Here is a 57671-nt window from a genome sequence, read left to right on the forward strand (position 1 = left end):
GTCTTCAGCCACCTGCAAACACTGCTGCGGTACCACGAGCACGAAATCTTTGCATTACTGCTGCTCGATACCAAACACCGGGTGATTGGTTTCAGGGAGCTATTCCGGGGCACGCTGGATGGTGCCAACGTGTATCCAAGGGAAGTGGTCAAGATAGCCCTAGAGCACAATGCCGCGGCCGTAATTCTGGTTCATAACCATCCCTCCGGTGACCCGGAGCCCAGCCAAGCCGATCGAACCCTTACGACCACCCTCAAGAACGCTCTCAACTTGGTTGGTACCCGGATATTGGATCATGTGGTGGTGGGTCATGAAGGTTGTGTTTCGTTAGCAGAACGAGGTTATCTGTAACTCCGAGGTCACTGCGGCCGATAGACTCCCTTGGCCGATGCCGAGGGGCTATCGGCACTGTTAGCTCTCACTTAATTTTTTGTCTGCCCCCCTGTACTTTGCTCCGGCTGCAGCCAAAGCCATGGTTGGAGACAATCCAGGTTAGGCTACTGTAGGAATCCGTCGATTGTGCTGGCGCGATCATGATGCTGCGGAAGAGACGATTAAGCAGGGGTGTTCTAGCCTCGATGTGTATTGAATAACCTAAAGAAAGCGGCTGCTCTCAAAGTTGAAAATTACTTTCAGAAATAACTCCATAAAACCTAAAAGACTGCCTCACTTGCAAGCAGAGTGAGTTCTCAGGGAAGAATGATCTAAATGTCTAATGAAAGAGTGATCCATCCGCCCTTGCTTGAGCACGCAAAATTAAGGCAGCCACTGACCGCTGGCGAGCAACAGGTTTTTCAGATGTTCAACCAGAGTCTTACGCCCGATTGGGAGATTTACATTCAGCCCCATTTGAATGGCTTACGCCCGGATTTCGTTCTGTTGAATCCGAAGGTTGGCATCGCGGTGTTCGAGGTGAAAGACTGGAACCTGAACGCCATGAGGTACTTCACAAAGTTGGATGAATGGGGACATCCGACGCTCTGGGCTGAGAAGGACGGAAAAGAGTTCTGCCTCCAGAGCGAGAATCCTGTCACCAAGGTAAATCTTTATAAGAAGGAAATTTTCGACCTTTATTGCCCACGTATTCAGTCAGAGAGAGGATGGGCAACTATAACCGCGGGTGTCATTTTCCCTTTCGCACCGGCGGAGCAGGTCAAAGTCCTCCTGTCTCCTTTCTTAAAGACAACGCAAGGTGACGATCACGCAAAATATCAACCAGTCAGCGGTTTCAGCGAAATTTCAACAGGAAATATGGAGCTCGTATTCCCGGAAGCCAGCCGCAGCCACTCCTTCCTCATGTCAGAAGATTTGGCTAAAGATCTACGCAGCTGGCTTGTAGAGCCGGACTTCTCATCGACGCAGAGGGCGCCTCTGACCTTGGATCGTAACCAGCGGTCTTTAGCCGAAACTCGCACTGAATCCGGCTATCGTCGGATCAAAGGGCCGGCAGGCTCGGGGAAGTCCTTAGTGCTTGCGGCACGTGCCGCGAGGCTTGCTAACGAAGGCAAGTCTGTACTGGTCGCTACTTTCAACATCACACTTTGGCATTATTTACGTGACCTCATCGTTCGCGACCTCGATGCACCAAAACAGATAAGGAATGTTCGATTCACTCACTTCCATTTGTGGTGCAAGCACGTCTGTTATGAAGCGGGATGGGAGCTGAGGTATGACGCTCTGTGGGCCAACGGCCGAGAGGATGTTCTGAATACCGAATTACCACTTTTGGCAGCAGAAGGTGTCATGCAGCCAGGGGCTTCACGATACGATGCCATTCTAGTTGACGAAGGGCAGGATTATCGCCCGCTGTGGTGGGATGTATTGCGCAAGGCCTGCAAACCGAGCGGAGAGATGCTCTTAGTCGCAGATGCGACGCAAGACATTTACGGCACTGCTAAAGCGTGGACAGATGACGTGATGAAGGGAGCCGGATTCCCAGGGGGACGCTGGGCGCAGCTTAGTGTCAGCTACAGATTGCCTCCAGATGCGCTAAACCTTGCACGAAGTTTTGCGGAGATGTTCCTTCCTGAAGATGTCGTCGATTTACCGCAGCCAGAGCAAGGATCACTTGATCTGTACCCGTGCCACCTTCGCTGGGTGCAATGTAGCCCGGATAATGCCAAGGTGGTTTGTTCGGAAGAAATCCTCGCCCTGATGCATCAGACCGGAAAGAACGGTTTGGCCAATGCTGACATCACCATGCTGACCGGAAATATGGCATCTGGGGCCGAGGTGGTAAGTCGTCTCAATGAATACAATATTCGCGCTGTTGATACGTTTGGTTCTGACCATCGCCGCAGGAAGATGGGCTTTTATATGGGCGATGCCAAGATCAAGGCAACCACCTTGCATAGCTTCAAGGGATGGGAGTCTCGCCTACTGGTCGTCTATGTGACAGAGGCTGCAAATGCGCAAAGCTTGGCGCTAGTCTATGCAGGCCTGACGCGGCTGAAGCGGAGCCAAGAAGGAAGCTGGCTGACGGTCGTTTGTTCCGCGCCTGAACTGAACAGATTCGGAACGTATTTCCCAGACCATGCTATTGGCGGGTAATGGCTAATCAGGAGATAAACATTGAGCCGAGGGGGGATAGTCATCCAATCGATACATCTCCCCGGTTTAGATCCGACTGGTCACGGTAGGGTGGCAGTTACCTGCCACCCCGCTGAAACGTGCGTGCTGCGCTGATAAAAACCATTGAATAGCTTCTATCCTTGCGTCCTGCAGTCATTCCTTCATCTAAAATTCCTCTTCGGGAATTGCCCAACGAATCCCATTTTCCATGATTCGCTCGCTTCGGCCAGGAAGCGCCAAAGACTAAGTTTCGACCGCCTAGGTCGCGCACCGTACGGAAATACGCTAAGTCCGCTACAACCATGCCTCGCAGAGCGTTTCTGCCTGATTGAGCACCAACTGCGCCGCTTCCTCTGCTTGATCCGGCGGATACTTGTACTTGCGCAGAATCCGCCGTACCAGGATACGCAATTTGGCCTTCACGCTTTCACGACTGCTCCAATCAACACTGACGTTGGCCCGCAAGCTGGCGGTCAGCTCGTGGGCAATTTTTGCCAGGATCTCGTCGCCCAACTCGCGCACCGAGGACTCGTTATTGGCCAATGCATCGTAAAACGCCAGCTCGTCATCATTGAGTCCCAGCTCATCACCGCGCTTGCTAGCGGCAGCGAATTTCTTGGCCATTTCGATCAGTTCTTCAATGACCTGAGCGGTTTCGATAGAGCGGTTTTGGTAGCGTTTGATCACATTGGCCAGTAACTCGGAAAACTTCTTCTCCTGGGCGAGGTTAGTGCTGTAACGGCTCTTGATTTCGCCTTCGAGCAAACGCTCCAACAGTTCTACCGCCAGGTTTTTCTCTGGAAGATTGCGCACTTCGGCGAGAAACGCGTCGTCGAGCAAGCCAATATTGGGTTTGTCCAGGCCCACCGCCTCGAAGATGTCCACCACGTCGCCAGAAACCACGGCATTGCCAATGATCTGACGAATGGCCAATTCTCGCTCTTCATCAGTCTTTTTCTGCTGACTGACTTCACGCTTGATCAAGATCACTTTGATCGCCTGGAAGAACGCAACTTCCTCGCGCACTGCCTTGGCTTCATCCAAGGTGCAACAAAGGGTAAAGGCCTTGCCCATGGCCAGCGCGCTGTCAGCAAAGCGCTTCTTGCCGTCTTCCAGGCCCAGCACATGGTTGGCTGCCCCGGCGAGCAGCTTGTGGCCGCCGGCTAGGAAGTCACTGTAATCAAAGCCATGCAACAGGCTTCGCAGGATATCGAGCTTCTCCTCCAGCACTGAATAGGCTTCATGAGCATCCACTGTCGGCCGCCCTTTGCCCTTACTTCCGGTGTACTCCTTAAGCGCTGCTTTCAGCTCATTGGCGATACCGATGTAATCCACCACCAGGCCGCCTTGCTTGTCCTTGAAGACACGGTTAACCCGGGCAATGGCCTGCATCAGGTTATGGCCCTTCATTGGCTTATCCACGTATAGGGTGTGGACGCAGGGTGCATCAAAGCCAGTCAGCCACATATCACGGACGATGACCAACTTGAGAGGATCAAGCGGATCCTTAAAGCGTTTTTCCAGACGCTTTTTTTGCTGTCCAGAGTAAATGTGCGGCCGCAACAAGGCCTTGTCCGAGGCACTACCCGTCATGACGATCTTGATCGCGCCTTTTTCGGGATCTTCGTCGTGCCATTCTGGACGCAAGGCGATGATCTCGTTGTACAGGTGCACGCAGATCTCGCGGCTCATGGCCACCAACATGGCTTTGCCGGGCATCTGCCCCACGCTTACCAGGCCCTGATTACGCTCCTCAAAATGCGCGACAAGATCTGCCGCAACGCTGTGGATCCGAGGTTCGGCCCCGACCACCTTTTCCAGTGCGGCCCAACGGCTTTTCAGGCGAGACTGCTGGTCGTCCTCTTCATCTTCAGCAAGCTCATCGACCTGATCATCGATGGCAGGCAGCTCACTGTCTTTCAACGACAATTTGGCCAAACGCGATTCGTAGTAGATGGCGACAGTTGCGCCATCCTCAGTGGCCTGTTGCATGTCGTAGACGTGAATATATTCACCGAAGACCGAACGTGTATCACGGTCTTCGCTGGATACCGGCGTACCGGTAAAGGCCACGAAGGTGGCATTTGGCAGCGCATCGCGCAGGTGCTGGGCATAGCCCACCTGGTAACGGGTCTGGCTCTCGGTGGTCTGCGAACCCTCCGACGTTTTCATTTCGGCGCCAAACCCATACTGGGTACGGTGCGCTTCGTCGGCGATGACCACGATGTTCGAGCGGTCAGACAGCACTGGAAAAGTGTCTTCATCCACTCCAGGCATGAACTTTTGGATAGTGGCGAACACAATGCCGCCACTTGGGCGGTTGGCCAGCTTGGTGCGCAAATCACCGCGTGACGCCACTTGAACTGGCTGTTCGCGCAGAAGATCCTGGGACAGCGAGAACACACCGAACAACTGGCCATCCAAGTCGTTGCGATCGGTGATAACCACGATGGTTGGGTTCTCCATCGCCGTTTCCTGCATCACCCGGGCGGCGAAACAGGTCATGGTGATGCTCTTACCCGAGCCTTGGGTGTGCCAGACTACCCCGCCCTTCTGGGTGCCGCCGGGACGCGAGGCGATGACCACCTGCTGAATGGCGGCTCGCACGGCGTGGAATTGGTGATAGCCGGCAATCTTCTTTACAAGCCGACCGTCATCTTCAAACAACACGAAGTAGCGCAGGTAGTCGAGCAACATCTCCGGGGCCAATGCTCCACGCACCAGGGTTTCAAGCTCGTTGAACTGCCCCAACGGATCGAGAGTCTCTCCGTCGATGGTTCGCCAGTTCATGAAGCGCTCAGCATCTGCCGACAAGGAGCCCATACGGGCTTCGCTTCCGTCGGTAATCACCAGAATTTCGTTGTACTGGAACAGATCCGGGATTTGTTCCTTGTAGGTCTGAATCTGATCGAAGGCTTTGCCTAGGTCGGCCTTCACATCCGCTGGGTTTTTCAACTCCAGCAACACCAATGGCAGGCCATTGACGAACAGGATGATGTCCGGGCGCCGGGTATGTTTCGGCCCTAGGATGCTGAACTGATTGATGGCCAGCCAGTCGTTAGCCTTAACGTCGGCCCAGTCGATCAGGCGGACGAAGTCGCCACGAGTCTCGCCGTCTTTTTGGTACTGCACCGGTACACCGCTGACCAACATACGATGGAACAAACGGTTGGCAGACAGTTGTACAGGCAAACCAAGCTCAAGCACTTGCTTGAGGGCATCTTCACGCGCGGCCAGTGGCACCTTGGGATTGAGCTTGGCCATGGCGCTGCGCAGACGCTCGGTCAGGACCACCTGACGGTAGTTGCCACGCTCTGGGCTCTCGCCATCATGGGCGATAGTCGGCCCGTATAGGTAGGTGTAGCCCACCTCTGCCAGCCAGCCTAGTGTTTCCTGTTCCAATTGGTCTTCGGTCATTTAGAGCTCACTTCCTGTGTCCAGTTCATCTACCAGCTCGGCCTCGATTTCGGCAATGCTTGGCAGGTTGCGCCCTAGTATTAGGGCAGGTCGCGCAGGGGTTTATATTCAGCGACACCAATAGGCTTATCGTCGTCAGCCTTGATCAGCGCGTCCACGGCTGTCAGGTATCCGCAAAGAGCTGAAGCATGATCTCTTCCCGCCATTTCTCTAAGAAAACCAATGCCTTTTGCCGGGTGAAATCCATCGGCGCCCGGCGTGATGGACCGTCGCCGAGACAGTCCCACAACCGGACAGCGGAATTGAACAACTGATCAGCCCTCAGTCCATCGTTTTCCGTTACTCCCAGTAGTACAGGAGCGACATAGCTCCAAGCCGTCCGCACAAGCTCTCTTCTGTGAGGCTCCTCCCCAAGAAACTCCCCAAAAAGCCACCAGGGTGCTTGCAAAAACAGCTGGTCCTCCAACTCTTGGATCAAATAGGTGCTGTCGACTGCACCACGCAGAGGATCGTACTCATCAGCAAACCACGGTAAATAACGTTGACGACTTAGGCTGAATAGGCATGTCTGACGCTCATCTTGTAACATGCTCCGATAAAGGTTGAGCAAGCGGTCTTCATCCGGTGATAGCCATCCAGACAGATCGGCCTTACAAAAATTTTTCTCCATCAAATTCTCACCTCAACGGCCATTCTCGACCACTTCGGTGGTAGTGGGGCATGAATTCGGTGATCAGCAGACGTCATAGATTGGCAGCCTTGGCCAATGCTTTGGCTTCTGGCAAGCGCAACTTGCCGGAGATCAGACGCGGCAGCAGGGTATCGCGTAATTTGGTTAGGGTTTGGGCTTGGCGTTCGTTTTCGATCAGGCGCTCGAAGAGAGGATCTGCAACGTTCGCGAAAGCGACCAATACCTTAGCTGATGGCACCAATGCCGGAATTGGACGGAACGCCTTTTTGCTAATCTCCATAAAAGTCGAGCCATTGGCGCGTGCTTTGATGCCTTCCATGTTCTGCCGGCACCAGAACAACATGTACAGTGGTGACAACTCGCCACCGGACGGAATGGCAATGTACCCCTGGTTCACCGCGATAGGCATTTGTGCTATTGCCAAATAGCCAATTGGTGCACGAGAAGACAGCAATAAAGTACCCGCAGGCAGTAACCCCGAACTCACTTTCGCCAGCCCTAATGTCGAGAGCTTACGTTCCGTACTTAGCAATACTGGAGATTGCAGTCCTGACAAATCTTTTGGTGTTGTCCAGGCGTACTCAGCCGGCTCCCAAAATCTTGAATCTTTGGTATTAGGTGTACCACCGCCAATGCAATCGACAGCATCACCAATCGGCTTAACAACCCACCCTCTTGGAATCAACCCCAGCTCGGACTGTTCAAAGCTATCAGGAAACATCGCGGCGATGTCGGCGTCCATGCCCTCAGGGTCAAGCCCTTCTGCCTTAGCGTGCACTGGGTCGAAATCGACAAACCAGGATTTGAACAGCGCTAGTGCGATAGCTTCCAGAGTAGTGTTCGTTTCGCGTAGCAGAGTGATACGGTCGTCAAGGGCTTTGAGTGTTTGAGCCGTTGTTCTCTGCTGATTTATTGGCGGCAGAGAAAGCGGCACCTTTCGCAACTCACTTTGCTTGATGCCAAGCACAGTTGTGCCTGTAGAACGGGACTTTAATTGTTCTAACATTTCCTCTGTTTGTAGCAGATACAGAAGATATGAATTATCAAGAATCCCCTCTTTACCCCGTAAAGTAACTACTCGCTGAGCTAAAGCAATTTTTTCTGGGCCAAGCTGAGCGACTTCTCCTAGCGGAGCTTCAACCGTAAGTACAACATCGCCCTCTTTAGGTATCCCACGCCGCATCCAGGAATCGTAGTTATCCACGGCGATGAATTCGGTAGGTTTTTCGATACGCCCACCCTTGATGATCTTGGCGGTAATCAGCGGGATTCCTTCACTTGTCTTCTCAGGAGTTTTTCCTCGGTAGTCGATGAGAGCCTCAAGAAAGTTTTCCAAAGGTGCAAAAGTCCACTCAGAACTCATAGCCCAGCCCTCCGAGCTTCTGACGGATCAGTTGGTCCAATTCTGAGCCTTTGGCCAACTGCTCGCCTAATAGTCCTGTGAGGCACTGCATCTTGTTAGCAAAGGCTTCGTCGTCGTCCTCCACCTCTTCGGTGCCGACATATCGGCCTGGGGTCAGCACATGGCCATGCTCGGCAATTTCAGCTAGGGGCACGCTGCGGCAGAAGCCGGCCAAGTCGGCATATTCGCCAACTTCACCGCCGACATCCATCGGCACTCCACGCCAATTGGCGACGGTCTGGGCGATGCGCTCAATGTCGGCATCGGTCAACTCGATCTGCACCCGGCTGACGTTAGTACCGAGTTTGCGTGCGTCGATAAACAGCACTTCGCCGGGACGGGCAATTTTCTGCTTGGCAAGGAACCACAGACAGGCTGGAATCTGGGTGTTGAAGAATAGTTGGCCGGGCAACGCGACCATCACTTCCACCACATCGGCCTCAACCATGGCCTTACGAATCTCACCTTCAGTGTTCTGATTGGAGCTCATAGAACCATTGGCCAACACGATACCAGCACGGCCGCTGGACTTAAGGTGGAACAGCATATGTTGCAGCCAGGCGTAGTTGGCATTGCCTTGCGGCGGCGTGCCATAAACCCACCGCGGGTCGCCTTCCAGGCTACCGTGCCACCAGTCGCTGATGTTGAACGGCGGGTTGGCCAGGACGAAGTCGGCGCGCAGATCGCTGTGTTGGTTGCGGATGAAGGTATCGGCCGGCTCACGACCTAGGTTGAAGTCGATGCCGCGAATGGCCAGGTTCATCGCCGCCAAACGCCAGGTAGTCGGATTGGACTCCTGGCCATAGATAGAAACGTCACCGAGCTTGCCGCCGTGGGCTTCGATGAACTTTTCCGACTGTACGAACATGCCGCCCGAGCCGCAGCAAGGGTCGTACACCTTGCCATGGTGCGGGTTCAGTACCGCCACCAGGGTTTTGACGATGCTGGCTGGGGTATAGAACTGCCCGCCGCGTTTACCTTCCGCGCTGGCGAATTGGCCAAGGAAATATTCATAGACCTGGCCCAGGAGGTCGCGGGCTTTGTTGGCGTCGCTGCTAAAACCAATGATGGAAATCATATCGACCAGTTCGCCGAGCTTGCCATCCGGCAACTGGGCGCGGGCATAGCGCTTGTCGAGAATGTTTTTTAACTGTGGGTTTTCTGCTTCGATATCGGCCAGGGCTTCATCAATGCGCTTGCCGATATCGACTTGCTTGGCGTTAGCACGGATAGATTCCCAACGCGCCCCTTCCGGTACCCAGAACACATTCACTTCTTTGTAGTAGTCGCGCTCTTCGAGCTCTGCGGCTAGATAAGTCGGATCTTCACTGCCCAGGTAGTAGTCATCGCTGGCATCGGCAAAACGACGCTCAAGTTCGGCGCGACGGCCGGCAAAGCTATCGGAGATGTACTTGAGGAAGATAAGACCGAGGACGATGTGCTTGTACTCGGCTGGATCCATGTTGGCCCGCATCTTATCGGCAGTGGCCCACAAGGTCTTTTCCAAGTCTTGCAAGGTGCTACTGGTGGCACTCACCGCTGCTTTGCGGCCTGACTTCTTTTTCAGCGGCTCTGATTCTAGTTCGGTACCGTTTTCGCTTGGCGAAAAACGCGCCCTGGCCTGATTAAGTGCCTGCTCGGCGAGGCTGTTGGTGGCCTGCTCGGCCCCCTTTTGATCCGTCATGGAGAATTCCCTAAATTCGGCACAGATAAATGCGCGGTAAAAAATGAAAACCCGGCCATAGAGGCCCGGGAGAGGATTGGCAGCATCATAACTGGTGGATGGTTTTTCGTCTGACTCCCTCAGCACTCATCGACGCAATGACTGCTTCGGCTTATGCAACTCATGATGCCTATTTCCGCGCACAGTAAGCCGTTCAACTGTCAACACCAACACTGGACGTACGCACAGGTAAATAATCCACTCAGATCTTGCTGACGCTACTGCGCTAGGCAAGCGTTAGCACACTGAAACAACTGTTTCCTTAGCGGATTCCAGTGAACCACCTGCCCCCATAATTGACACATTGTCGAGCTCTCACCCTGCTAATCACAACTCTGTTTTTGTTGTATCAACATTAACCTTCAGTATCTTAAATCGACTGATTCGACCTTCATCGCGCGCCCAGTAATCCCTCAAAATCCGAAGCCTGAATTTCCGACGCCCCACTCAACATATCTCGCGCCAACGCCCGTCGTTTACTTAGCAACTCATCCAACGTTGCCTCAAACGTCGGCATCGCCGCATCCCGAACCGTTGGGTAGTACACGTACACATCCTTTACCTGCCCAATCCGATAGGCCCGGTCCGTCGCTTGATCTTCCTTGGCTGGGTTCCAGCAACGAGTGAAGTGAATAACGTGGTTGGCTGCCTGCACATTCACCCCAAACCCGACTGCGATAGTGGACAGGATGATTACTGCGAAGCCAGGCTGCTCTTGGAATTGGTCGATCAACTTCTGTCGACTATTGGCGCTCTGACTGCTGGTACTGGTATCGCCGTTAATGACGGTAGCCCGAAACCCGAAATGCTCTTGGATCGAGTGCTGCAATTCCCGTTGGATATCACGCAGCTCGGTAAAGACGATGACCTTGTCGCCGTTCCCAGCTTTATTGATCGACTCAAGCGTATGCATCAACCACTGCAGTTTTGGCGAATTGTCGCGCAGTCGCTTGTCGGGCTGGACGCTATACGGGTGGGCGCAAATGAGCTTGAGCTTGTGCAGCAACCCAAGCATGCCGGAGGTCTTTTGATCGAGCTGTTCTTCGATCTGCTGCTTCTGGCTGTACGCGGCTATTTCGGACAGGTACAGATTGCGCTGCAAGGCATGCATGCTCAGTGAACGGCATTCCGTGTCTTCAATTTTGGCAGGCAGGTCTTTGGCAATGTCCTGCTTGGTTCGGCGCAACGTCTGCGGATCGATAAGCCCACGCAGGCGCTCTAGTGCAGCCGTATCGCGCTCCAACGCGGCTTCGATTGGGCGCTGATACTCACGACCGAACTGGTTCAATCCCCCCAGAAAACCTGGCTGAATGAAGTCGAAGAGGCACCAGAGATCTATCAGGGTGTTCTCGACGGGCGTACCGGTGCACGCCACTCGAAATCTTGCAGGAATGGCCTTAATCGCCTGAGTTACCAGTGCCGCGGGATTCTTCAGCTTCTGTGCTTCATCGCACACGACGATCGACCACTGCTGGCGCGCCAGGGAAAACTCCTGATCGCGAAGTGTCTCGTAAGTCGTCAGGACGATTCGGGCGCCGCCCATCCAACCTGGGCGCAGCAAATTCTTGATGCCTTTGGCTTTCAAGTCCGCAGGGATTTCTTCCTTCTTGAACTTAACTGCGCTCAAGGCTGAGCCATACAACTTCAGCACTGGCAGCGCATCAGCGAAGAAGAACCGATGAAGCTCTCGCTCCCAGTTATCGAGCAACGAAACTGGTGCAACGATCAGTGTCGGTTTGTCCTCTGGGTACTTTTCCAGGTACCAGACCAGGAAGGTGAGCAACTGGATCGTTTTCCCCAGCCCCATGTCATCAGCGAGCAAGCAGCCAGATACGTCTGAGGGGGACAAACGGAACAAGTGCTGCAACCACGCGACGCCTTGAAGTTGGTGCTCACGCAAGACGACTTCAGGCTTGAGCAAGCTGGGCAACTCTGGCGTTGCGTCCAAAGCGCCGCGAAATGCTGCCTGGCGTATCTGAACGTAGGTCGGCTCGTCGATATTGTGGCCGATTTGCAGTACGGCGCGGCCAACCTTTTCCAGCGGCTGGACCAGGCAGCTCTCGACAGGGGCGATCTTCTTTGACCAGGCATCAAAAAGTTGCTCGGCAGCGGCAATCGAGAGCGGTGTTTCGGACTCTGGCAAACAGACCGTTTCATCACCAGCAGCGCGAGCTTCGTCCAGTCGCTGCTCAAACGCTTCAAATTGAGCTCGGTCGGAAGGATCCCAACGCCCAAGGATTTCTGCGTCAATGCCCAGTGCCGCCACATCCTTCGGCAACCAGTTCTCGGTCGCCTCTTTGACGAGGAAAGGCGAAGTAATTCTTTCCGCTTCCCCGATGCCAGTCACACGGTCGCCGTAAAGAGACAGGTCCAGGACTGAGTCGAACTCAATACCGGCCGCTTCGTTTTGCCAACGCTTAAGCAGGTCGCTGATACCTGCCAACTGGCGCAAATCAAAATCGCTGAGCTCCAGCTCATAGCCCTGCCAGAAACCAGCTGGCATTCCAGCGGCCAACTTCAGTTGCAGTTCATGCACGAACGGCGCGAGCTCATAGGCCGCTTTGAATTCAACTTCGATGGGCGCTTGCGGCGTTGGCGAGATCGGTTCGAGCGTCAGATTTACCTGCTCGATGCGCTGTCCCGCTTCATCCAGTTTGGGCTCCAGATGAAAGCGATGAAAGAAAATCCCAGCCTCGGCCAGGTCGTCTTCATAAGTCTCGGCATCCAACACTTGCGCGGCACTTTCGCCGAGTGCGCTGTAAGGGTTGCGGACGAAAGAAAGAGCATCGTCGCCTGCGACCCGACGCCCGGGCAACGAGCGCACGTAGTCCAATACAGATTTGACTTCGGGATCAATCAGGACGTGTGTCAGCGATCCATCATCACCAGTCACCCGATATCGATCCTGAACCTGATTGGCACCGTCGAAACTTTCAAGCCAGTTTGCCGGCTGGCCTTCGAAGCTTGGTTTCAGCTCGATAACAGGCGTATTACCTACTGTCGATTTTCGCGGGTTGAGTCGCAAGCTTTCAGGTTTGATAACGACGGTCTTATCCAAGAAGCTATCCATACCGGCACCAGCCTTGCGCGCCAACTTCCTAATGCTAGCCCAGCCAATCTGGTTAGTTACTTCACCCGGCTCATTTTGCTGAGCCAGATAAAGTTGCCGTACCGCACCGGTCAGTTTCCACGATGACTCAGGCAGAATTTCCATTGTTTCGTGGTACTGGACGATGGCCCCCGTACGCTGCACCTGCACATTTGCATTGGACTGCGGGTCACGCCATCCACTGACGGAGACTTTGAAGTCGTCGGAGGCAAGACTGCCCTGGCTGCTCAGTTGAGGGATGAGAGTTGTCTGTGGCGGTAACCCCAATAGCGGCAGACTTGTTAAGTGCTCTGGCTCATCTAGAAGCCGATAGAGCTCATCCCACGTCAGCAGCCAGCGATCGCTGAGTTGGGAGACGAACTCCTCTTCTTCCAACTGGTCCAGATAGCTTGCCAGCGGCCAGGACTCCGTATTTTCCGCCAAGCTCAAGGGATAACAAATGCCCTGCTCCTCAATGGAAAAAACAGGCTCAGTATTTTCTAACGCCGAATTCAGCTGCAGGCCAATGCCTTTTAGGAAACGCTTGAGCATTACTGTCTCCAGAACCGGAGTGGCTGGTGATTGACGGGCTTGAAGCCCAGGCATTGGAGCGCAGCAACAGCGGCCAGGTCGTTGTCATCGAGCTGGACCTGAAACGCACCGCCGCGCGCGCGCTGGTCATAGACTTTGTGTTTGACCGACTTCAGGGCGTCACGGACTTGGTCTTCGAAAGGCAATGGTTTGGCTGAACCTGGCGCTCCGGCCTGACTTTGCACACGAATATCCAATTTCTCGAGGGCATCATCGAATTTGCTGAGCCAGCCCTCTACGCGATTTGGGCGGCTAGGTGCAGGTGAATGCCGCATAGGATTGAAAGCACTTGCCTGCTTCAGATCTGCTTTAAGTGCAAGCTGAGATTTGTCCGGATTGAACGGTGAATTATCTGCTTTGTACACATAGCAGGCATTACCTGTTCCAGAAAACTCCACGAAAAAGTAGTTTCCAATCTGCATGACTACAGCATTATTGTGCCCGGGACCGCCTACCAACTTGCTCAAGCGCCCTTTGTTCTTCTCACGGAAATGAACGAAGTCCCGCCCACTGTCTTGCCAGGCGTCCGAGCCCATGACGATTCGGGTGTAGCTCATTTGGTTGGCAAATCTTAGCCAGTAATACAGGCGCGACTGATCAACCTCGGAGTCTCCCTTCAACAGGTTGAAGAAGTGCTCCAGATCTTCCTTCGCGAACCACGCAACGACCATTGCACAGACATCTTTTTCAACGTACTGCAGCCAGCTGTTTTGTCTGGAACGGATCTGAGGGCTACCCCAGTTGTCGAGGGCGACCTGTTTGAGCAGCGACGACGGTTTCTCTCGATACGCTGCCAAGTGATAACGCGACAGGCATGCACTCAGAATGTCGTTCATGTACCGCGGATGCTGCCGGCCGATGTCGACAAGTTCGGCTAAGCGCTGAGAAAACTCGGCGTCATCCAACATAAAAATACGAGAGATAAGTACGTTAAAGATCCTTCGCCACAGCCAACTGCTGTCAGGGATCTGCGCAATCGTCTGCAATGCCGAAAGGTCGCTGATCTCTCCCTTGAACATCTGGTCACCCAGCCTGGCACCTGCCTGCTCGGAAAAAAGCTCCTGATGCTGCTGGACGATATGCACCCATTCCTTCTCGCGTTTTTGCTGACCTCTGACGCATTCGAAGCCAAGCTGAACGTCTGCCCGCAACACACACCAATTGGCGTTCTGATCAGGCGTGGCGGCCTCGTACCCAAAGTAGCTAAAGCACAGCGCCAACCAATCTCGGCGGCTCAGTCTCCGTTTTTCAATGCGGTGATGGATTTCTTTATGCACTCGGTCAAAAAGCTGGTCATCATCCAGTATCGGTCCGACTCGCTCACTCTTGTCCGAGAGACCGGCAAAAACCAAACGCCATTCTGAGGCGTTGAGTGGGAGTACATTGCGGAATTTGTTTATCGCAGCGCGGCGCTTTTCCTGAGGTGGCGGCAAAGCTTTTTCAGCGCGTTCGAATCTTTCGTAAAGATCAATTCCCGCAGCACCCAGACGGGGGAATCGCGCCAACGGTTCAGGCGCCGGCCCCGTGCGATGTGCCAACAGACTCAGGTTAATAGCGGCGGAAAGCCTCGCGATTGGGCTAGTCATCGGCTCATCGCCAACTGACACTTTTCCATATCAGTGTTATTGAACACCGGTACCTCTGGCTTGAGGTTGTCCTCCTTTTCCTTCAAGCCAAAGAACTGCATGCGCAACTCCACTCGCCGGCTTTCTTCTTTGGTGTCCTTTGCATTGTTGAACGACACACCGCCCGCCAGGAAAATCGATCTGATTTGCTGTTGGTGCTCCGGCGACAATCCGACTTGGAGCGGACTGCGGCTATCGAGCAGGCTGCACATCACCCACTCTGAACGCTGCAGTGAAAGGTGCAGGTTATAAAGATAAGAGCCGTCGGTGTCTGTCGATCCCTCGATCACAACCTGTTTGAACCATTTTCGGCCTTCTTCACTGTTAGCCGCGTCCAGAATCATCGGCACAACCTCCTGAAGTGCCGACTGGCCATCGTTGCTCAGCGCGTACTGGTTATGCCCAAATCGGCCAGCATCGCCGAAGCTAATCCGATTGTCCTTACAGTCCACAACGATGGTTTTACTGGCAGTCTTCGCCTTAAGGCTCAGGTGCTCGCAGATCTGACTGATGTCCCTATTACGTTGCTTCTCTCCTTGCTCCGCTTGGTTAATACGCTGCGTCACAGAACTCAAAGCCGCCACCATGACCACCAGAAATAGAATCATCATCGCAGTCATCAAATCAGCGAAGGAGATCCAGAACGGCTTCTCTCCCTCGTCTTTTGAACGGACAACCGAAGGCATTTGCTTACCAAACATCGACTAGCCTCCGTTACTGCCTGATTCGTTCCATGATGTCGCCGAAGTCTTCGAGACTTTCCTTGACCCCTTCTACACCGCCAGCGAGGCTCTTGACTGCTTTATCGAGCTCGGCATCCAGACTACCCAGCGTTTGTCTCAAGGTCCGATCCATGCCATCACCGAACTCTTTAAAGCCGTTACCCAACACACCACTGATGTTTTCCAGGTATTCATAAACTTCACGGTTAAGCGCCTGCATTCGCTCGCTTTGAACCTTCAGGTCCTGGAGATACTGGCTGCGGCCGCTGGCCTCCCCTTGTGCGCTTGCGACAACCCCTTCGATGACCGCGAGAGTTTTCGCCAGCGCTTCACGATTGTTTCGATAGTCCGCAACCACAGTGTTCAACTCACGTGATGCCTGTGCAAGCTCAGTACCTGCGCCCTGGACTGTGCCCATCAGCCCCGCAGTCGACTCACTGGCACGCGCAACGCTTTGTCCGGCCGTTTCAAACCGCTCAGCCGCCGCCCGCATCTTGTCTGCGCCTAGCTGCATGCTCTGCAAATGCTGCTCTGTTTGGGCACTCAATGCCTTAACGGTGTCCTGTGCAGATTTCTGTTGCTCTGACACTGTTTGCAGCAACGCCTTGACCTGTTCGTCAAGACCGCCCACCAAGTCACGGGTGCCTTGATGCAGGTCAGCCTGTGCAGCGCGGGTGGTTTGATCCATCTGCTGCTGGCCGTGCTCCAATTGCTTGAAGACTGCCGAGAGTTGCTCACCCAGCACCTCAACGGAGCCCGCAATTTTCGCCATGGTTTCCTGTTGACCTTGGCCGATGTTCTGCTTGATCGACTCAACAAAAGCCTGGAGATTCTCAGCCATTGCCTGTTGGCGAGCCTCGCTTTGAGCAAACAACTTCTCCAACTGCTCGGCCATTCGAGCACCTGCCCCCTCCCCTTCGTTGCCGATACGGGCAACCGAAGCCTGGAGATTGGCGAGCATCTCGTTCATCCCCGCTTGCATGGCGTTCTGTCCGGCCTGCATATCGGAGAGTAACTGAGCGATCATAGTCGAGCTGTTTTGGGTCGAGGACTCGCTAGCCGAACGCATATCTTGGATCAGCGTCGAAAAGCCTTGCTGCATCGACTGCATTGCGGCAACGGACTGACCCATCAGTTCGTGTAGACCGTTGAACTGTTGGCCGAACGTACCTTCCAGCTTATTCATGAAGGCAACTAGAACATCCTGAAGAAGGTTCTGTACTTGCCCTGACTGGTCGCCACTTGCGGCCTGAACCGCACCCGCAATAGCTTCAAGGGGGGATTTGAGACTGTTCTCAATCGCACTGCTTACCTGATCGGCCAACAACTGCCCAGAGTCACGGTAAGTCGTTGACAAGGTATCCGCTAATTTGAGGCTTTCGCGGACTTGGGTATCAACGAGGTTCTGCAGCATTTCCCGCAGATCGGTTACCAGGCTGTCCTTGAGCTGACGGGTTTGCACGGAGCTTTCAGCACTCGAGCGCACAAGCTCCGCTAGATATTCCTCACCGACACCGCTGTCGAAAAGCCCGTCGATGGTTTCGTTGAACGCTTCAAGAAGCCTGTAGCATTGGCCCAGACGCCACTTTTCAGTAATCGTGACGGCTATAGAGGCCATGATTGAAATAAAGGAGCCGATGAACGCAAACAACACGTCCTTGAGCAGCTTATCGACGCTGGCATTTACCTGCTCAGGGGTGCTTGGATCAAAATGCTGTAGGCCTAGCATCAAGCCGAAGAAGGTTCCGACAATACCGATGCCGGTCAAAATACCAGGCAGGTGTTTATAAAACTCGGTTCCCAGCGGGGTATCAACCACGCTTTGAGGTGAGAAAAAATGCGCGGCTCCGGCGGTGGCGCGCGACCGGACAAGAACCTGTTCTCCTTCTTGAAACTCAAACTGGTCGTGCAGCGTTTCAGCGTATTCGTGCCAAGAGTGCTCCAGCTTACTTCCATTGAACAGTTGCTCCAATTCAGAGCGCCGTTGAGACGGGGCGAGCGCTTTCACACCGTGCACACGTTTAGTCAGTTTTTTCAGCTGACTGCTAAGTTTGAAGGATGGACAAAAATAACGGACAAAGTACCAAGCGCACAAAATGAAAACGAAGCCAACTACCGTTATTGGCGCGATCAGCTGCTCGGAGCTTGCTGCACCCCATAGATGCAACAGCGTCGAAAAATCCATACTTTCCGCCTTCAATTTAGCAATTTTTTGATGTTCGGGACGCTTGCAACAACCACATTGATGCGTCAATCGCCAATCCCGTTGGTGATCGATGACAGCACCTTGCTCGGCACGCGTTTTTCAGGGCACAACAAAGTCGGAAAGGAAGGGCGGTAGTTTCACTACGACTGATCAGGAACCTTCCGTGGACAAATGTTAGAAAATCATGTCCTTATGCCAGCACCTTAGCCTGAGCCTTGACCGTCGTAAAGCCGGACGCGATCAATGGATCCCTGATCTGAGAGATCCGATAGGCTTATCGGGTGTGTGCTCCGCGACCACTGTACAGAGACACCAAATCCCCTCCAGCCCCTCTGCAATTTAATCCGTGTCGAAACTTTGATTCTGCACAGCCAATTCGCGAACCATCAGCTCAATACGAGCGACATCTTCTGCATCGTTTGTTTGTGAGTACTGCTCGCGCAGCCTATTCACATCGGCCTGCACCGCGCGCAATCCGCCCCGCTCCTCGACAAAACTGATGCTATCAATTAAGAAGCCTGTCCAGCTCCGGTGCTGGTAAAGCTTGTTGTTCACAAAATAGCTAAACCATTTCTCTTCCATCGCAGACGGAATGTAACCTTTGCGGATCGCCTCAGCGTCCTTAGGCCCAAGATAGAAGTCCAGGGGCAAGGTCACAAAACGGTCCGGCATTTCCTCGGTCATCCAGTCTCCTTTGATGGCCCATCCGCTTGAGCCTCTTTGTTCAAACGCAATCACCCCTTTGTAATTGACCTCCAACCATCGCTGAGTGGCCTCGAGTATCTGCAGGTCACGCTGCCGGCCTACGTGGTTGGTGGTCATTTTTATCAACACCCATGCTTCTTCGTAGCTTGCCCAGCGAATGCTTTGGGTCTCTTGACTGGCCGAACCATGCCCGTGGTCGGAAATCATCAAGAAATATGCGTTGGTCGTGGTCCCACCCCTATAGACACCTGGTAGTACGCCTATAACCTTCGCATCGTGCCCAACCTCTCCGCGCACTCCACGACGAGCCGTTTGCTCCGGTTTCTCATCACCCTGGGGCCGCGTTTTGGCGAATGTCCAGACATACCCATCGTAATGATCGGCTGGCTCGCGCAGAAGAACCTGACCACCGGGGTTCAAGAGGATGCCGCCGTAAGCGGTGGCCTCAGGGATGACCCATGTCATGATTGCTCCTCGAGTTCTTTGAAGGTTTCATACAATTTGCTGGATCCTTCTATTCACATTGGCATCAATCGCCCAGAGCACTTTTTACATCCAAGTTCCAGCCCTTCATTGAGCTACGGTCAGCCCCGTGTTTGCGAATTTCCGCGCACATTAAGCCCCTGAGCCGCCGTCGCCAAGGCTGGACGTGCGCACAGGTAAACAATTCAAGCAGGCTTCCCTGACGACTCTGCGTCAGAATCGTAGGCTCGCTTACGCCGAGGCGTCTCCCGATGGCGAGGATTGGGTTGAGGAGTTGGAGCACGAGCGCATTTGCCGTACGCGACAGCAATATGGCACGCGCCGACTCGCCAGAGCGAGTGAAGGAATGAATCAAGCGCCAGCAATCGCTATCAGTAGCCGTTGGTTCCGCTCAACGGCGAAATCCGAAGTACAGCTGTGGAATTGAGCTTTGGTCGACGTAAAGGCAGGAATTTAAGAAGATTCACGAATGGTATTCCATAAGGTATTCCAATAGAAAATTTAACCGAAAATAATTAATAAAAATCAATACGATACAGAATCAATTCAGATTACCCCGGCCCACCAAATACAAAGCACCACCAAAACCCGCCTCGTGCGGGTTTTGCTGTTTCTGTGACCCTGTAAACACCCCGCCGAATGGGCCTTCGGATTTTTCCCGCAAGACATCGCGCCCTTGGTGAACTGGTGCTCATCAATCGACACGACTAGCCTTGAAACGTCGCTGCAAAATCAGCGACCGGGTTTAGCAGCTCGGTTAATATCAAGGCATGCAATGCCACCATCCGTTCAAGCGAGCATCTTGCGTCCGCTTGTCCACGTTATGGCGGCTGTGCGTGGGGCACTTTCGAGTGCGCTGGGTTCCTTGATTCCTGGTCTGCTAACCCGCGTACGGTCGCCACCCTTTTCGTTTAGCAGCGATGTCTGGCGACTCCACCAATCAAGGAGTTGCACTCATGAAAAAGAACAGTCCCAATCCTCCGAGCCCGGACCAATCCTGCACGGATATCTTCTGCATCGCTCAAGGCATCGACCCCGAAACCCTGCTCGTACAGGCCTGCGAAACCCTCGCCTCGCTAAACGCGCTCACTACTGACCTGGCTTTCGAACTTGACGGCGCCTTTCGCCATAAACTTCTGGCCACTCAACAATTGAGCGTCCTGGGCGAGTTGCTGGTAACGCGCGCACTCGACATTCTTGTGCCAACGGCAGACTCGAAAACGCAGGGAAGGACAGCGTCCGAGTATTAAAAATAGCGACCCAGCAGGAAATCGCCAAAAAGTAACCAAAGGGTGAGCCGGCTGTTTTCTTCGAAAATAAATCCGTCACCTTTTTCTATTGGGGATGGTTGTGATACTTCTCCATCCCATGCCCAGCGCAGCTCCACCCGAATTCGCCTCTATCAGACAACCGGAAGTCCGATATCTCATGTTCAAGCCCTGCTTATTCCTGGCCCTCGCCACGCTCTCCACGCTCGCCAACGCCGACCTCGGCGGGGTCTGGCAAGGCACGCTCGGCAAGACGCCGATCACCGCCTGTTTCAACTCCGCGCCCAATACCGGCGGGAGCTACTACTACCAGCGCTTCCTGACTCCGATCCAGCTCACCCAGGAAACACCCGATGCTCCCTGGGTCGAAGAAGGCAACAGCGGTGTTTGGCAATTGGAGACGCCACAGGGCGAATCCCTCAAGGGCGTCTGGAGCAAAACCAAGGGCGGCAATCCTCTGCCCCTGGCATTGCAGCGCGTGGCAACGCCGCCCGAAGGTTGTGCCAGCGATGCGTATAACGCTCCCATGGAAGCCGCGCCCCTACCGGTCAATACGCAGAAGCAATCCTTCGCCGGGCACAGCTACCAGCTAAAGACCCAAGGCGCCCAGGTGACGCTCAAGCTTGAGGGCGATAGCCCGGCGATTCAGAAGATCAACCGGCAGTTGGCGAGCCTGGCCGTCAGCGCCGATGGCCAAGCCGACTACTTCAGCGAACGACGGGAATACCTGGGACGCCATGGCGCGGTCTATACCAGCGAAATCATCGTCGAACCCACGTATTGGTCATCCCAGTGGATCACCGTCAGGTTTTACCGATGGGCCGCCGGCACGGGCGCCAGGGGTATCAGTTGGGGGCTGCATTCCTGGAACCTGCAAACCGGCGAGAGCGTTGACCCATGGACTTGGCTCGGCGGGCACCAGGAATGGTATGACGCTTACTCCGGCCATCTGAAACTGCCCGCCACATTCAGCGCATGGCTGGAGAAGCAAACCACCACCGATGAAGGTTGCCCGGCGATCACCAGTTACTCGAGCTTCGACCTGAGCTTCGACACTCAAGGCATGAAGCTGTCGACGCCGGCCAATGGCGACGGTTGCGACAATGACCTGAGCTTCACCTGGGAGCAGTTGGAGCCTGTTTTGTCGGCCAAGGGTAAAGCCGCACTGGCCAGCCTGAAGATGCCTTGAGTGCATAACCATCACGCGATGGTGCAGATGCTGATCGGCGGCGATCCTTTGCGCTGGCGTTTGCTGGACGTCGTCCGCTCCCTCGCCCTCCCCGACTGCTGGATCGGCGCCGGCTTCGTCCGTAACGCCGTGTGGGATCACCTGCACGGGCGCCCGCTATCGGCACCGTCGGGGGACGTCGACGTGCTGTGGTTTGACGCCTCCTGTACAGACCCCAACGAAGACCGCCGCCTCGAAGCCCTGTTACGCGCAGCAGAACCCTCCATCGACTGGTCGGTAAAGAACCAGGCCCGCATGCACCTGCGAAACGGCGATGCGCCCTATCGCGACGCCAGCGATGCCATGCGCCACTGGCCAGAAACAGCCACCGCAGTGGCCGTCAGAAGAACCGCTGAAGATTTTTGCGAAGTATCGGCACCACTAGGCCTGGAAGATTTATTCAATCTTCAACTCAGGCCGACGCACCGCTTCACCCAAGAGAAACACGCCATTTACCAACAACGCATCACCTCCAAACGCTGGCTAACCCGCTGGCCACTGCTGAAACAACCCTAACCCTACAAAAACCTCACATTCATTCACGAATTATTAAGAATCGCCCTCGTATACTCGCCGATCGCCCGGACTGTTCCCCCGAACAGCCCCCTGCCCCGGTAGCCAGAATCCATGACGCGTTCCGCTCCTTTGCTGCTCCTGCTTGCTGCGCTGTTGTTTTTCTTTGCCCTTGGCAATCACGAGTTGCAAGGCTCGACCGAGGCCCGTGTGGCCGGGATCGCCATGGCCATGCACTTGGATAACGATTGGGTGGTTCCGCGACTGTTCCGTGAACCCTTCCTGGAAAAACCGCCGCTGAGCCTGTGGCTCGACGCCGGGGCGATCCGGTTGTTTGGTGGTACCACTTGGGCAGTGCGCCTGGCGTCGGCGTTTGCCGGGCTGTTCAGTGTGATGCTGCTGTACGGGATGCTGCGCAAGTTTGGCCGGCCCAAAACGCTGGCGTTTGTCGCGGGGCTGATGCTGGCGACCATGGCCAGTTACTGGAGCAACGTGCGCGGTGTGGGTGAAGACTCGCTGCTCACCCTCGGGGTCACCATGGCCTTGCTGGCGTTCTATCAGGCCAACCGCCCCGAGTCGGAGCGCGACTGTTCCAACCTGGGCACCTGGTTGTTGTTCACCTTGGGGATGATCATCGCCACGCTGAGTAAAGGCGTTCTAGGCCTGGCCATGCCGGGCGTGGTGATCTTCGTCTATCTGGCCAGCACCAGCCTGATGGATAAACGATTCAAGCTCGGCGATTGGATCAAACCCGGGCTGTTCACGCTGCTGGCGCTGGTGCCGCTGATGATCTGGCTGGGTTTCCTGTACCAGCGCGACGGGCTGCAAGCGGTACGTGAAGTGCTGCTGACCAACAGCGTCGGGCGCTTCAGCGGTTCGTTTGTCGAAGCCGGTCACTACGAGCCGTTCTATTACTACATCGTCAAATTGCCCGAAGCCTTTTTGCCGTGGAATATCCTGGTGTACCTGGGGCTGTGGCACTTCCGTAAAAGCCTGGTGCGCAACCGCTACCGGCTGTTTTTCAGCCTATGGCTGGTGGCGCAGTTCACCCTGCTGACGCTCGCCTCCAGCAAGCGCACGGTTTACTTGATGGCATTGACGCCCGCCGCGGCAGTGCTGGCCGCCGAGTATGGCGGTGTCCTGCTGGGCTGGCTGAAAAGTCGCGGGCAGGTTTCCAACATCGCCGAACACGTTTATGAGCATCGCCGTGGCCTGGTGGGCGGCTTTTTCACCGTCGTGGTTGCCTGCTACCTGATTGCCGCTTTCTGGTTCGCTCCCAAGGCCGATGTGCGTCAGTCGTTTGTGCCGGTGATCAGCCAGATCCAGGCCATGCAGGCGCAAGGCAAAGAGGTGGTGCTGTACCAGGCGAACGAACGAATCGCCGGCGCCGGGGTGTTTTACATGCAGGGTTATTTGACGATCCTGCAGACGCCGGAGGAGCTCAAGCGCTACCTCGCGGCCAAGCCCGGCAACGTGGCATTGGTGGACAATACTGACCGGCTGAACGTACCGGTGACGGTGGTCAAGGAAATGGCGATCAACCGTCAGCCGTACTATTTCGTCGAGCAGTGATGAAAGAGGTGTGGAGTACGAGTAACTAACTACCGCCATCCACACCGCAAGACTGCGCACCCTCAGGGCTCAATCAACCCTGAGGACCGGCCATGCCCGCCCAGCCCCCTGAAACAACATCGCTAACCCCCGAACAACTGAACAACTACCTGCTGCAAATCGGTCATCGTTTGCAGGTTTTCCCCAATGGCCAAGCGCCCTCAGCGCAGTCCTCTGCCGAGTTGCTGGCGGTGCAGGTGCTGCACGCAGCGCTGGCAGAGGAAAGCCGCTGGGTCCTGCAGAACGCACAAGTGCATTACACCCTGCCCCGCGACTGGGTGATCCAGGGCGAGCCGGGCCTGCTGAACCGCACGCGCATCAGCCTGGCATTGCACAAGAAGTTGGCCGCCCTGGAAATCGAACGGCGGCCCAACGGCCATTTGCGCAAGAACTGGATACTCGACAGCCACCAGCAGATGCTGGAAGCCGAAGTCAAATTGAAGGTTGCCGATCGCCTGCTCAACCCCGGTGACCAACAGTTGGTGATGAACATCGTCAGCGGCCCCGAGCTTCGTCCGGGGATCCATCGCCTGACCTTTCGCTACCGTCAACAAACCATCGAGTTCGCCGGGGCGTTTGTCCTCACCCGCAGCCAGGCAGCGGTCACCCACCTGGAGACGGAAGACGGCGATGTGGTGCTGTTCACCCCCTCCAGAGGCCTGGAAGCCTTCACCTCGCTCAAGCATCTGGACCGCACGTTGCGAGAGCGCATGGACCAGGCGGCCTGGCGCCAGGAGCTGTTGCAACACCTGCCGCGCCGCCACCAGCATCTGCATACCGCCAGTATCTGGCCCCTGGTGCTGAGCCCTGTCGACAGCGTACCGCTGAACGAACACACCTACAGCGCCCTGCAGGACAAACAGCGCCAGGACATCGCGTTTGCCCTTGGCCTGGACGGTCACCCAGCGCCGACAGACGTCGCCCAAATGGCTCTCGAACTGGACCGGGCGCTGCGCAATTCACCGTGGCACCTGACGTCTCGCCTGGAGTTGCGCGCGCAGCAGTTGCTCGAAAAACTGCTGCTCCAATCCGCCCCCGACTGGTACCGCAGCGCCAGCGAGGCACAGCGCAGCACCCTCGCCGCGCACTTGCGCACCTATGAACATCTCAGCCTGCAAGTCCTTGCGCGGCTAGGCCCGGCGGCCTCGCCCGAAGCGATGGCGCGTGTGCAATTGCTTGAGCACCTGGATGAAGACCTGGATATCCAGGGCCTGATCCCCGAGCAGCTGCAAATCAGCACTGAGCGCACCCTGAAGTCAGGCAACTCGTACCGTCAGTACAACAACCTGGTGCAACTGGCGGTACGTGGCTTGCACCGTGGAGATGAACACGCCGACTCCGCGTTTCTCAAACACACCCAACTGACCTACGCCCAGCAGTCACTACCGCCCGAGTTCCAGGACATAACACCTGCCTACCTGGCCGACCTGCTGGCCAGGGTACAGCCGAGCCTCAACTTCGCCGAAGAACAAAAGCGGGCCCATAGTTTCCCCGCGGTGCAGGAAGCCATGCAGCAAATGCTCGACAGCCGTCTGCACGCGCTGGCCTACTGTGCATCGTTGCAAAACCACATCAGTGCTGACGACTACGTACTGCTCCAGACTCTGAGTGAAGGCCCCTCACTCACACTCACCGCCTGCTGCCTGTTCCTGCACAAGGCACCGCTCAAAGACCTCTGGGCCCTGCGCCAGACCGATGCAACGGGCGCTGTAAAACGCTTGCTGCTGTGCACGCCTCACGCGCCTCGCGCCGAACAGTTCCAGGCCTTTGGCAGCGAGCGGGAATTGCAGGCGCATATCCTCGGCTGGAGCCAGGAGGTGACGTCCGCTCCAGGCTCGCGCAGCATGAAAGACTACCTGCTTGAACAAGTGGTAAGCCGGATCCGGCCCAAATACAGCGCGATGCTTTCCGCTTTGGGTTTTATCCCGGCCAACCGCGATTACTTGATGATCAGTTTCGGCGCGCCCTCCACCTATGAGGCCTGCCTGGTGGAAATGAGCACCACGACGCTGGCCATGCAGGCCGATGAATACCTGCATCAGATGCCCAATTGGCTGAGCCAGGCTTCAGCGGCTGACCGACAGAAACTCGCCGACCTCAAGGAACAGGCGCTGGGCGCTGCACAGGCCTACGGCGCAAGCCCGGGTAGCCCGCAACAGTTTCCCGACTTCGACCGTTACTTGCACAAGGCGGCAAAAACCGCACTCAACCAACTGCTGGGTAATCCGACCCCCGCGGTAGACCCAAACCTGGTGGGCGTAATCACCCCGCGCGAACGCGTCAGCTACACCACGCTGTACCGCAATGGTTATGACGCGAGCCTGGGTTTTATCAACCCTGACGCCAGCACCACCGCACAGTTCAAGGGACCGCCCGGCGTCGACCTGAGTCGACTCACCGCGCAAACGGTGAGCAACTCGGTAAGGGGCATCTGGGTCGGCGATCGTTACGTCGCCGAGGTCGAGAAAACCCTGCTGGACCCGCAACATGCCAGCTATGGCTGGCACCGTGGGATGGCCCTGGAAGTCACCCAATTGCACATGCGAGTCGCCGCGCTGGAGTGTTGCCTGCAAGGCTACCTGGCATCGGCCGACCTGGTCTGGCTGGAAAAGAGCATCGACAGTCTGGCCGACAACAGCAATGCCGTGCGCAACCTGTATCGCCTTTACCCACTCCACATCAGCGGCCAAGTGATCTATGGCTGCTACCTGTTCCACCACGCCAACAACCTGCCCTTGCTCTACACCCCCAACGCGCCCGACGGTATCGCCTTCAGGCCGCAACGGGAGTTCAACGAGCGCCTGAAAAACCTTGAGGGCATGGATACCTACTACATCAGCCGGGTTGCCAGCGTTGAACGCGCGGCGTTCGAACCCAAGTTGCAAGCATTGGTGACCGGCCTGCCAGCACAGCTCAAGGGGGTTTACTCCAAGCCCGTATTCGACGAAGTGCCCCGCACCGCACTGCCACTCAAAGACCTGCATTATCACAGCTACGACAAGCCACTGCGCCATCGCATCGATGAAGTCAAAAACACCACGTCCGGGCGCCTGCAGATGATCATGGAACTGGTCAGCGTCATCGGTGAAATCACCATTGCCGTGCTCACCGCTCCCTTCCCGGCCCTGAGCCTGGCCTTGGGCGGCTTGCTGGTGTTCAAGGATTCAATGCTCGCGCTGCATGCCTATAGCCGCAACCAGACTGCCGTCGCACTGGGCCACTACCTGGGAGCGCTGCTCAATGCCGGCGGGGCGTTGTTGACCGACCTGCGGCCACTGTTGTTCGCGCCCACCCGGCTCATCCGCCCGCCGCTGCGCCATATCGCTCGTGCCCCCAAGGAGCAGCAGGCAATCACCCTGATCAAGCAACTGCAACCGCAATCCCCGGTACCTCAGGGCATGCAGCCCGTGCTGTTGGGCGGCGCCAACTTATGGGCCTCACATACCCCGGACAGCCTGGGACGATTCCTGCTGTTTCGCTATGACACCACCAGCGGGCAGCTGCGCTCCACTGGCAAGCTGGTGAGCCACACAGCAGACGGCCAGTGGCAGCGCTCTGGTGTCATCGGTGGCATGCCAGGCCCTGAAAGGCTCGGGCAGCCCTACGAGTTGTCGGAAAAATATCGCACGAACGTAGCGGCCGTCATCGCCCCCGAAGACAGGTCGGCGCTGTTCTTGCAGATCGCCTTCCTGGATCGTGACCTTAATACCCACAGCATCTGGATCTCGCGCCGGCAACTCGACCCGGCACTCAGGCAACACCTGGACAACGTCAAGGCGCTGACGGATGACGCCGACGCTTTTTTTGCTCGTTTGCCGGCCGTGGTTCCCCGGGCCGAAACCTTGAACCCCGCGCCAGACATTGCGGTGCGCGACCTGCTCAAGCTGCTGATCGATGACGCGCACAACCTGGTGGTGGGCGAGGCACCGTTTTCCACCGTAGCTAAACAGGTGCTGATCGAAAACATGCAGTACCTGCGCGAACTCGACGTGACGGTCCTCTATATCGAACCGCTGTGGCGCGACATTCATCATCTGAAAACCCACTCACGGTTTTCCAGTGGCTTCTCCAAACGGGCCGAGGGCCAGCTCAAATCCATCGACAAGGAAAATTACCGCGACCCCGAAGGGTTGCACGGCCACTGGATGCTGGTAAAAACCGCGCAACAGCACGGGATTGAGGTCCGGTCGTTGAATGCCTCTAGCTCCTACGACCTGGAAAACACCCTGTGCCTGGTTGATTCACGCCCGGCCCCGATTCGCTCCACCCGCCTGACCAACTTTTACTCCCACACGATCATTAACGACGACCAAACCAAAAAGCCGGGCGAACGCTGGATAGCATTGGTTGATCAAAAACGCATGAGCACCTATCGCGGTACGCCGGGCCTGGCCGACCTGCAAAAGAGCATTGCCCTGCGGGTCGATGATGCCTTCGAGCAACCTACCCAAGTCATTGCGGATGTGGCGGGCGGCATTCCGGGTGATGTATTGGCCAAGGCTGATCTGAAGCTGTCTTTGAGCAGCGCCGGCCGGGTCGCCGCACCCGCGCAGCGCCCAGGGCCCTGGGTGGAACGCTCGCACTCGTTACGGCCAACCCGCCCTCTTCCTGCCGAAGCGCCGCGCCACTTCAGCACCTTTGACCTGCCACAGGAACACCTGAGCCTGATCAGCGATGAAATCACCCTGCCAATGGGCACGCGTGACGCGCTCTTCGCTACTGCCTACCGGGAGACCGCCAGCAGCCGTCGAGCAGCGCAAACCACTTTCGACCAGACCCGCACAAAACTTCGGGCCCAGGCCCAGGCGTTTTTTACCGAACACACACCGCCTGCGCGGGTGGTAGTCCCCCCGGTCGAAGCCGCTCTGGATGAGGCGAGGTTTATCGACCAACTGCTGGACATTGCCGATGGCCTGGTGGTCGGCGAAGCGCACTCCAGTACGTCAAGTAAAGGCTTCCTTAGCCGGCACATGGAATACCTGAAAGGCCAGCGCGAGGTAAAAACCCTGTACATGGAGCAACTCACCACCGAGTTGCATCAGGCCGATCTGGATATCGTCCACAGCCTGGGCTTTATGCCAGATGAGCTGTGGAGCTACCTCAACGCATTGGACAAAGGCCACGGCGTACCGGCCGACAACCCCTATAGCTTTGTCAGCCTGGTACAGGTGGCGATGAAACATAACGTTCGGATCCGTGCACTCGATTGTGTCGCCAGTTTGCGGGTGGACGGCATGACCGCCTCCAGAACATCAATGTTCAACTACTTCGCGACCCAGGTGATACGCGCCGACCAGCTTCAACACGGGCCACACAAGTGGGTTGCACTGGTCGGTGAGACGCATCTCAACACTCATCGTGGCGTACCGGGCATTGCCGACCTCAACAAGGGTATCAGCGTACTACTGGACGACGTGCCTCCAGGCTCGGCCACAGGTTTTTTGCGCGAACCCGCAGCAGTGCTGGCAATGACACGCGAGCAGCAATGGCCATTGGTGCGCTACGACTTCAAGAAAAACGTCGAAGTCGCCGGTGCGCCATTGCCGCAACCTGTCGTGCCCGCGTTAACGCTCAGCCTCGAACAACGCCTGCGGCGCAAAGGCGATTACCTGCTTCAGCGCACGCTGGACGACGGGTTGGAGATGGTTCATAAAAACCGCGACGGCGTCCTGGTCCACACTGCGTTGCAGCAGGACGCCAGGGGTCACTTCGTCAATCGCTGGAACCTGGATGACCGCCGCTTCATCAGCAGGGAAGCGTTGATCGACATCATCACAACCATCAAAAAAATGCGCCAAGTCCAATGACCCTCGTACCGCCCTCTGCATGAGGGCGGCGCGACCGCTCGTCGCTCACGGTCCATAAATCTTCCCCTCACGAAAAAACCGTTTCAGCTCTCGCCAGGGCTGCCGATACCTCCTGACTACCCATCGGCTGGTCGCTACTTCCAGCAACCGGATGTACCCGCAAATCTGTTCCTGGAGGAATGCGATGAATAGTTGGTTCGGCAACATCAGCGTCAACATGAAACTGGGCCTGGGCTTCGGCCTGGTACTGGTACTCACCTCGATCCTCGCGCTCACCGGCTGGACCAGCCTGGGCGGCCTGATCGACCGCAGCAACTGGATGAGCGACATCACCCAGCTCAACGCTTCGCTGACCAAACTGCGAATCGTGCGCCTGCAATACATGTTGGCCAACGGCGACGAAGCCGTGGCGCAAAACGTGCAGACCAACCTTGACGGTTTTGTCGCCCAGCAACAGAAGCTGCTGGACAGCTTCAAGAGCCCGGACAACCTCAAGCTGCTCAACGAGCAAAAAGCGATCATCACCGCTTACCAGCAGTCCTTGAACAAAATGCGCGAGGCCTACCGCAACGGTAACGCCGCGCGCCAGGTCATGGGTGACAAGGCTGACATCGCCAACGCGCAGATCAGTGCCCTGGACTCCAGCGTGCGCCAGATGCCTGAGAGCACCGAACGCTTCGCTCAGTTCGAGGCCGTGAACTCCGCCAAGGAACAGTTCCAGTTGGCCCGCTACGAAGTGCGCGGCTACACCGGCAACGTCAACGCCGAGACTGAAGCCCGTGCCGCCGCGCAGATCGAGAAAGCCATCGACGGTTTGAAAGGCCTGCATGCGGTGTTCGGCGCCAGCCAACAGACCGCCCTGAGCTCACTGGAAACCGCCCTCGGCGCCTATCGCAGCGCCGTCCAGAACTACAAGGCAGCCAACGCCAACATCGTCTCGGCCCGGGCAGAAATGACTATCCAGGGCACCGACATCGTCACCATCAGCGACAAGCTGTACGACATCCAACTGCAACGCCGCGACGCCGAAAGCGCCCAGGCCCGCAGCCTGCAACTGATCAGCACATTGCTGGCATTGCTGGTGGGTATCGTGGCTGCCGTGATCATCACCCGCCAGATCACCCGCCCATTGCGCGAGACCCTCGCCGTGGTGGAGCGCATCGCTTCCGGCGACCTTAGCCACAACATCCAGGTGACCCGCCGCGACGAACTCGGCGTGTTGCAACAAGGCATCCAGCGCATGGGCACCACCCTGCGTGAATTGATCAGCGGCATCCGCGACGGCGTGACCCAGATCGCCGCTGCCGCCGAAGAGCTGTCGGCCGTGACCGAACAGACCAGCGCCGGGGTCAACAGCCAGAAGATCGAGACGGATCAAGTGGCCACCGCCATGCACGAGATGACCGCTACCGTGCAGGAAGTCGCCCGTAACGCCGAACAAGCGTCCCAGGCTGCCTCGGCCGCCGACGGCGAAGCCCGCGCCGGTGACAAGGTGGTGGCCGAAGCCATCGCCCAGATCGAGCGTTTGGCAGCCGAAGTGGCGCGCTCCACCGACGCCATGACGCACCTGCAACAAGAGAGCAACAAGATCGGCAGCGTGATGGACGTGATCAAGGCCGTGGCCGAACAGACCAACCTGCTGGCACTCAACGCCGCCATCGAAGCGGCTCGTGCCGGTGAAGCCGGTCGGGGTTTTGCCGTGGTCGCCGACGAAGTCCGTGGCCTGGCCCAGCGCACCCAGAAATCCACCGAAGAAATCGAAGGCCTGGTGGCCGGTTTGCAGAACGGCACCCAGCAAGTGGCTGCCGTGATGAACAACAGCCGCAGCCTCACCGACAGCAGCGTCGAACTGACGCGCAAGGCCGGTGTATCACTGGAAAACATCACACGTACGGTGTCGAACATCCAGTCGATGAACCAGCAGATTGCCGCAGCCGCCGAACAGCAGAGTGCCGTGGCGGAAGAGATCAGCCGCAGTATCGTGAACGTGCGGGACGTGTCGGAGCAGACCGCAGCGGCCAGCGATGAAACGGCCAAGTCGAGTGTGGAACTGGCGCGTTTGGGCGGGCAGTTGCAGCAGATGGTCAGCCATTTCCGGGTGTAAACACACCTTCAACGCAAGCACCCTCATACTGTGGCGAGGGAGCTTGCTCCCGTTGGGCCGCGAAGCGGCTCCAGCCCAAACAACCGAGACCGTTCAGGTAAACCCGGCGCCTGGTTTTGGGGCTGCTGCGCAGCCCAACGGGAGCAAGCTCCCTCGCCACATTAGAACGGGTTTAAACCGCTACTTCCTCAACAAACACCAACCGGTTCCCCGACGGGTCGCTGATGCTCATCTCGCGGCTGCCCCATGGCGTGTCTTCAATCCCCGGCTTGGCATTGCGGTAATTCTTGGCCAGCAATTGTTGCTGGTACGCTTCCAGCCCTTGAGCCTGAATCCGCACCGCCGCACCCGGCGTGCAGTCGCCATGGTGCTCGGACAGGTGCAGTACGCATTCCCCCAGCGACACCTGCAGGTACAGCGGAAAGTTGTCTTCAAACCGGTGCTGCCAATCGACCTTGAACCCCAGGAAGTCGACGTAGAACTCCAGTGTCCTGGCCTCGTCGAAACTGCGCAAAATGGGGGTGACTTTTCCTAAGTGCATGGCGATTGCTCCGTGTTTGAGAGCGGCCACTATACGGCCGCAAACCCCTTACGCAAATCCCCGTTTCGCGCCAGGAACCGTCCGGGCCGCTGTCCGTTGGCCTGCCCGTCGCTGTAGCTCAGCACGCCATTGACCCACACTCCGTCAATCCCTTCCGCCGCGCGCTGCGGCTCCTTGAAGTCCGCCACATCCCGCACCCGCAACGGGTCAAACAGCACCAGGTCCGCCCAATGCCCTTCACGGATCTCACCGCGCTCGGCCAGGCCAAAGCGCGCCGCCGACAAACCGGTCATCTTGTGCACGGCGGTGTGCAGCGGGAACAAGCCAAGGTCTCGACTGAAATGCCCGAGCAACCGTGGAAACGCGCCCCACAAACGCGGATGAGGGAACGGGTCTTCCGGCAAACCATCCGAACCGATCATCGACAGTGGATGCGCCAGGATGCGCTGCACGTCGGTCTCATCCATCCCGTAATACACCGCCCCGGCGGGTTGCAGGCGGCGGGCGGCGTCCATCAGCGGCACCGCCCACTCGGCGGCGATGTCGTGCAAATCCCGCCCGCCCATTTCCGGATGCGGCGTGGACCAGGTGATGGTGATGCGAAACGCGTCGGTAACCTGCTTCAGATCCAGGGTCGATGAACTGGCCGCATAGGGATAGCAATCGCAACCCACCGGATGAGTCTTCGCCGCGTGCTCCAGCGAAGCCAATAACTGCGGACTGCGTCCCCAGTTACCGGCGCCCGCGCACTTGAGGTGAGAAATAATCACCGGCGCCTTGGCATGCCGGCCAATCTGAAACGCCTCGTCCATGGCCTCCAGCACCGGTTCGAACTCGCTGCGCAAATGGGTGGTGTACACCGCGCCGAACGCCGTGAGTTCTTCACTCAGTTGCAGCACTTCATCGGTCTCGGCGTTGAAGGCGCTGGCGTAGGCAAGCCCAGTGGATAACCCAAGGGCACCGTCCGCAAGACTCTCCTGCAACTGCACGCGCATCGCGGCGATTTCATCGGGAGTGGCGGTGCGGTGCAGCTCGTCCATATGGTTGCTGCGCAGCGCCGTGTGGCCGATCAGCGCCGCCACGTTGACCGCCGGATGGGCACTTTCCACCGCCGCGCGGTAATCGGCAAACCGCGGATAGGCGAAGGCCTCGCGCTTGCCCAGCAGGTTCATCGGGTCCGGCGGATCGGCCCGCAGGCTGACCGGCGAAGCGCTGATGCCGCAGTTGCCGACGATCACCGTGGTCACGCCCTGGCTCAGCTTTGGCAGCATCTGCGGGTGACGGATCACTACCGTGTCGTCGTGGGTGTGCACGTCGATAAACCCCGGCGCCAATACGCGCCCGGTGGCGTCGATTTCATGCTCGGCGCTGTCCCGGGACAGGTCGCCGATCTTCTCGATACGGCCCTCGTGCACGGCCACATCGGCGACATAGCCGGGGGTGTTGCTGCCATCAATGATCAGCGCCTGGCGGATCAACGTGTGGTACTTCATTTCAATCTCCAAGCGGCAGGCTGTCGGGGCCGCCGCGATAATCGTCCAGGGCCAGCTTGATCCGTCGCAGGCGCTCCTGGTTGTCGTCCGGCATGGCCAAGGCCAGCTCGGTGGCGAGTACGTCGATGGCCAACAGCATTCCGTAGCGCGCCGCCGTTGGCTTGTAGATAAAACTGGTTTCCGCCGGTTGCAGCGGCAGCAGCACATCGGCCAACTGCGCCAGCGGGGAATCCGGCAGGGTGATGGCGATGATTTTGGCGCCGTAGTTACGCGCCAGCGCCACCACGCCCAATACCTCCGGGGTGATGCCGGTCAGCGAGCAAACAATCAGCGCGTGTTCCGGGCCCAAGGTGGCGGCCGTCACACGCATCATCACCGGGTCGTGGCAGGCGGCGATCGAGTAGCCCAGCCGCACCAGGCGCACTTTCAACTCGTCGCTGCACAGGCTCGACGGCCCACCCATGCCGAACGCGTGGATCATCCGCGCTTTGCCCAGCAGGCTCACGGCGTCGACAAAACTGCGCTGGTTGAAACCGGACAAATGCCGGCGCAACGTCGATTCGATATCGCTGAGAATCTGCCGGTGAAAGGCCGACTGCTCAGGCAAACCCGCCGGGTCGAGAAACCTACTGCCGACGCCGCTGGCCTGGGCCAGTTGCAGGCGCAGGTCACGCAAGTCACGACACCCGACGCTGCGGGCAAAACGCGACAAGGTGGCGGTGCTGACCTCGGCCCTTTGGGACAACTCTTCCAGGCTGGCGGACGCTGCGAAACCAACGTCATCAAGCATCAGCTTGGCGATACGCCCTTCGCCGGCACTGAAGGAATCCTGGCGGGCGCGGATCTGGTAGAGGATGTCCATGAGGTCTCCGGTTACAGGATGCAGGACAGACCATACGTCAGACCGAAGGCAACCACCGAAATCAGGGTCTCCAGCACGGTCCAGGTCTTGAAGGTCTGGATCACCGTCATATTGAAGTATTCCTTGATCAGCCAGAAGCCGCCGTCGTTCACGTGGGAAAAGATTACCGAGCCCGCACCGGTGGCCAGCACCAGCAACTCAGGGTGTGGATAACCCAGCCCCATGGCGACCGGCGCTACCACGCCCGAGGCGGTGGTCATGGCCACCGTGGCCGAGCCGGTAGCGATGCGCATCAACGCAGCGAACAGCCAGCCCATCACCAATGGCGACAGGTTGAAGGCATGGGCCAGGCCGAGGATTTCATTGGTGACGCCAGCGTCTACCAGAATCCGGTTCAAACCACCGCCCGCGCCCACCAGCAAGGTGATGCTGGCGGTGGGTGCCAGGCATTCGTTGGTGAATTTGAGGATCGATTCGCGGTTGAAACCCTGGGCCAGGCCCAGCGTCCAGAAGCTCACCAGGGTCGCCACCAGCAGCGCAATTACCGAGTTACCGATGAACAACAGGAACTGGTTGAAGGCGGTGCCCGGTGTGGAAATCAGGTTGGCCCAGCCGCCGATCATCATCAGCACCACCGGCAACAGGATGGTGCCCATGGTCAGGGCGAAACTCGGCAAACGGGTGCGCGGCTCGCGGTCGATGAACTGGCGCTCCAGCGGGTTTTCCGCCGGCAGGTGAATGCGTGGCACGATGAATTTGGCGTACAGCGGGCCGGCAATGATCGCCGTTGGGATACCCACCAGAATCGCATACAAAACCGTTTGCCCAACCGACGCGTTATACGCCAGCACCGCCATCATCGCCGCCGGATGCGGCGGCACCAGCGCATGCACCACCGACAAGCCGGCCACCATTGGCAGACCGACCATCAGGATCGACACGCCCACCCGCCGCGCCACGGTAAAGGCGATCGGCACCAGCAATACAAAACCGACCTCGAAGAACAGCGGCAGCCCCACCAGGAACGCGATACACACCATCGCCCAGTGCGCATTACGCTCGCCGAACCGGTTGATCAACGTGCGCGCCACCTGCTCGGCGCCGCCGGACTCGGCCATCATCTTGCCGAGCATCGTGCCCAGCGCGACCACCAGCGCAATATGCCCCAGCGTCTTGCCGACGCCGGCCTCGTAGGAACCCATGATCGTATCCGCCGGCATCCCGGCCAACAGCGCCAGGCCAATAGACACCAGGGTGATGACGATAAACGGGTTGAGCCGGTAACGCGCGATCAATACGATCAATGCAATGATGGCGATGGCGGCGTAGATCAGCAGCCAATACCCCGGTGATGCGGCCATGCGGTACTCCTCGGAAAGGGTCACGTCGAATAGGTTGTGAAAGTCATAAATCATTACCGAGGTGGATTTTCAATTTTTATGAAAGTAATTTTCGCCCACAGACAAGCCCTGTCGCACAGGGATATGCCCTGGGTCAGTGGATGAAAATTCGGGGGGCGTTCTTACATGAAGATCGCCGGGGCTGGAAACTCAACTGCGCAGGCCGAGTCTTAAACTGCACACCGACTCATGACCAGGAAAACCCAGAATGAATCGTAACCACCTGCTTGTTCCTTTCGCTGCCGGAGCACTGCTGCTGGCCTTTTGCGGCACGGCTTCAGCCGACGAGAATCCGGCGCTGAAAAAATGCATGGACGGCGCCAACACCACCGCCGACATGGTCGATTGCAACGCCAAGGAAACCAAGGTGCAGGACGCACGCCTGAACACCGCCTACAAAGCCGCCATGACCGCGATGGAAGGCAACCGCAAGCAGCAGCTGCAAGACGTGCAACGCCAGTGGATCAAGTTTCGCGATGCCAACTGCGGGTTCATCGGCTCAGCAACCGGCGGCACCATTGATCAGGTCAACGGCTCCGGCTGCGTGCTGGACATGACCCAGACCCGCGCCCAGGAGCTGGAAAACCTGGTCGGGCCATGATCATTCCCACGCTCTGCGTGGGAATGCATCCTGTGACGCTCCGCGTCACGACTTTAAGAGCGGACGCGGAGCGTCCAGGGCGGCGTTCCCACGCAGAGCGTGGGAACGATCACAACTGTCAGTCGTGCTGCACCCGCGCACGCTTGAGCAGTTTGCGGCAGCGCTCAGACAGGTGCAGCACCCGCAAGTGCTTGCCGGCCTTGGTGTAGCGCTCCCGCAGGGTCATCAACGCCGCAATTGCCGAATAGTCGACAAAGCTCAAATGACGACAATCCAGCGTCACCTGGGCCGGGTCGTTGGCCGGGTCGAACCGGTTCAGGAACGGCGTGGTCGAGGCGAAGAACAGCGTGCCATGCAGCCGATAGAGCTTGCTGCCGTCCGCTTCCATATGCTCGTCCGCGTACAGCTCGCGCGCTTGCTGCCAGGCGAAGTTCAGCGCCGCAATCACAATCCCGCACAGCACTGCGGTCGCCAGGTCGGTGAACACGGTAATCACCGTCACCGCCATGATCACCAGCACGTCGTTCAGCGGCACCTTGTTGATCACCCGCAACGAAGCCCAGGCAAACGTCTGCTGGGACACCACGAACATCACGCCTACCAGCGCCGCCAGCGGAATGCGCTCGATCAGCGGTGACAGAAACAGAATGAACAACAGGATCATCACCCCGGCGAACACACCGGAAAACCGCCCGCGCCCGCCGGAGCTGAGGTTGATCACGGTTTGCCCGATCATCGCGCAGCCACCCATGCCACCGAACAAGCCCGAGACCATATTCGCCGCGCCCAGGGCCACGCTTTCGCGGTCGGGGTAGCCACGGGTTTCGGTGATTTCGTCGGTTAGGTTGAGGGTCAGCAGGGTTTCCAGCAGGCCGACCATGGCCATCAGGATCGCGTAAGGCACGATGATGTGCAGGGTTTCGAGGGTCCAGGGAATCTGCGGCAACGCGAAGGTCGGAAGGCCGCCGGCGATGTGAGCCATATCGCCCAGGGTGCGGGTCGGCAAGCCGAGCAGGTACACCGCAAGGCCCACGCCGAGGATCGCCACCAGGGCTGGCGGCACCGCGCGGGTCAGGCGCGGCAGCAGGTAGACAATGGCCATGGTTGCCGCGACCAGCCCGGTCATCACGTACAACGGCGTGCCGCTGAGCCAGGTGTCACCGCTCTTGAAATGCTCCAACTGCGCCAGGGCGATGATGATTGCCAAGCCGTTGACGAACCCGAGCATCACCGAGTGAGGCACCATGCGCACCAGCTTGCCCAGGCGCAACAGGCCGAAGGCGACCATGATCAAGCCGCCCAGCAACACCGTGGCAAGCAGGTACTGCACGCCGTGCTGCACCACCAGCGCAACGATCACCACCGCCATCGAACCGGCGGCACCGGAGACCATGCCGGGTCGGCCGCCGAACAGCGCGGTGAGGGTGCAGATGATGAACGCGCCATAGAGGCCCATCAGCGGGTTGAGGTGAGCCACCAGGGCGAAGGCGATGCACTCGGGGAGCAAGGCAAAAGACGTGGTGAGTCCGGCCAGGGCGTCGGCGCGCAGACGGGTGAGGTTCATTGAAGTACCGGGGAGTTGCGAGGGATAAGGCGGGGGATGGTACGGAAATGAGTGAAGTGGGGCTAGTGTTGGATAAGACCGTTGGACCGAGTCGCCCCTTTCGCGAGCAAGCCCGCTCCCACACTTAACCGAGTTCCAACTTTGGAATGCGGTCAAATGTGGGAGCGGGCTTGCTCGCGAAGGGCTCGCCTCGGTTTCAAGCGAACATCACACCATCTCGTTGCGAATCCACTCGACTACAGAAGTGCGCTTCGGCGCCCAACCCAGCAGTTCGCGGGCGTGCTTGCCACGCACCCGGCTGTTGGAGCCCAAACCGTAGTTGGCCATTTCATAGCCCCACTCGGCTTCAGCATCTGCCAACGGCCAATCCTGTGGCTTGCCCAGCTTCAATGCTTCGGCAATCGCGGTGGTCATGTCGACAAACGCCGCTTCGCCACTTTCCACAAAGTAGAACGTGCCCGGCACATTCTTTTCCAGCGCCAGCAGGTACAGCGCGACCACGTCTTCGATGTGCACGTTGGACCAGATGTTCTGGCCGGTGCCCACATGGTGCACAACGCCACTTTTACGCGCCTGCTTGAGCAACCGTGGCAACTGCACGCTGTCGCGCTTAACGCCAAGGCTGTGGCCGTAGATCAGGGTGTTGCAGATCACCGCCGAGTTCACGCCGTCTTTGGCGGCAGCGAGGATCAAATTGTCGATAGCCACCCGAGCGGCCTTGTCGACAGTCGGCTCCGGCAAGTTGTCTTCAAAGTAGATGACATCGCTGGACTTACCGCCCGACGCATCGCCGACGATGCTCGAACCGCTGGTGTGCAGGAAGGTTTTGTTGGAACCGCGCAACGCGGCCAGCAAGGTTTCCACGGCGCCGCGATGGTCACTGCTGGCGGCGTTGATAACGGCGTCAGCGTTCTTCGCCTGCTCGGTCAGCAGTGCGCTGTCATCCAACGTGCCGATCACCGGCGTGATGCCCAGTGCAGTCATTTCTTCGGCTTGTTCGGCGCTGCGTACCAGGCCGATCACTTTATGGCCGGCCTTGACCAGGCCAGTGGCGATGGAGCCGCCGATAAAACCGGCAGCGCCGGTAATGAATACGTTCATGGAGGTGTCTCCCTGCGTGAGTAATTGATGGCGTCAGTATTGCGGACCTATCCATTCCGAATAAGTCCGTATTGCCCAATTCACTCTTGCGCCGGGGTCACGAATCAGCTGGCATAGCTGGCCAGCTTGCCCTGGATAAAGTCCAGGAAGCACTGGATGCGCAAGGCCAACTGCGAGTTGCGGTAGTACACGGCGTTGATCGGCTGGCGATAGCCGCTGTTGAACTCCGCCAGCACCGGTATCAGGCGCCCGCTCTTGATGTCCTGGGCGGTCATGAAGTCCGACAGACAGGTGATGCCCTGCCCTTCCAGCGCCAGCTGGCGCAAGGTTTCACCGCTGGACGCGGCGACGCTCGGCTGGATCTGCCAGCGATCGCCGTGCACATGGCGCAGCGGCCAGTGGTTGAGGGTTTCGGTGTGGGTGAACCCGAGCAAGCTGTGTCCGGCCAGTTCGGCTACGGTGGTGGGCGTGCCGTGTTGTTCAAGGTAAGCCGGGCTGGCGAGGATATGCAGCGGGCTGCATCCCAGTGAGCGGGCATGCAGGGTCGAGTCCGCGAGGGCGCCAATGCGGATGGCAATGTCGGTGCTCTGCTCCAACAGGTCGATGATCAGGTCGTTGCTGTTCAGCTCCAGTTGGATGTCCGGGTACAGGCCACGAAACTCGGCGATGTACGGCACGATCGCATGCAGCATGAACGGCGATGCCGCGTTGATCCGCAGGCGCCCCGAGGGGGTTTGCTGGCGCGACGACAGGCGCTCTTCCAGGTCGTCCATTTGCTCGAGGATCACCTTGGCCCGCTCGAAGAAATACTTGCCCTCTTCGGTCAGGTCCATACGCCGTGTGGTGCGGTTGATCAGGGTGGTGTCGAGCTTGGCTTCCAGGCGCGACAAGGTGCGGCTGACTGCCGACGGCGTCTGCCCAACCTGTTCGGCGGCGGCGGAAATCGACCCGCATTCAATTACGCAGACGAAGATCTGTAGCTCATCGGATCGGGCTTTCAACGTGAATCCTCTTTATAGCGGCTACACGGATACTAGCCGCATTACAGACTCAGGATAACGGGGCCTGTGCTTTGGAATACGTACCGGACGGTCAAAACGCATTTGACCAAAATACACAAATCAACAACAGATTCTTAACCACTGATCAGCAGATGCCCACCCAGCGCGGCCATCCCGATAAAAAACACCCGCTTGAACAGCACCGCGCTGATGCGCTGGCGCAGGGCCTGGCCCAGCCACATGCCGAGCAGCGCCGGCACCAATGCCAGCAACGAGGCGTTCAATTCCCCACCGCCCAGGCTGCCGCGCCAGAACAACCCGGCCGCCAGCGCCAGGGTCGACACGGTGAACGATAGCCCCAGCGCTTGCACCAGTTGATCGCGGTTCAAGCCCAACGCTTGCAGATACGGCACCGCCGGGATCACGAATACTCCGGTGGCCGAGGTGATGACCCCGGTCAGCACGCCGCACAATGGCCCCAGCCAGCGCTCGCTGGCCGGGCTGACCTTGAAGGTTGGCAACAACAACCCGCTCAAGGCATACACCAGCAACGCCCCGCCCAACGCCCGCACCACCCAGTGCCCGCCGTCCATACCCAGCCACAACGAGCCCAGCCCGGTGCCGAGGAAAATCAGCAGCAGCATCGGCCACAGGCGTTTGATCAAGGCGCTCAGATGACCGCCGAACGCCAGTTGCCAGAGGTTGGTGACGGTGGACGGGATGATCAGCAAGGCCGCAGCCTGCGCCGGCAACATAGCCAGGCCGAGCATCCCCATGGCGACGGTGGGCAAGCCCAGGCCGATCACACCCTTGACCGTACCGGCCAGCAGGAAGGTGCCTATCACCAGCAATGTCAGGGCCGGGCCGAGATTTTGGTAGAACGCGAGTAAGGTATTCATGGGTCGGATTTTGCAGGTTTGGGTGATGTCTGAAAATTCGCCATATACTGAGGCAGCCTCTTGTTTTGCATGAGGCAGATGGCCTCTTCGCGAGCAAGCCCGCTCCCACATTTTGAAAGGGTTCACAGATCTAAATGTGGGAGCGGGCTTGCTCGCGAAGAGGCCCGTCCAGACACCGAGATCCCCAGCCCATGCACTTTGACCTGATCGACCTGCGCCTCTACCTGCACATCCTCGACACCGGCAACATCACCGCCGGCGCCAGCCGCAGCCATTTGTCCCTGGCCGCCGCCAGTGCGCGGATTCGGGCGATGGAGGCCTCGCTGGGCATCGCGTTCCTGGAACGTGGCCGCCGTGGCGTAACGCCAACAGCAGCAGGCAAAGCCCTGGCCCGCCACGCCCGCCTGCTGTTGCAGCAGGCCGAGCACCTGCAGCAAGACCTCGCGGAGTACGCCAACGGCGTCAAAGGCCAGGTGCGCCTGCTGTGCAACACCACGGCCCTGAGCGAATACCTGCCGGAATTGCTGGCGGACTTTCTGCGGGAACACCCCAACCTGGATATCGACCTGCAGGAACTGCCGAGCCTGCGCATCACCCACGCCTTGCGCCAGGGTGCGGCAGACCTGGGGATCATTTCCGATGCGGTGGACACCCACGGCTTGCAGACCCTGCCCTTTCGCGACGACCCGCTGGTGCTGATCATGCCCCTCGATCACCCGCTGGCAGACCGCACCGTGAGTTTTATCGACAGCTTGCAGCACGACTACGTAGGCCTGGCTGCCGACAGCGCGCTGGCGGTGTACCTGGAAGAACAGGCGTTGCACGCAGGCTTTCGCTTGCAGACCCGCATCCGCGCGGACGGTTTTGATGGATTGATTCGCATGGTCGCCCGGGGCGCCGGGCTGGGGATCGTGCCGTTGGCCGCGCTGGAACGCTGGCCGTTGGAGCGGCGCTTCCAGGCTCAACCCCTGACCGAGGATTGGGCCTGTCGCAAACTGCTGTTATGCGCGCGCGGGTTCGACCAATTGCCCGGTTACGCCGCCCAACTGCTAAACGCCCTTTCCCCCTGTAGGAGCGAGCTTGTTCGCGAAGAACGTCAACGATAACGCGGGCTTTCTGATTTAACCCGGCGCCCTCGGGTTTTTCGCGAGCAAGCTCGCGCCTACAGGGTTTTGGCGACCCTTGCGAAAAAACACGTAGTACACCAGCGACAGAATCAGCAGGAATGGCACCCCGAACACCAGCGTCATCTTGAAGGCCTCGGTGAAGAACGTGGTGATCATCACCGCGCCCATCAGCACCAGGCCCAGCAGCGTGCTGTAGGGAAACAGTGCCAGCTGGAACGACAGCTTCGGCCCGCCGTGACGCTTGCGGTAGCGGCGGAAAAACAGGTGGGTAAGGAAAATCATGAACCAGGTGAAGATCGCGCCAAACATCGAGATCGCCATCATCAAGGTGAACGAGCTTTCCGGATACACCACGTTCAGCAAGGTAGCCAGGGCAATGCCCGAGCTGGACAGCAGCAAGGCGTTCAACGGGATGCCGCTCTTGCTCAAGGCACCCATGGACTTGGGCGCGAAGCCGGCGCGAGACAGGCTGAACATCATGCGGGTGGTGATGTAGAGCTGGCTGTTCATCGCCGACAAGGCCGCGATCAGGATCACAAAGTTCATCACGCCCGTGGCGCCGGGAATGCCGATGGTCTGCATCACCGTGACGAACGGGCTCTGAGCATGCCCGGCCTGGTTCCACGGCACGATGGCGAGCATCAGCGCCAGGGTCAGCAGGTAGAACACCACCAGCCGCACGATGGTCGCGCGGAAGGCTTTCTTCACCGCCTGCTCCGGGTCGGCCGCTTCACCGGCGGCCACCGCGATCATCTCCACGCTCAGGTAGCTGAAGATCGAGACGATCACCGCGATCCACATGCCGCTCAAGCCATTCGGGAAAAAGCCGCCGTGGGCGGTGTAGTTCTGCATACCGTAATCCGGATTGCCGGAGCCGAACACCACATACACCGCGAGGATGATGAAGCCGACGATGGCGCTGATCTTGATCGTGGAGAACCAGTATTCGAAGTTGCCGAAGGTCTTGACGCTGATGGCGTTGAGCACGATCAACACGCTGGAAAACGACACGATCCACACCCATTCCGGCACGTTGGCGAACCAGTACTTCATGTACATCGCCACCGCCGTGACCTCGGCGCCCACCGCCAGCACAATCGCCGCCCAGTACGCATAGCGCACCAGGAAACCGGCCAGCGGGCTGACGTAAAATTCGGCATACGCGCCGAAGGAGCCCGAGGTGGAATGCGCCACGGTCATCTCTGCCAGGCAGCCCATCAGCAACAAGGTGATCAGTGCGCCGATGGCATAGCTCACCAGCACGCTGGGCCCGGCATAGCCGATGGCGTAGGCGCTGCCCATGAACAGCCCGGTGCCGATGGCGCCACCGATGGCGATCATGCTCATCTGGCCGGAAGTGAGCTGGCGCCTGAGGCCCAGTTCGCGATTGGTTATTGCGGCAAAGCCTTGGTCTGGCGTGGTCACGTGGCGTGCCCCTTTATTATTGTGATTGCACTGCTTTCTGGTTGAAACACTGTCCCCTGTGGGAGCGGGCTTGCTCGCGAAAGCGGTGTGCCAGTCAATACATCAGGGACTGATAGACCGCATTCGCGAGCAAGCCCGCTCCCACATTTTTGCTCTGTGTTTACTCAGGTGACGCTGTGGCGCACTTTGAACTGCGGCTCGTCCCAGGTTTTCTGGTCGAGAATCTCACCCAGGATTTCCACCGCATCCCAGACCTCAGCAAAGCTGGTGTACAGCGGGGTAAACCCGAAACGCATGATCCTCGGCTCGCGATAATCACCAATCACGCCGCGAGCGATCAAGGCCTGGATAACCGCGTAGCCTTCCGGGTGTTCGAAGCTGACGTGGCTGCCCCGCCGGGCGTGTTCACGCGGGGTGATCAGGGTCAGTTCGTGGGCGGCGCAACGGGATTCCACCAGCTCGATAAACAGGTCGGTCAGCGCCAGGGATTTAGTGCGCAGGCTGGCCATGTCGGTCTGGGCAAAAATATCCAGGCCACATTCCACCATCGCCAGCGAGGTAATCGGCTGTGTGCCGCACAGGTACCGGGCGATGCCCTGGCTTGGCGCATAACGCGACTCCATGGCGAACTGGCGGGTATGCCCGAACCAGCCCGACAGCGGCTGCGTGACCACATCCACCAACGCCGGGTTGACCCACACAAACGCCTGGGAGCCAGGCCCGCCGTTGAGGTATTTGTAGGTGCAACCAATCGCATAATCAGCACCGGCCTGATGCAGGTCGATCGGCACCGCGCCCGCCGAATGCGCCAGGTCCCAGATCGTCAGCGCGCCGCACTCATGGCTCAACGCGGTCTGGGCCTGCATGTCGTACATGTAGCCAGTCTTGTAGTTGACGTGGGTGAGCATCACCACCGCCGTGTCCTGGTCGATGGCTTGGGGCAGTTCGTCCGGGCTGTTGACCAGGCGCAGCGAGTAGCCCTGTTGCAGCAGTTCGGTCAGGCCTTCGGCGATGTACAGGTCGGTGGGGAAATTGCTCGCTTCGCTGACGATTACCTTGCGGCTTGGCGCCCGTTCGCGCTGCACGGTCAGTGCCGCGCTGAGCACCTTGAACAGGTTGATGGAGGTGGTATCGGTAATCACCACTTCGCCGTCGCGGGCGCCGATCAGCGGTGCCAGGCGATTGCCCAGGCGCTGGGACAGGTCGGCCCAGCCGGCGCTGTTCCAACTGCGAATCAGGCCATTGCCCCACTCCTCGGCGATCACCGCTTGCGCCCGCGCCAGCGCTGCCACCGGGCGCGCGCCGAGGGAGTTGCCGTCGAGGTAGATCACCCCGGCGGGCAAGGCGAATTGGTTGCGCAGTGGCGCCAGCGGATCCTGGGCGTCGAGGGTCAGGCAATGGGTGCGGGTGGTCATGGTCAGTCCTGTTCTTGTAGTAACAATGAGCCAAATAATGAACGAAGCTTTAGAGAATTTTCGTGCAAAGTGGTGGGCAACAGGCTAATTAAGCTGTAGGAAATTCGAATTTAACCCCCAAACACGCGGATTTATTCTAACCATGATTCTCGACGCCACCGACCTGCGCCTTCTGCATTTCCTGCAACAGGATGGCCGTATCAGTAACCAGGAACTGGCGGAGAAAGTCGCTCTGTCGCCCTCGGCTTGCCTGCGGCGTTTGCGCCTGCTGGAGAGCGAAGGAATCATCAGCGGTTATCGGGCGGTGTTGAACGCCGAGCAGTTGGGGATTGAGCTGGAGGCCATCGTCCACCTGTCGTTGCGCCAGGATGTGGAGGATTGGCACGAGACGTTTATCAAGAAGGTGCAGGGGTGGCCGGAGGTGGCCAGTGCGTATGTAATTACGGGCGCGAGCAATTATGTGCTGCGGGTGCAGGCGCGTAATTTGAAGCACTTTTCGGACTTTATCGTGAACCACCTGAACCGCACGGCGGGGGTGATGGATATTCGGTCGGAGATCGTGTTGCAGAAGATCAAGGATCGGGATGATTTGCTCGATCTGGTTGTTCGCAAGTAGGCCAAACGATACAGATCCAATGTGGGAGCGGGCTTGCTCGCGAAGGCGGAGTGTCAGTCACCGGAAATATTGACTGATCCACCGCATTCGCGAGCAAGCCCGCTCCCACATTTTTTACCGCGTTCAGTCTTCGAGCGCGCGCACTCGCTGCATGCGCTTCTGCTCCACCGGCGCCGCCGCCGGCTGCAACTCAAAGTCAAAATCAATCTGCGCGAACTGCCCTTCCACCCCAAACTCTTTCGCCAGGTTTGCGTCCTCGCTGAAACGAATCTCGGCGATCAACTCGTCCCGCGTCGCATAGGCAAAATCATCATGCAGGTACGGATCATCCGACAGGTTGATCTGCGTCGTCAGGTGCCGATGGCCCGGCGCCGAGATGAAGAAGTGGATATGCGCAGGCCGCTGGCCATGGCGGCCCAACTGGTCGAGCAACTGCTGGGTCGGACCGGTCGGCGGGCAGCCATACCCGGACGGTACGATGCTGCGGAAACGGTAGTTGCCCTGGGCATCGGTCTCTATCCGCCGACGCAGGTTGAACTCCGACTGCGTGCCGTCAAACCACGAATACGTGCCGCCCGTGTTGGCCTGCCACACATCGACAATCGCGCCCGCCAGCGGCTTGCCGTTGGTGTCACGCACCTGGCCTTGCATGAACAGCGGCACACCCGGGTCCTGCCCGTCGTCCAGCCGCGCTTCATATTTGGACAGCGGCGCCCCGGCCACATACAGCGGGCCTTCGATGGTGCGCGGGGTGCCGCCGGACTTGCCGGCTTCTTCGTCTGCCGCGTCCATCAGCATGTCCAGGTAATGCTCCAGGCCCAAGCCGGCCGCGAGTAACCCGGCTTCCTGGTTCTTGCCCAGTTCGTTGAGGTAGTTGACCGCCTTCCAGAACTCTTCCGGGGTCACTTCCAGGTCTTCGATGATGTTCACCGTGTCCCGCAGGATCCGGTAGATCAGCGCCTTGGCCCGTGGGTTGCCGCCGTCGTTCAGGTTGCCGCTGGCTTCTTCGAGAAACTGTTGGGCGTGAGCAGTCTGGGAAAGTCGGATGGACATGGTGCAATCCTCATCTTGTAATTATTAGGTGAAAAAACAGACTCAGCGGTCATCCTCACGGATCGACGATGGATGCCGGCACAGGGCATTCACTTCGATGGCCATGTAAGGATAAAGCGGCAGTTGCATCAACAGGTCATGCAGTTCCTGCACGCTGTCGACATCGAACACGCTGTAGTTGGCATACAGCCCGGCGATGCGCCACAGGTGGCGCCATTTGCCCTCTTGTTGCAGCCGCTGGGAGAAGGCTTTTTCTTCAGCCTTGAGGCCGGCAGCGTGCTCGGGGTTCATGTCGACGGGCAGGTTCACGGTCATTTTTACGTGGAACAACATCGCAAGTGTCCTCGGGTTATTTGTCGCGACGGAAGAACGCCAGGCGCTCTTCATCGATGGCCAGGCCCAGGCCCGGAGCGGTGGAGACATGCAGGTGGAAATCGCGGTACACCAGCGGCTCGGCGAGGATGTCTTCGGTGAGCAGCAGCGGGCCGAACAGCTCGGTGTCCCACGCCAGTTTGTTCAAGGTGAGAAAGGCATGGGCCGAGGCCAGGGTGCCGATACCACCTTCGAGCATGGTGCCGCCGTACAGGCCGATGCCCGCCGCTTCGGCAATCGCCGCGGTGCGCAATACCGCACGTGGGCCGCCGTTTTTGGCGATCTTCAGGGCGAACACCGAGGCCGCGCCTTCGCGGGCCAGGTTGAAGGCGTCTTCCACACATTCGATGGATTCGTCGGCCATGATCGGCGCCGGGCTCGACAGGTTGAGCCGGACCATGCCGCCACGGTTATTGCGCGAAATCGGTTGTTCGATCAGGTCGATACCGTTGTCGCCCAACACTTTGCAGGCGCGCAGGGCCACGGCTTCGTCCCAAGCCTGGTTGACGTCAACCCGCACGCTGGCGCGATCGCCCAAGGCTTTTTTGATCGCGATGACGTGGGCCAGGTCCTGGCTGACTTCACCGGCGCCAATCTTCAGTTTGAAGATGCGGTGGCGGCGCAGGTCGAGCATCTTCTCGGCTTCGGCGATGTCTTTTTCGGTATTGCCACTGGCCAGGGTCCAGGCCACTGGCAAGGCGTCCCGCACACGGCCGCCGAGCAATTCGCTGACCGGCAGGTTCAGGCGTTTGCCGAGGGCATCCAGCAACGCGCTTTCGATACCCGACTTGGCAAAGGTGTTGCCCCGGATGCTGCGCTCCAGGCGCAACATCGCGGCATTGATGTTGCTCGCATCCTGGCCAAGCAGCAGCGGCGCGAAGTGCCGGTCGATGTTGATCTTGATGCTGTCGGGGCTTTCATTGCCGTAGCTCAGGCCGCCGATGGTGGTGGATTCACCAATGCCTTCGATACCGTCGGCGCAGCGCACGCGGATGATCACCAGGGTCTGGTTCTGCATCGTGTGCATCGCCAGCTTGTGCGGGCGAATGGTAGGGAGATCGACGATGATGGTCTCGATCGACTCGATGGCGCAAATCGGCATGGCAATACCCGTTGGGTTCTTTATAGATTTGGCCTGATTCTGTTCCGCATTTTTTCTGGCTTCCAATATAGAATTGGTCTCGAACAATACCCTCAAGGTATGAAAGGAGTCCTTATGGAACTGCGCCATCTGCGTTACTTCCAGGTGCTGGGGGAAACCCTCAACTTCACCCGCGCCGCCGAACGCCTGCACATTGCCCAGCCGCCGTTGAGCCGGCAGATCCAGCAACTGGAGGACGAACTGGGCGTGGTCCTGCTGGAACGCGGGCGGCCGTTGCGCCTGACCGAGGCCGGGCGGTTTTTCTATGAGCACGCCAATGTGCTGCTGGAGCAACTGGGCAAGGTGTGCGATAGCACCCGGCGCATTGGCTTGGGCGAAAAGACCTGGCTGGGCATCGGTTTTGCGCCGTCGACGCTGTATGGCGTGCTGCCGGAGTTGATTCGACGGCTGCGCAGCCACGATGGCCTGGAGCTGGAATTGGGCCTGTCGGAAATGACCACGTTGCAACAGGTCGAAGCCCTCAAGGCCGGGCGGATAGACGTGGGTTTCGGGCGGATTCGCATCGACGATCCGGCGATTGTGCAGCGGGTGTTGGTGGAGGATCGCTTGGTGGCGGTGTTGCCCGCCGGGCATCCCTTGCTGGGCGCGCCGGCCACCTTGGCGCAATTGGCCGCAGAACCTTTCGTGCTGTACCCCGGTAACCCGCGCCCCAGCTACGCCGACCATGTGATCGCGCTGTTCGACGCCCACGGTTTGAGCCTGAAGGTGGCGCAGTGGACCAATGAATTGCAGACCGCCATCGGCCTGGTGGGCGCGGGCATGGGCGTGACCTTGGTGCCGGCCTCGGTGCAGGTGCTGCATCGGGCGGACATCGGCTATACGCCGGTGGTGGAAGCCACCGCCACTTCGCCGATCATTCTCAGCCGGCGGATCAATGACCAGTCGCCGGGGCTTAATCATTGCCTGCAATTGGTGGAAGAGTTGATTTAAAAGAACACCACACATCCAATGTGGGAGCGGGCTTGCTCGCGAATGCGCAGTGTCAGTCACCGAATGAGTTGGCTGATGCACCGCATTCGCGAGCAAGCCCGCTCCCACATTTGATCTCCGTTGTTTTTGAGTAAAGTGTTCATCCCCGCATGCGCCGTGCGTCGTTGCGTTGCAGCGTCTGGCTGGGGGATTCGTCGAACAGCTTGCGGTACTCGGCCGAGAACCTCCCTAAATGGGTAAACCCCCAGCCCAGGGCAATTTCGGAGATGGTGCGGGTCGAGCCGTGTTCGAGGATTTCCTGGCGCACGGCCCCCAGGCGGTATTTCTTCAAATAGGCCATGGGCGACAGGGCGAAGTATTTGCGGAAGGCATCGAACAGCTTGAAGCGCGAAACCCCCGCCGCTGCCTCCAAATCCTCCAGATGCACCGCTTCCCGCGCGTTGTCATGGATGTACTGCCGCGCACGGATCAGATAGTGCGGCAGCTTCACCCCCAGCACGTCCCGCAGTTCTTCGGAGTAGTTATTCGGCTGGGCGAGAATCAGGCCCTTGATCAGTGAGCTTTCGAGATCCCGGGTAAACGCCGCCTGGTCATACAGCTCGCTGCTGCGCTCCAGCTCCGCAATGAAATACCGCGCCATACGCCACCATGACGCCGAGGCGCCATCCACCGCATCCATTACCGACTCAAAGCGCAGCGGCGCCTCAATCGGCCGTTGCAGCAGGCCTTCCAGGGATTCGCTCATCGCCGCGCGGGTGATCACCACCTGCAACTTGCGGCAGTCGCCGGAAATCGCCAGCACTTGATGCTCATTGGGCGAGATGATCACGCCTTGGTCGCGGTTGGAACTGAGCCGTTCGCCGTTCTTGCTCAGTTCCTGCTCGCCCACCAGCGGCAGGCTCAGGCTGTAGCTGCTGAAGTGCTCGGCGTCTTCGATGTCGATCGTGACGTCGGTGCCGTACTCAATAATCCCCAGCGTGGTGGCGCGGGACTTGAACACATTGGCACTGTGGTGAAAACGGATGCGCTCTGGCGTCGCGGTCTGCAGCCGGTGTGGCCCGCAAATGCCGGACATCCAGCTGCAGGCGCCTTCAAGGTCGAAGCGCTCGATACGTATATCGCGTGTATTGCTACTCATCACGGGGCACCCACGGCAATTGTGGCCGGCGCGCTCTGACGGCGCGTCCTGGTAGAGCAACAGCAAGTTTTGCGCCACGCCAGCGGCATTGCCACTGGGTGGATAGCAACCGTCGATTAAGTGGATAACGCACCGACTTTTCCGACAATCGCCTTGCTAGACAGTAGCGCATTCCACCACTGCCCTGCACCGCCGTGGGTATTTGGTGCCCAACTAAGTGGCCCACCTTCCCCCATTAACCGGATAGCCCGCCACCCCGCCGCAGCCTCTTAATGGCCTACCCGTTTAGCCATTATCAAAAAGGTGCCTCCCATGAGTGGTGCAAGAAGCGTCGAGCAGTGGAAAAGCTTTATCGAAGGCTGCCTGGACTTTCGTCCGGTGGATGAAGTGTTCCGCATCGCCCGGGACATGTTCACCGAGCCGGAGCTGTTTGATCTGGAGATGGAACTGATCTTCGAAAAGAACTGGATCTACGCCTGCCACGAAAGCGAATTGGCCAACAAGCATGACTTCATCACTATGCGCGCCGGGCGCCAGCCGATGATCATCACCCGCGACGGCGAAGGCCAGCTCAACGCACTGATCAACGCCTGCCAGCACCGCGGCACCACCCTGACGCGGGTCGGCAAGGGCAACCAGTCCACCTTCACCTGCCCGTTCCACGCCTGGTGCTACAAGAGCGATGGCCGGCTGGCGAAGGTCAAGGCGCCGGGGGAATACCCCGAAGGGTTCGACAAAGCCACTCGCGGCCTGAAAAAGGCGCGGATCGAGAGCTACAAGGGCTTCGTGTTTATCAGCCTGGACGTGAACGGCACCAATAGCCTGCAAGACTTCCTCGGCGACGCCAAAGTGTTCTTCGACATGATGGTCGCCCAGTCGGCCACCGGTGAACTGGAAGTGCTGCCGGGCAAATCGGCCTACACCTACGACGGCAACTGGAAACTGCAAAACGAAAACGGCCTGGACGGTTATCACGTCAGCACCGTGCACTACAACTACGTGGCCACGGTGCAGCACCGCCAGCAGGTCAACACTGAAAACGGTACCGGCTCTGGCACGACCCTGGACTACAGCAAGCTCGGCGCCGGCGACGCGAATACCGATGACGGCTGGTTCGCCTTCAACAATGGCCACAGCCTGCTGTTCAGTGACATGCCGAATCCGACGGTCCGCTCCGGCTACGCCACCATCATGCCGCGCCTGATCGAAGAACACGGTCAGCAAAAAGCCGAGTGGATGATGCACCGCCTGCGCAACCTGAACATCTACCCGAGCCTGTTCTTTCTGGACCAGATCAGCTCGCAGTTGCGGATCATCCGCCCCATCGCCTGGAACAAGACCGAGATCATCAGCCAGTGCCTGGGGGTGAAAGGCGAGTCTGACGCCGACCGAGAAAACCGCATTCGCCAGTTCGAGGATTTCTTCAACGTTTCCGGTATGGGCACGCCGGATGACCTGGTGGAATTTCGCGAAGCCCAGCGCGGCTTCCAGGGCCGCCTGGAGCGCTGGAGCGATATCTCCCGTGGCAGCCATCGCTGGGAAACCGGGCCGACGCCCAATAGCGAATCCATCGGCATCCAGCCGGCGATGACCGGCACCGAATTCACCCACGAAGGGCTGTACGTCAACCAGCACCGCAACTGGCAGAAATTCCTGCTGGACGGGCTCGATGCCCAAGCCCTGAAACTGCGGGAGGTGAAATGATGAATGCGCAATTGCAGTACCGAATCGAACAGTTTTTTTACCGTAAATCCGAGCTGTGCGATGCACAGGATTGGGACGCGTATGTGCAGTTGTTCGACCCGCAGAGTGAGTTTCATCTGCCGCAGTGGGATTCGGAACACGTCTACACCCGCGACCCGAAGCGCGAGATGTCGCTGATCTACTACGCCAACCGCTCGGGCCTGGAGGATCGGGTGTTTCGGTTGCGCACGGGCAAGGCCGCGTCGGCCACGCCGATGCCGAGGACGCTGCATCTGATCAACAACGTGCGGATTGCCGAGCAACCGGACGGGCTGCTGGAAGTGAAGCTGAACTGGCACACGCTGTTCTATCGGCTGGCGACGTCGGAGCAGTTCTACGGCAGCGCCACTTACAGCCTCAAGCCCGATGGCGACAGCTGGCTGATCACCCGCAAGCATGCGCTGCTGCTCAACGACACCATCAACTCGGTGCTGGATTTCTATCACCTGTGAGCTGATGCATTACACCTGTGGCGAGGGAGCTTGCTCCCGCTGGACCGGGCTGGCGTTCCAGTGCGTAGCGCTCCCAGTTTTTTGGGGCTGCTGCGCAGCCCAGCGGGAGCAAGCTCCCTCGCCACAAGTAAATCGCAGGCATAACAATCAAACTCGCGGAGTTCTGCGAATGAATCACAAAGTGGCCTTCAGTTTTGCCGACGGCAAGACCCTGTTTTTCCCGGTGGGCGCCAATGAGATCCTGCTGGACGCAGCCTTGCGCAACGGCATCAAGATCCCGCTCGACTGCCGCGAAGGCGTGTGCGGCACTTGTCAGGGCCGTTGCGAGTCCGGCGATTTCACTCAGGACTATGTGGATGAGGAAGCCCTCTCCAGCCTCGACCTGCAACAACGCAAAATGCTCAGTTGCCAGACCCGGGTCCAGTCCGACGCGGCGTTTTATTTCGATTTTGATTCCAGCCTGTGCAACGCGCCGGGGCCAGTGCAAATCCGCAGCACGGTGAGCAATGTGCAGCAGATCTCGACCAGCACCGCGATCCTGCACCTGCAGCTGGAAAACTCATTGGACTTTTTGCCGGGCCAATACGCCCGCCTGTCGATTCCCGGCACCGACAGTTGGCGCTCCTACTCTTTCGCCAACCGCCCGGGCAATCAATTGCAGTTCCTGATCCGCCTGCTGCCCGATGGCGTGATGAGCAACTACATCCGCGAGCGCTGCCAGGTAGGCGATGAGCTGCTGCTGGAGGCGCCATTGGGTGCCTTCTACCTTCGGCATGTCACCCGACCGCTGGTGTTGGTGGCCGGCGGCACCGGCTTATCGGCGCTGCTGGGCATGCTTGACGACCTGGCCGCCAGCGCCTGCCAACAGCCGGTGCACCTGTATTACGGCGTGCGCGGCGCGGCCGATCTGTGCGAGGCCGCCCGCATCGCCGCTTATGCCGAAAAAATCCCAAACTTTCGCTACACCGAAGTACTCAGCGATCCGCCTTCCGATTGGGCCGGCAAGCGTGGCTACCTCACCGAGCATTTCGACCTGGCCGAATTGCGGGATCAATCGGCAGATATGTACGTGTGCGGCCCGCCGCCGATGGTCGAATCCATCAAACAATGGCTGCTGGATCAGGCACTTGATGGCGTTCAGCTGTATTACGAAAAGTTTACCGAGAGTAATATCTGACCCCTCAGCGGTATGAGGGGCTGGTTCGGTGTGCGATCAACCCTGAAAAAAACAAGTAGAAGGGAATGTTAATGGCGGATGACATGGTTAACCCGGTGGGCCTCAAGCGTGGCCTGAAGAACCGGCATATTCAGCTGATTGCCTTGGGAGGGGCGATCGGGACCGGGCTGTTCCTCGGCTCGGCGGGCGTGCTCAAGTCGGCGGGGCCGTCGATGATCCTGGGCTATGCGGTAGCCGGTTTCATCGCGTTCCTGATCATGCGCCAGCTGGGCGAGATGATCGTCGAGGAACCGGTAGCCGGCTCCTTCAGCCATTTTGCCCACAAATACTGGGGCGGTTACGCAGGCTTCCTCGCCGGCTGGAACTACTGGGTACTCTACGTGCTGGTAGGCATGGCCGAGCTGACAGCGGTGGGCAAGTACATCCAGTTCTGGTGGCCGGAAATTCCAACCTGGGCCAGTGCGGTGGTGTTCTTTGTGCTGGTCAACCTGATCAACACGCTCAACGTGAAGTTCTTCGGTGAGACCGAGTTCTGGTTCGCGATCATCAAGGTGGTGGCGATTGTCGGCATGATCGTGCTCGGCTGCTACCTGTTGTTCAGCGGCACCGGCGGCCCGCAAGCCTCGGTGAGCAACCTGTGGAGCCACGGCGGGTTCTTCCCGAACGGCGGCATGGGATTGTTGATGTCCATGGCGTTCATCATGTTCTCGTTCGGCGGCCTGGAGCTGGTGGGTATTACCGCCGCCGAAGCCAGCGAGCCCCGCAAGGTGATCCCGAAGGCGATCAACCAGGTGGTGTACCGGATCCTGATTTTCTACGTCGGCGCACTTACCGTGCTGCTGTCGTTGTACCCATGGGATCAACTGCTGCAAACCCTCGGCGCATCGGGCGATGCCTACAGCGGCAGCCCGTTCGTGCAGATCTTCTCGCTGATCGGTAACGACACCGCCGCCCACATCCTCAACTTCGTGGTCCTGACCGCGGCGCTGTCGGTGTACAACAGCGGCGTGTACTGCAACAGCCGCATGCTGTTCGGCCTGGCCGAGCAAGGCGATGCGCCGAAAGCGCTGATGAAGCTGAACAAGCAAGGCGTGCCTCTGCGTGCCCTGGGTATTTCGGCCCTGGTGACGCTGCTGTGCGTGGTGATCAACTACGTCGCACCGCATGACGCACTGGAGCTGTTGTTTGCGCTGGTGGTTGCCTCGCTGATGATCAACTGGGCGCTGATCAGCCTGACCCACATCAAGTTCCGCAAGGCCATGGGCGAGCAAGGCGTGGTGCCGACGTTCAAGACCTTCTGGTTCCCGTTCAGCAACTACCTGTGCCTGGCGTTCATGCTGATGATTATCTGCGTGATGCTGGCGATTCCGGGTGTACGGGCGTCGGTGTATGCGATTCCGGTTTGGGTCGGGATTATCTATGTGGCGTACCGGTTGCGGTTGAATAACGCGAAGGCAGTAACAGCGCAATAACCCATGTGGGAGCGGGCTTGTGTGGGAGCGGGCTTGCTCGCGAAGGCGTCGTGTCAGTCACCTGATGTATTGACTGACCCACCGCTTTCGCGAGCAAGCCCGCTCCCACATTTTGATCGTATTCCAAATGAAAAGCCCCGGTACTGATGAGTACCGGGGCTTTTTGTTGGGCCTTGATTACAACGTGGAACGCACTCGCCACAGCTCGGGGAACAGCACGGTGTCGAGCATCTTGCGCAGGTAGCCCACGCCTTCGGTGCCGCCCGTACCGGGCTGGAAGCCGATGATCCGCTCCACGGTGGTGACATGGCGGAACCGCCACTGGCGGAAGGAATCTTCCAGGTCGATAAACTTTTCGGCCAGTTGGTACAGGTCCCAATAACGGCTCGGATCGCGATAAACCTCGCGCCACGCCGCCTCCACGGATTCATCGTGGACCGTCGGCGCCGTCGGGTCGCATTCGGCACGCTTGGGGTCGATCGCCAGCCCGGCCTTGGCCATCAGGTTGATCGCCTCGTCATACAGCGACGGCGTGGCAATCGCCACTTTCAACTCGTTCAACAAGTCCGGGCGATGGGCGTGGGGCCGCAACAGCGCCGCGCTTTTATTGCCGAGGATGAATTCGATTTCCCGGTACTGGAACGACTGGAAGCCCGACGACTGGCCCAGGTACGGGCGAATCGACTTGTACTCCGACGGCGTCATGGTCGCCAGCACCGCCCAGGCGTGCACCAGTTGGTCAAAGATTCGCGACACCCGCGCCAGCATCTTGAACGCCGGTGGCAACTCACCCAGGCGTACGTGTTCACGCGCGGCCTTGAGTTCGTGAAGCATCAGCTTCATCCACAGCTCCGAGGTCTGGTGCTGGATGATGAACAGCATTTCGTTATGGTCCGGCGACAGCGGATGCTGGGCGCTGAGTACTTTGCCCAGGTCCAGGTAGTCGCCATAGCTCATGGACTCGGAAAAATTCAGCTCGGCGTTATGCCATTCTTCCGGCGGCTGGTAGTCAGGGGAGAAAGGACACTGGCTCATCGCGTGGGCTCCTTGAGCGGGCGGAGAATGGCTCGTACCGGGCTGGCATCGAGGTTGGCAAAACGCAGCGGCAGCGCGATCAACTCGTAATCGCCCTCCGGCACCTCGTCGAGGACGATGCCTTCGAGAATCGCCATGCCATGACGGGCGACGGCGTTGTGGGAGTCCATGGTCTTGGACTGTTGCGGGTCCAGGGACGGCGTGTCGATGCCGATCAGGCGCACACCGAGGCTGGCCAGCAGCTCGACGGTTTGCGGGGCAACGGCGGTGAAATTCGAATCCCAGGTATCCAGCGGCACCTGTTGATAAGTGCGCAGCAGCACACGCTCCGGCAGGTTCTCCAGGCGGCCTTCCAACTGATGTGGCTGCACCAGCGCGCCGCAGCCCAGGCAATGCAGCACCCGGCACGGGCCCATGTACACATCCAGGGACACTTCGCCGATGGGCGCACCGTCAGCGCTGTAGTGCAACGGCGCGTCCACATGGGCGCCGGTGTGGGGCGACAGGGTGATGCGCCCGACATTTACCGGGCACTCGGGGCCGAACTGCCACACGCGCTCTTCCTGAAACGGCGTATCACCCGGCCAGGTCGGGGTCGCGGTGCTCAAGGGCGGGCTGATGTCCCACCACGTTGTTATTGGATTCATTTCAAGGCTCTCGGTCGTTACTGGGGTGAATGATACGAGGGCCAGCTGTAAATATTCTTGCGAATACCAGCGCAAAGCGGGAAATCTTTCGCACTTACTGCGAGGAAATGGCTGATTGGTGATTGGATGTTTCAAAGCGCCCGGTCAGGCATTGCCCCCTGTAGGAGCGAGCTTGCTCGCGAAAAACTCGAGGCCCCCGCGTGGAGTCAGAATGCCAACGTCATCGTTAACGACCTTCGCGAGCAAGCTCGCTCCTACAGGGGATCAAGATCAACGGCCGCCTGCGCTTCTGGGCATCCCGATGTCGAGTTCAGACCACAGGCGGGCGGCCCAAGGCGATAGGGTTCGGACTTCCCATCCACTGCCTCGGAACCATCATGTCCAAGCCGATCACCGTACTGCGCGATACCCATCCACTGCCGGTGCTGGACGCCTGCAAATGGGAAAAACTCGAAGGCGACCCACACACCGTCAACCTCAACGCCTACACCAGCGAAGACGGCAGCAAGATCATGGGCACCTGGATCTGCACCCCGGGCAAATGGCGAGTGGAGTACGTGAAGTGGGAATACTGCCACTTCCAGGAAGGCTACTGCGTGATCACCCCCGACGGCCTGGAGCCAATCCATTTGCGGGCTGGGGATATCTTTGTGGTGGAACCGGGGATGAAGGGAACGTGGGAAGTGGTGG

The 57671-nt window shown here is 58.5% G+C and carries 41 protein-coding genes and 2 pseudogenes (2 of these 43 cut by a window edge); 18 read left to right on the forward strand and 25 right to left on the reverse strand.

The features are described 5' to 3' along the window. Nucleotides 1–351, forward strand: partial view of a DNA repair protein RadC gene (gene radC / locus AU074_RS05110; RefSeq protein WP_076013790.1) — the 3' portion only. The gene continues 147 nt to the left of window position 1, outside the view; 351 of the gene's 498 nt are visible here — the last part of the coding sequence; its start codon lies beyond the left edge, outside the window; it ends in the stop codon at nt 349–351. 357 nt (nt 352–708) lie between these two features. Next, entirely contained in the window at nt 709–2550 is a 1842-nt protein-coding gene (locus tag AU074_RS05115; protein ID WP_076013791.1) for a nuclease-related domain-containing protein, read from the forward strand. A gap of 315 nt (nt 2551–2865) precedes the next feature. Here the strand turns inward: AU074_RS05115 and AU074_RS05120 are convergent, their stop codons facing one another. From AU074_RS05120 to AU074_RS32740, 9 genes are all read right to left on the reverse strand, one after another. Next, a complete protein-coding gene (locus tag AU074_RS05120) occupies nt 2866–5988 on the reverse strand; it encodes a type I restriction endonuclease subunit R (RefSeq protein ID WP_076013792.1) in 3123 nt (1040 codons plus the stop codon). 163 nt (nt 5989–6151) lie between these two features. Continuing rightward, nucleotides 6152–6658, reverse strand: a complete 507-nt coding sequence (locus AU074_RS05125; RefSeq protein ID WP_076013793.1) for a hypothetical protein — start codon at nt 6656–6658, stop codon at nt 6152–6154. Between the two features lie 73 nt (nt 6659–6731). Beyond that, nucleotides 6732–8042, reverse strand: a complete 1311-nt coding sequence (locus AU074_RS05130; protein WP_076013794.1) for a restriction endonuclease subunit S — start codon at nt 8040–8042, stop codon at nt 6732–6734. Continuing rightward, the gene (locus AU074_RS05135; protein ID WP_076013795.1) at nt 8032–9765 is read right to left on the reverse strand and encodes a class I SAM-dependent DNA methyltransferase; all 1734 of its coding nucleotides are present in this window, start codon (nt 9763–9765) and stop codon (nt 8032–8034) included. Before AU074_RS05135 ends, AU074_RS05130 begins: the two co-directional genes overlap by 11 nt. A 430-nt stretch (nt 9766–10195) precedes the next feature. Then, the gene (gene zorD / locus AU074_RS05140) at nt 10196–13444 is read right to left on the reverse strand and encodes a type I Zorya anti-phage system protein ZorD (protein ID WP_076013796.1); all 3249 of its coding nucleotides are present in this window, start codon (nt 13442–13444) and stop codon (nt 10196–10198) included. Next, complete coding sequence (zorC, locus tag AU074_RS05145) at nt 13444–15069, reverse strand: type I Zorya anti-phage system protein ZorC (RefSeq protein WP_076013797.1); 1626 nt, start codon at nt 15067–15069, stop codon at nt 13444–13446. Before zorC ends, zorD begins: the two co-directional genes overlap by 1 nt. Next, on the reverse strand, nt 15066–15809 hold the full coding sequence (zorB1, locus tag AU074_RS05150; RefSeq protein ID WP_056741006.1) for a type I Zorya anti-phage system protein ZorB1: 744 nt from the start codon (nt 15807–15809) through the stop codon (nt 15066–15068). Before zorB1 ends, zorC begins: the two co-directional genes overlap by 4 nt. A 13-nt stretch (nt 15810–15822) precedes the next feature. Continuing rightward, nucleotides 15823–18015, reverse strand: coding sequence for a type I Zorya anti-phage system protein ZorA1 (gene zorA1, locus AU074_RS05155; RefSeq protein WP_047579510.1), 2193 nt, complete (start codon nt 18013–18015; stop codon nt 15823–15825). Between the two features lie 360 nt (nt 18016–18375). Further along, nucleotides 18376–19206 carry an NUDIX hydrolase gene (locus AU074_RS32740; RefSeq protein WP_083676636.1) on the reverse strand — a complete coding sequence of 277 codons (831 nt, stop codon included), beginning with the start codon at nt 19204–19206 and terminating at the stop codon, nt 18376–18378. Between the two features lie 974 nt (nt 19207–20180). Between AU074_RS32740 and AU074_RS05170 the strand changes: the two genes are divergently transcribed. The 7 genes and pseudogenes from AU074_RS05170 to AU074_RS34785 all read left to right on the forward strand — a co-directional run. Then, the gene (locus AU074_RS05170; protein ID WP_076013798.1) at nt 20181–20474 is read left to right on the forward strand and encodes a DUF6124 family protein; all 294 of its coding nucleotides are present in this window, start codon (nt 20181–20183) and stop codon (nt 20472–20474) included. A 178-nt stretch (nt 20475–20652) separates the two neighbouring features. After that, nucleotides 20653–21681, forward strand: a complete 1029-nt coding sequence (locus AU074_RS05175) for a hypothetical protein (RefSeq protein WP_076013799.1) — start codon at nt 20653–20655, stop codon at nt 21679–21681. An 18-nt stretch (nt 21682–21699) separates the two neighbouring features. Next, nucleotides 21700–22236 (forward strand): nucleotidyltransferase family protein, encoded by a 537-nt coding sequence (locus tag AU074_RS05180; RefSeq protein WP_076013800.1) that lies wholly within the window; start codon nt 21700–21702, stop codon nt 22234–22236. Between the two features lie 111 nt (nt 22237–22347). Further along, nucleotides 22348–23805 (forward strand): glycosyltransferase family 39 protein, encoded by a 1458-nt coding sequence (locus AU074_RS05185; protein WP_076013801.1) that lies wholly within the window; start codon nt 22348–22350, stop codon nt 23803–23805. A gap of 92 nt (nt 23806–23897) precedes the next feature. Further along, nucleotides 23898–29651 carry a membrane-targeted effector domain-containing toxin gene (locus AU074_RS05190; RefSeq protein ID WP_076013802.1) on the forward strand — a complete coding sequence of 1918 codons (5754 nt, stop codon included), beginning with the start codon at nt 23898–23900 and terminating at the stop codon, nt 29649–29651. A 217-nt stretch (nt 29652–29868) separates the two neighbouring features. Further along, nucleotides 29869–30900: pseudogene (locus AU074_RS34780) on the forward strand (methyl-accepting chemotaxis protein); the annotation flags it as partial. A gap of 258 nt (nt 30901–31158) precedes the next feature. After that, a pseudogene (locus AU074_RS34785) lies at nt 31159–31755 on the forward strand (methyl-accepting chemotaxis protein); the annotation flags it as partial. Nucleotides 31756–31927: 172 nt separating this feature from the next. On the opposite strand, the gene AU074_RS05200 reads toward AU074_RS34785, so the two are convergent. Genes AU074_RS05200 through AU074_RS05215 form a run of 4 tightly spaced genes read right to left on the reverse strand, consistent with a single transcriptional unit; the run spans nt 31928 to nt 36066 of the window. Further along, complete coding sequence (locus AU074_RS05200; protein WP_010174227.1) at nt 31928–32296, reverse strand: glyoxalase superfamily protein; 369 nt, start codon at nt 32294–32296, stop codon at nt 31928–31930. A 29-nt stretch (nt 32297–32325) separates the two neighbouring features. Next, nucleotides 32326–33789 carry an amidohydrolase family protein gene (locus AU074_RS05205; protein WP_076013804.1) on the reverse strand — a complete coding sequence of 488 codons (1464 nt, stop codon included), beginning with the start codon at nt 33787–33789 and terminating at the stop codon, nt 32326–32328. A gap of 1 nt (nt 33790) precedes the next feature. Then, a complete protein-coding gene (locus AU074_RS05210; RefSeq protein WP_076013805.1) occupies nt 33791–34651 on the reverse strand; it encodes a MurR/RpiR family transcriptional regulator in 861 nt (286 codons plus the stop codon). A gap of 11 nt (nt 34652–34662) precedes the next feature. Next, on the reverse strand, nt 34663–36066 hold the full coding sequence (locus tag AU074_RS05215) for a gluconate:H+ symporter (protein ID WP_076013806.1): 1404 nt from the start codon (nt 36064–36066) through the stop codon (nt 34663–34665). Nucleotides 36067–36259: 193 nt separating this feature from the next. Between AU074_RS05215 and AU074_RS05220 the strand changes: the two genes are divergently transcribed. Next, entirely contained in the window at nt 36260–36652 is a 393-nt protein-coding gene (locus tag AU074_RS05220; protein WP_076013807.1) for a lysozyme inhibitor LprI family protein, read from the forward strand. A 118-nt stretch (nt 36653–36770) separates the two neighbouring features. Here AU074_RS05220 and AU074_RS05225 read toward each other — a convergent pair whose 3' ends face one another. The 4 genes from AU074_RS05225 to AU074_RS05240 form a co-directional block, all read right to left on the reverse strand. Beyond that, nucleotides 36771–38216: a SulP family inorganic anion transporter gene (locus AU074_RS05225; RefSeq protein WP_076013808.1), complete on the reverse strand. Its 1446-nt coding sequence runs from the start codon at nt 38214–38216 to the stop codon at nt 36771–36773. Between the two features lie 207 nt (nt 38217–38423). Continuing rightward, nucleotides 38424–39317: an NAD-dependent epimerase/dehydratase family protein gene (locus AU074_RS05230; protein ID WP_076013809.1), complete on the reverse strand. Its 894-nt coding sequence runs from the start codon at nt 39315–39317 to the stop codon at nt 38424–38426. 104 nt (nt 39318–39421) lie between these two features. Then, entirely contained in the window at nt 39422–40318 is an 897-nt protein-coding gene (locus AU074_RS05235; protein WP_076013810.1) for a LysR family transcriptional regulator, read from the reverse strand. A 134-nt stretch (nt 40319–40452) separates the two neighbouring features. Beyond that, nucleotides 40453–41217 carry a sulfite exporter TauE/SafE family protein gene (locus tag AU074_RS05240; protein ID WP_076013811.1) on the reverse strand — a complete coding sequence of 255 codons (765 nt, stop codon included), beginning with the start codon at nt 41215–41217 and terminating at the stop codon, nt 40453–40455. A 191-nt stretch (nt 41218–41408) separates the two neighbouring features. Here AU074_RS05240 and AU074_RS05245 point away from each other — a divergent pair, with 191 nt between their 5' ends. Beyond that, nucleotides 41409–42323, forward strand: a complete 915-nt coding sequence (locus AU074_RS05245) for a LysR substrate-binding domain-containing protein (protein WP_076013812.1) — start codon at nt 41409–41411, stop codon at nt 42321–42323. Nucleotides 42324–42338: 15 nt separating this feature from the next. Here AU074_RS05245 and AU074_RS05250 read toward each other — a convergent pair whose 3' ends face one another. Together AU074_RS05250 and kynU are read right to left on the reverse strand one after the other, a co-directional pair. After that, entirely contained in the window at nt 42339–43769 is a 1431-nt protein-coding gene (locus AU074_RS05250; RefSeq protein WP_076013813.1) for an amino acid permease, read from the reverse strand. Nucleotides 43770–43933: 164 nt separating this feature from the next. After that, nucleotides 43934–45184: a kynureninase gene (gene kynU, locus AU074_RS05255; protein WP_076013814.1), complete on the reverse strand. Its 1251-nt coding sequence runs from the start codon at nt 45182–45184 to the stop codon at nt 43934–43936. A 142-nt stretch (nt 45185–45326) separates the two neighbouring features. Here kynU and AU074_RS05260 point away from each other — a divergent pair, with 142 nt between their 5' ends. Then, nucleotides 45327–45800 (forward strand): Lrp/AsnC family transcriptional regulator, encoded by a 474-nt coding sequence (locus AU074_RS05260; protein ID WP_003212305.1) that lies wholly within the window; start codon nt 45327–45329, stop codon nt 45798–45800. Between the two features lie 123 nt (nt 45801–45923). On the opposite strand, the gene catA is transcribed toward AU074_RS05260, so the two are convergent. From catA to AU074_RS05275, 3 genes are read right to left on the reverse strand one after another with little or no spacing between them, the layout of a single operon-like run. Further along, nucleotides 45924–46853 carry a catechol 1,2-dioxygenase gene (gene catA, locus AU074_RS05265; protein WP_076013815.1) on the reverse strand — a complete coding sequence of 310 codons (930 nt, stop codon included), beginning with the start codon at nt 46851–46853 and terminating at the stop codon, nt 45924–45926. A gap of 42 nt (nt 46854–46895) precedes the next feature. Beyond that, entirely contained in the window at nt 46896–47186 is a 291-nt protein-coding gene (catC, locus tag AU074_RS05270; RefSeq protein ID WP_076013816.1) for a muconolactone Delta-isomerase, read from the reverse strand. A gap of 16 nt (nt 47187–47202) precedes the next feature. Continuing rightward, on the reverse strand, nt 47203–48327 hold the full coding sequence (locus tag AU074_RS05275) for a muconate cycloisomerase family protein (RefSeq protein ID WP_008436677.1): 1125 nt from the start codon (nt 48325–48327) through the stop codon (nt 47203–47205). Between the two features lie 114 nt (nt 48328–48441). On the opposite strand from AU074_RS05275, the gene AU074_RS05280 reads away from it, so the two are divergent. Continuing rightward, a complete protein-coding gene (locus AU074_RS05280) occupies nt 48442–49317 on the forward strand; it encodes a LysR family transcriptional regulator (RefSeq protein WP_076013817.1) in 876 nt (291 codons plus the stop codon). 139 nt (nt 49318–49456) lie between these two features. On the opposite strand, the gene AU074_RS05285 is transcribed toward AU074_RS05280, so the two are convergent. Next, entirely contained in the window at nt 49457–50455 is a 999-nt protein-coding gene (locus AU074_RS05285; protein ID WP_076013836.1) for a helix-turn-helix domain-containing protein, read from the reverse strand. Nucleotides 50456–50767: 312 nt separating this feature from the next. Here AU074_RS05285 and antA point away from each other — a divergent pair, with 312 nt between their 5' ends. From antA to AU074_RS05305, 4 genes are all read left to right on the forward strand, one after another. Next, nucleotides 50768–52159 carry an anthranilate 1,2-dioxygenase large subunit gene (antA, locus tag AU074_RS05290; protein ID WP_076013818.1) on the forward strand — a complete coding sequence of 464 codons (1392 nt, stop codon included), beginning with the start codon at nt 50768–50770 and terminating at the stop codon, nt 52157–52159. Then, the gene (gene antB / locus AU074_RS05295; protein WP_003212320.1) at nt 52159–52650 is read left to right on the forward strand and encodes an anthranilate 1,2-dioxygenase small subunit; all 492 of its coding nucleotides are present in this window, start codon (nt 52159–52161) and stop codon (nt 52648–52650) included. Before antA ends, antB begins: the two co-directional genes overlap by 1 nt. A 169-nt stretch (nt 52651–52819) precedes the next feature. Continuing rightward, nucleotides 52820–53827 carry an anthranilate 1,2-dioxygenase electron transfer component AntC gene (antC, locus tag AU074_RS05300; RefSeq protein WP_076013819.1) on the forward strand — a complete coding sequence of 336 codons (1008 nt, stop codon included), beginning with the start codon at nt 52820–52822 and terminating at the stop codon, nt 53825–53827. 71 nt (nt 53828–53898) lie between these two features. Further along, nucleotides 53899–55299 carry an amino acid permease gene (locus AU074_RS05305; RefSeq protein WP_076013820.1) on the forward strand — a complete coding sequence of 467 codons (1401 nt, stop codon included), beginning with the start codon at nt 53899–53901 and terminating at the stop codon, nt 55297–55299. Between the two features lie 177 nt (nt 55300–55476). Here the strand turns inward: AU074_RS05305 and kynA are convergent, their stop codons facing one another. Both kynA and kynB read right to left on the reverse strand, forming a co-directional pair. After that, nucleotides 55477–56334: a tryptophan 2,3-dioxygenase gene (gene kynA, locus AU074_RS05310; RefSeq protein ID WP_076013821.1), complete on the reverse strand. Its 858-nt coding sequence runs from the start codon at nt 56332–56334 to the stop codon at nt 55477–55479. Beyond that, the gene (gene kynB, locus AU074_RS05315; protein ID WP_076013822.1) at nt 56331–56981 is read right to left on the reverse strand and encodes an arylformamidase; all 651 of its coding nucleotides are present in this window, start codon (nt 56979–56981) and stop codon (nt 56331–56333) included. Before kynB ends, kynA begins: the two co-directional genes overlap by 4 nt. A gap of 377 nt (nt 56982–57358) precedes the next feature. Here kynB and AU074_RS05320 point away from each other — a divergent pair, with 377 nt between their 5' ends. Then, a protein-coding gene (locus AU074_RS05320) for a cupin domain-containing protein (RefSeq protein ID WP_003212331.1) crosses the window boundary here: on the forward strand, nt 57359–57671 show its 5' portion. The gene runs 32 nt beyond the window's last position; only the first 313 of its 345 coding nucleotides appear in the window; its start codon is at nt 57359–57361; the stop codon falls past the right edge of the window.

This window comes from Pseudomonas sp. ATCC PTA-122608 (assembly GCF_001952855.1).
Taxonomy (GTDB): domain Bacteria; phylum Pseudomonadota; class Gammaproteobacteria; order Pseudomonadales; family Pseudomonadaceae; genus Aquipseudomonas.

Coding starts and splice junctions, on each gene's coding strand:
- AU074_RS05115 (WP_076013791.1), top strand. CDS start 709: ATGTCTAATGAAAGAGTGATCCATCCGCCCTTGCTTGAGCACGCAAAA.
- AU074_RS05120 (WP_076013792.1), bottom strand. CDS start 5,988: ATGACCGAAGACCAATTGGAACAGGAAACACTAGGCTGGCTGGCAGAG.
- AU074_RS05125 (WP_076013793.1), bottom strand. CDS start 6,658: ATGGAGAAAAATTTTTGTAAGGCCGATCTGTCTGGATGGCTATCACCG.
- AU074_RS05130 (WP_076013794.1), bottom strand. CDS start 8,042: ATGAGTTCTGAGTGGACTTTTGCACCTTTGGAAAACTTTCTTGAGGCT.
- AU074_RS05135 (WP_076013795.1), bottom strand. CDS start 9,765: ATGACGGATCAAAAGGGGGCCGAGCAGGCCACCAACAGCCTCGCCGAG.
- zorD (WP_076013796.1), bottom strand. CDS start 13,444: ATGCTCAAGCGTTTCCTAAAAGGCATTGGCCTGCAGCTGAATTCGGCG.
- zorC (WP_076013797.1), bottom strand. CDS start 15,069: ATGACTAGCCCAATCGCGAGGCTTTCCGCCGCTATTAACCTGAGTCTG.
- zorB1 (WP_056741006.1), bottom strand. CDS start 15,809: ATGTTTGGTAAGCAAATGCCTTCGGTTGTCCGTTCAAAAGACGAGGGA.
- zorA1 (WP_047579510.1), bottom strand. CDS start 18,015: ATGGATTTTTCGACGCTGTTGCATCTATGGGGTGCAGCAAGCTCCGAG.
- AU074_RS32740 (WP_083676636.1), bottom strand. CDS start 19,206: ATGACATGGGTCATCCCTGAGGCCACCGCTTACGGCGGCATCCTCTTG.
- AU074_RS05170 (WP_076013798.1), top strand. CDS start 20,181: ATGAAAAAGAACAGTCCCAATCCTCCGAGCCCGGACCAATCCTGCACG.
- AU074_RS05175 (WP_076013799.1), top strand. CDS start 20,653: ATGTTCAAGCCCTGCTTATTCCTGGCCCTCGCCACGCTCTCCACGCTC.
- AU074_RS05180 (WP_076013800.1), top strand. CDS start 21,700: ATGGTGCAGATGCTGATCGGCGGCGATCCTTTGCGCTGGCGTTTGCTG.
- AU074_RS05185 (WP_076013801.1), top strand. CDS start 22,348: ATGACGCGTTCCGCTCCTTTGCTGCTCCTGCTTGCTGCGCTGTTGTTT.
- AU074_RS05190 (WP_076013802.1), top strand. CDS start 23,898: ATGCCCGCCCAGCCCCCTGAAACAACATCGCTAACCCCCGAACAACTG.
- AU074_RS05200 (WP_010174227.1), bottom strand. CDS start 32,296: ATGCACTTAGGAAAAGTCACCCCCATTTTGCGCAGTTTCGACGAGGCC.
- AU074_RS05205 (WP_076013804.1), bottom strand. CDS start 33,789: ATGAAGTACCACACGTTGATCCGCCAGGCGCTGATCATTGATGGCAGC.
- AU074_RS05210 (WP_076013805.1), bottom strand. CDS start 34,651: ATGGACATCCTCTACCAGATCCGCGCCCGCCAGGATTCCTTCAGTGCC.
- AU074_RS05215 (WP_076013806.1), bottom strand. CDS start 36,066: ATGATTTATGACTTTCACAACCTATTCGACGTGACCCTTTCCGAGGAG.
- AU074_RS05220 (WP_076013807.1), top strand. CDS start 36,260: ATGAATCGTAACCACCTGCTTGTTCCTTTCGCTGCCGGAGCACTGCTG.
- AU074_RS05225 (WP_076013808.1), bottom strand. CDS start 38,216: ATGAACCTCACCCGTCTGCGCGCCGACGCCCTGGCCGGACTCACCACG.
- AU074_RS05230 (WP_076013809.1), bottom strand. CDS start 39,317: ATGAACGTATTCATTACCGGCGCTGCCGGTTTTATCGGCGGCTCCATC.
- AU074_RS05240 (WP_076013811.1), bottom strand. CDS start 41,217: ATGAATACCTTACTCGCGTTCTACCAAAATCTCGGCCCGGCCCTGACA.
- AU074_RS05245 (WP_076013812.1), top strand. CDS start 41,409: ATGCACTTTGACCTGATCGACCTGCGCCTCTACCTGCACATCCTCGAC.
- kynU (WP_076013814.1), bottom strand. CDS start 45,184: ATGACCACCCGCACCCATTGCCTGACCCTCGACGCCCAGGATCCGCTG.
- AU074_RS05260 (WP_003212305.1), top strand. CDS start 45,327: ATGATTCTCGACGCCACCGACCTGCGCCTTCTGCATTTCCTGCAACAG.
- catA (WP_076013815.1), bottom strand. CDS start 46,853: ATGTCCATCCGACTTTCCCAGACTGCTCACGCCCAACAGTTTCTCGAA.
- catC (WP_076013816.1), bottom strand. CDS start 47,186: ATGTTGTTCCACGTAAAAATGACCGTGAACCTGCCCGTCGACATGAAC.
- AU074_RS05275 (WP_008436677.1), bottom strand. CDS start 48,327: ATGCCGATTTGCGCCATCGAGTCGATCGAGACCATCATCGTCGATCTC.
- AU074_RS05280 (WP_076013817.1), top strand. CDS start 48,442: ATGGAACTGCGCCATCTGCGTTACTTCCAGGTGCTGGGGGAAACCCTC.
- AU074_RS05285 (WP_076013836.1), bottom strand. CDS start 50,455: ATGAGTAGCAATACACGCGATATACGTATCGAGCGCTTCGACCTTGAA.
- antA (WP_076013818.1), top strand. CDS start 50,768: ATGAGTGGTGCAAGAAGCGTCGAGCAGTGGAAAAGCTTTATCGAAGGC.
- antB (WP_003212320.1), top strand. CDS start 52,159: ATGAATGCGCAATTGCAGTACCGAATCGAACAGTTTTTTTACCGTAAA.
- antC (WP_076013819.1), top strand. CDS start 52,820: ATGAATCACAAAGTGGCCTTCAGTTTTGCCGACGGCAAGACCCTGTTT.
- AU074_RS05305 (WP_076013820.1), top strand. CDS start 53,899: ATGGCGGATGACATGGTTAACCCGGTGGGCCTCAAGCGTGGCCTGAAG.
- kynA (WP_076013821.1), bottom strand. CDS start 56,334: ATGAGCCAGTGTCCTTTCTCCCCTGACTACCAGCCGCCGGAAGAATGG.
- kynB (WP_076013822.1), bottom strand. CDS start 56,981: ATGAATCCAATAACAACGTGGTGGGACATCAGCCCGCCCTTGAGCACC.